The 56,552-nt window shown below is 71.6% G+C and carries 55 protein-coding genes and 1 riboswitch (1 of these 56 running past the window's edge); of the genes, 28 read left to right on the top strand and 27 right to left on the bottom strand.

Annotation, left to right across the window (positions count from 1 at the left end):
* Positions 1-259, bottom strand: the 5' end (the start) of a protein-coding gene (locus ABZ374_RS36615; protein WP_360319693.1) for a MerR family DNA-binding transcriptional regulator. Its footprint begins 800 nt before the window's first position; only the first 259 of its 1,059 coding nucleotides appear in the window; the start codon lies at positions 257-259; the stop codon falls past the left edge of the window.
* 141 nt (positions 260-400) lie between these two features.
* On the opposite strand from ABZ374_RS36615, the gene ABZ374_RS36610 reads away from it, so the two are divergent.
* Entirely contained in the window at positions 401-727 is a 327-nt protein-coding gene (locus ABZ374_RS36610) for a plasmid stabilization protein (protein ID WP_360319691.1), read from the top strand.
* Positions 728-787: 60 nt separating this feature from the next.
* Here ABZ374_RS36610 and ABZ374_RS36605 read toward each other — a convergent pair whose 3' ends face one another.
* Both ABZ374_RS36605 and ABZ374_RS36600 read right to left on the bottom strand, forming a co-directional pair.
* Positions 788-2,155 (bottom strand): cytosine permease, encoded by a 1,368-nt coding sequence (locus ABZ374_RS36605; protein ID WP_360319689.1) that lies wholly within the window; start codon positions 2,153-2,155, stop codon positions 788-790.
* A riboswitch (TPP riboswitch) is annotated at positions 2,151-2,294 on the bottom strand. (Overlaps the previous gene by 5 nt.)
* Positions 2,295-2,489: 195 nt before the next feature.
* Positions 2,490-3,698, bottom strand: coding sequence for a CHAT domain-containing protein (locus tag ABZ374_RS36600; RefSeq protein WP_360319687.1), 1,209 nt, complete (start codon positions 3,696-3,698; stop codon positions 2,490-2,492).
* 359 nt (positions 3,699-4,057) lie between these two features.
* On the opposite strand from ABZ374_RS36600, the gene ABZ374_RS36595 reads away from it, so the two are divergent.
* Entirely contained in the window at positions 4,058-5,665 is a 1,608-nt protein-coding gene (locus ABZ374_RS36595; protein WP_360319685.1) for an alpha/beta fold hydrolase, read from the top strand.
* 55 nt (positions 5,666-5,720) lie between these two features.
* Here the strand turns inward: ABZ374_RS36595 and ABZ374_RS36590 are convergent, their stop codons facing one another.
* Positions 5,721-6,077: a peptidase inhibitor family I36 protein gene (locus ABZ374_RS36590; RefSeq protein WP_360319683.1), complete on the bottom strand. Its 357-nt coding sequence runs from the start codon at positions 6,075-6,077 to the stop codon at positions 5,721-5,723.
* 261 nt (positions 6,078-6,338) lie between these two features.
* On the opposite strand from ABZ374_RS36590, the gene ABZ374_RS36585 reads away from it, so the two are divergent.
* Positions 6,339-6,692, top strand: a complete 354-nt coding sequence (locus ABZ374_RS36585; protein WP_360319681.1) for a hypothetical protein — start codon at positions 6,339-6,341, stop codon at positions 6,690-6,692.
* Between the two features lie 77 nt (positions 6,693-6,769).
* On the opposite strand, the gene ABZ374_RS36580 is transcribed toward ABZ374_RS36585, so the two are convergent.
* Together ABZ374_RS36580 and ABZ374_RS36575 are read right to left on the bottom strand one after the other, a co-directional pair.
* Positions 6,770-6,865, bottom strand: a complete 96-nt coding sequence (locus ABZ374_RS36580) for a DUF397 domain-containing protein (RefSeq protein WP_360319717.1) — start codon at positions 6,863-6,865, stop codon at positions 6,770-6,772.
* Entirely contained in the window at positions 6,826-7,824 is a 999-nt protein-coding gene (locus ABZ374_RS36575; protein ID WP_360319679.1) for a DUF5753 domain-containing protein, read from the bottom strand. Before ABZ374_RS36575 ends, ABZ374_RS36580 begins: the two co-directional genes overlap by 40 nt.
* A gap of 242 nt (positions 7,825-8,066) precedes the next feature.
* Here ABZ374_RS36575 and ABZ374_RS36570 point away from each other — a divergent pair, with 242 nt between their 5' ends.
* A complete protein-coding gene (locus ABZ374_RS36570; RefSeq protein ID WP_360319677.1) occupies positions 8,067-9,623 on the top strand; it encodes a carboxylesterase family protein in 1,557 nt (518 codons plus the stop codon).
* 172 nt (positions 9,624-9,795) lie between these two features.
* Here ABZ374_RS36570 and ABZ374_RS36565 read toward each other — a convergent pair whose 3' ends face one another.
* On the bottom strand, positions 9,796-11,184 hold the full coding sequence (locus ABZ374_RS36565) for a DHA2 family efflux MFS transporter permease subunit (RefSeq protein ID WP_360319675.1): 1,389 nt from the start codon (positions 11,182-11,184) through the stop codon (positions 9,796-9,798).
* A gap of 124 nt (positions 11,185-11,308) precedes the next feature.
* Here ABZ374_RS36565 and ABZ374_RS36560 point away from each other — a divergent pair, with 124 nt between their 5' ends.
* Positions 11,309-11,830, top strand: coding sequence for a MarR family winged helix-turn-helix transcriptional regulator (locus ABZ374_RS36560; RefSeq protein ID WP_360319673.1), 522 nt, complete (start codon positions 11,309-11,311; stop codon positions 11,828-11,830).
* A 7-nt stretch (positions 11,831-11,837) separates the two neighbouring features.
* Here the strand turns inward: ABZ374_RS36560 and ABZ374_RS36555 are convergent, their stop codons facing one another.
* Positions 11,838-15,725: a hypothetical protein gene (locus tag ABZ374_RS36555; protein ID WP_360319671.1), complete on the bottom strand. Its 3,888-nt coding sequence runs from the start codon at positions 15,723-15,725 to the stop codon at positions 11,838-11,840.
* 35 nt (positions 15,726-15,760) lie between these two features.
* Positions 15,761-16,174, bottom strand: coding sequence for a hypothetical protein (locus ABZ374_RS36550; protein ID WP_360319669.1), 414 nt, complete (start codon positions 16,172-16,174; stop codon positions 15,761-15,763).
* A gap of 192 nt (positions 16,175-16,366) precedes the next feature.
* On the opposite strand from ABZ374_RS36550, the gene ABZ374_RS36545 reads away from it, so the two are divergent.
* Together ABZ374_RS36545 and ABZ374_RS36540 are read left to right on the top strand one after the other, a co-directional pair.
* Positions 16,367-16,762 carry a PPOX class F420-dependent oxidoreductase gene (locus tag ABZ374_RS36545; protein WP_360319667.1) on the top strand — a complete coding sequence of 132 codons (396 nt, stop codon included), beginning with the start codon at positions 16,367-16,369 and terminating at the stop codon, positions 16,760-16,762.
* 139 nt (positions 16,763-16,901) lie between these two features.
* Positions 16,902-17,273, top strand: coding sequence for a VOC family protein (locus ABZ374_RS36540; RefSeq protein ID WP_360319665.1), 372 nt, complete (start codon positions 16,902-16,904; stop codon positions 17,271-17,273).
* 20 nt (positions 17,274-17,293) lie between these two features.
* Here ABZ374_RS36540 and ABZ374_RS36535 read toward each other — a convergent pair whose 3' ends face one another.
* The 4 genes from ABZ374_RS36535 to ABZ374_RS36520 form a co-directional block, all read right to left on the bottom strand.
* Positions 17,294-18,436: an FAD-dependent monooxygenase gene (locus tag ABZ374_RS36535; RefSeq protein WP_360319663.1), complete on the bottom strand. Its 1,143-nt coding sequence runs from the start codon at positions 18,434-18,436 to the stop codon at positions 17,294-17,296.
* Between the two features lie 66 nt (positions 18,437-18,502).
* Positions 18,503-19,927, bottom strand: a complete 1,425-nt coding sequence (locus ABZ374_RS36530; protein WP_360319661.1) for a hypothetical protein — start codon at positions 19,925-19,927, stop codon at positions 18,503-18,505.
* Positions 19,928-19,978: 51 nt separating this feature from the next.
* Positions 19,979-20,485, bottom strand: a complete 507-nt coding sequence (locus ABZ374_RS36525; RefSeq protein ID WP_360319659.1) for an ATP-binding protein — start codon at positions 20,483-20,485, stop codon at positions 19,979-19,981.
* The gene (locus tag ABZ374_RS36520) at positions 20,482-21,393 is read right to left on the bottom strand and encodes an MEDS domain-containing protein (protein ID WP_360319657.1); all 912 of its coding nucleotides are present in this window, start codon (positions 21,391-21,393) and stop codon (positions 20,482-20,484) included. Before ABZ374_RS36520 ends, ABZ374_RS36525 begins: the two co-directional genes overlap by 4 nt.
* A 428-nt stretch (positions 21,394-21,821) precedes the next feature.
* On the opposite strand from ABZ374_RS36520, the gene ABZ374_RS36515 reads away from it, so the two are divergent.
* A complete protein-coding gene (locus ABZ374_RS36515) occupies positions 21,822-24,038 on the top strand; it encodes an SDR family oxidoreductase (RefSeq protein ID WP_360319655.1) in 2,217 nt (738 codons plus the stop codon).
* A 110-nt stretch (positions 24,039-24,148) separates the two neighbouring features.
* Here ABZ374_RS36515 and ABZ374_RS36510 read toward each other — a convergent pair whose 3' ends face one another.
* Entirely contained in the window at positions 24,149-24,580 is a 432-nt protein-coding gene (locus ABZ374_RS36510; RefSeq protein ID WP_360319653.1) for an EboA domain-containing protein, read from the bottom strand.
* Between the two features lie 328 nt (positions 24,581-24,908).
* On the opposite strand from ABZ374_RS36510, the gene ABZ374_RS36505 reads away from it, so the two are divergent.
* Entirely contained in the window at positions 24,909-25,343 is a 435-nt protein-coding gene (locus ABZ374_RS36505; RefSeq protein ID WP_360319651.1) for an SRPBCC domain-containing protein, read from the top strand.
* Between the two features lie 57 nt (positions 25,344-25,400).
* Here ABZ374_RS36505 and ABZ374_RS36500 read toward each other — a convergent pair whose 3' ends face one another.
* The gene (locus ABZ374_RS36500) at positions 25,401-25,691 is read right to left on the bottom strand and encodes a VOC family protein (protein ID WP_360319649.1); all 291 of its coding nucleotides are present in this window, start codon (positions 25,689-25,691) and stop codon (positions 25,401-25,403) included.
* A gap of 177 nt (positions 25,692-25,868) precedes the next feature.
* Here ABZ374_RS36500 and ABZ374_RS36495 point away from each other — a divergent pair, with 177 nt between their 5' ends.
* The 4 genes from ABZ374_RS36495 (at position 25,869) to ABZ374_RS36480 (ending at position 28,954) form a co-directional block, all read left to right on the top strand.
* On the top strand, positions 25,869-26,024 hold the full coding sequence (locus ABZ374_RS36495; RefSeq protein ID WP_360319647.1) for a hypothetical protein: 156 nt from the start codon (positions 25,869-25,871) through the stop codon (positions 26,022-26,024).
* A 266-nt stretch (positions 26,025-26,290) separates the two neighbouring features.
* Complete coding sequence (locus ABZ374_RS36490; protein WP_360319645.1) at positions 26,291-26,839, top strand: hypothetical protein; 549 nt, start codon at positions 26,291-26,293, stop codon at positions 26,837-26,839.
* Positions 26,840-26,912: 73 nt separating this feature from the next.
* A complete protein-coding gene (locus tag ABZ374_RS36485) occupies positions 26,913-28,256 on the top strand; it encodes a histidine kinase (protein WP_360319643.1) in 1,344 nt (447 codons plus the stop codon).
* Positions 28,253-28,954: a response regulator transcription factor gene (locus ABZ374_RS36480; RefSeq protein WP_360319641.1), complete on the top strand. Its 702-nt coding sequence runs from the start codon at positions 28,253-28,255 to the stop codon at positions 28,952-28,954. The genes ABZ374_RS36485 and ABZ374_RS36480 overlap by 4 nt, the downstream gene beginning before the upstream one ends.
* A 44-nt stretch (positions 28,955-28,998) precedes the next feature.
* On the opposite strand, the gene ABZ374_RS36475 is transcribed toward ABZ374_RS36480, so the two are convergent.
* The gene (locus ABZ374_RS36475) at positions 28,999-29,931 is read right to left on the bottom strand and encodes a sigma-70 family RNA polymerase sigma factor (protein WP_360319639.1); all 933 of its coding nucleotides are present in this window, start codon (positions 29,929-29,931) and stop codon (positions 28,999-29,001) included.
* A 238-nt stretch (positions 29,932-30,169) separates the two neighbouring features.
* Here ABZ374_RS36475 and ABZ374_RS36470 point away from each other — a divergent pair, with 238 nt between their 5' ends.
* Positions 30,170-30,787: a hypothetical protein gene (locus ABZ374_RS36470; protein WP_360319637.1), complete on the top strand. Its 618-nt coding sequence runs from the start codon at positions 30,170-30,172 to the stop codon at positions 30,785-30,787.
* 39 nt (positions 30,788-30,826) lie between these two features.
* On the opposite strand, the gene ABZ374_RS36465 is transcribed toward ABZ374_RS36470, so the two are convergent.
* The 3 genes from ABZ374_RS36465 to ABZ374_RS36455 all read right to left on the bottom strand — a co-directional run bounded on the left by ABZ374_RS36465 (position 30,827) and on the right by ABZ374_RS36455 (position 32,118).
* Positions 30,827-31,075: a hypothetical protein gene (locus ABZ374_RS36465; RefSeq protein ID WP_360319635.1), complete on the bottom strand. Its 249-nt coding sequence runs from the start codon at positions 31,073-31,075 to the stop codon at positions 30,827-30,829.
* Complete coding sequence (locus tag ABZ374_RS36460; protein ID WP_360319633.1) at positions 31,072-31,371, bottom strand: DUF6247 family protein; 300 nt, start codon at positions 31,369-31,371, stop codon at positions 31,072-31,074. The genes ABZ374_RS36465 and ABZ374_RS36460 overlap by 4 nt, the downstream gene beginning before the upstream one ends.
* Before the next feature lie 237 nt (positions 31,372-31,608).
* Positions 31,609-32,118, bottom strand: a complete 510-nt coding sequence (locus ABZ374_RS36455) for a hypothetical protein (RefSeq protein ID WP_360319631.1) — start codon at positions 32,116-32,118, stop codon at positions 31,609-31,611.
* Positions 32,119-32,121: 3 nt separating this feature from the next.
* Here ABZ374_RS36455 and ABZ374_RS36450 point away from each other — a divergent pair, with 3 nt between their 5' ends.
* Positions 32,122-33,072 (top strand): hypothetical protein, encoded by a 951-nt coding sequence (locus ABZ374_RS36450; RefSeq protein ID WP_360319629.1) that lies wholly within the window; start codon positions 32,122-32,124, stop codon positions 33,070-33,072.
* A gap of 1,175 nt (positions 33,073-34,247) precedes the next feature.
* Positions 34,248-35,165, top strand: a complete 918-nt coding sequence (locus ABZ374_RS36445) for an NAD(P)-dependent oxidoreductase (protein WP_360319627.1) — start codon at positions 34,248-34,250, stop codon at positions 35,163-35,165.
* Here the strand turns inward: ABZ374_RS36445 and ABZ374_RS36440 are convergent.
* A complete protein-coding gene (locus ABZ374_RS36440; RefSeq protein ID WP_360319715.1) occupies positions 35,158-35,961 on the bottom strand; it encodes a GNAT family N-acetyltransferase in 804 nt (267 codons plus the stop codon). The two genes, ABZ374_RS36445 and ABZ374_RS36440, sit on opposite strands and share 8 nt — an antisense overlap.
* Positions 35,962-36,172: 211 nt before the next feature.
* Between ABZ374_RS36440 and ABZ374_RS36435 the strand changes: the two genes are divergently transcribed.
* Both ABZ374_RS36435 and ABZ374_RS36430 read left to right on the top strand, forming a co-directional pair.
* Positions 36,173-36,547 (top strand): hypothetical protein, encoded by a 375-nt coding sequence (locus ABZ374_RS36435; protein ID WP_360319625.1) that lies wholly within the window; start codon positions 36,173-36,175, stop codon positions 36,545-36,547.
* A 117-nt stretch (positions 36,548-36,664) separates the two neighbouring features.
* On the top strand, positions 36,665-36,886 hold the full coding sequence (locus ABZ374_RS36430) for a hypothetical protein (RefSeq protein ID WP_360319623.1): 222 nt from the start codon (positions 36,665-36,667) through the stop codon (positions 36,884-36,886).
* A gap of 108 nt (positions 36,887-36,994) precedes the next feature.
* Here ABZ374_RS36430 and ABZ374_RS36425 read toward each other — a convergent pair whose 3' ends face one another.
* On the bottom strand, positions 36,995-38,236 hold the full coding sequence (locus ABZ374_RS36425; protein WP_360319621.1) for a PrsW family intramembrane metalloprotease: 1,242 nt from the start codon (positions 38,234-38,236) through the stop codon (positions 36,995-36,997).
* Complete coding sequence (locus tag ABZ374_RS36420) at positions 38,233-38,727, bottom strand: hypothetical protein (RefSeq protein WP_360319619.1); 495 nt, start codon at positions 38,725-38,727, stop codon at positions 38,233-38,235. The genes ABZ374_RS36425 and ABZ374_RS36420 overlap by 4 nt, the downstream gene beginning before the upstream one ends.
* A gap of 347 nt (positions 38,728-39,074) precedes the next feature.
* Between ABZ374_RS36420 and ABZ374_RS36415 the strand changes: the two genes are divergently transcribed.
* Together ABZ374_RS36415 and ABZ374_RS36410 are read left to right on the top strand one after the other, a co-directional pair.
* The gene (locus tag ABZ374_RS36415) at positions 39,075-40,097 is read left to right on the top strand and encodes an alpha/beta hydrolase-fold protein (RefSeq protein ID WP_360319617.1); all 1,023 of its coding nucleotides are present in this window, start codon (positions 39,075-39,077) and stop codon (positions 40,095-40,097) included.
* 40 nt (positions 40,098-40,137) lie between these two features.
* Positions 40,138-41,232 carry an alpha/beta hydrolase-fold protein gene (locus ABZ374_RS36410; RefSeq protein ID WP_360319615.1) on the top strand — a complete coding sequence of 365 codons (1,095 nt, stop codon included), beginning with the start codon at positions 40,138-40,140 and terminating at the stop codon, positions 41,230-41,232.
* 508 nt (positions 41,233-41,740) lie between these two features.
* Here the strand turns inward: ABZ374_RS36410 and ABZ374_RS36405 are convergent.
* The 3 genes from ABZ374_RS36405 to ABZ374_RS36395 form a co-directional block, all read right to left on the bottom strand.
* A complete protein-coding gene (locus ABZ374_RS36405; protein WP_360319613.1) occupies positions 41,741-42,577 on the bottom strand; it encodes a PaaX family transcriptional regulator C-terminal domain-containing protein in 837 nt (278 codons plus the stop codon).
* Positions 42,578-42,614: 37 nt separating this feature from the next.
* Positions 42,615-44,267 carry an AMP-binding protein gene (locus tag ABZ374_RS36400; protein WP_360319611.1) on the bottom strand — a complete coding sequence of 551 codons (1,653 nt, stop codon included), beginning with the start codon at positions 44,265-44,267 and terminating at the stop codon, positions 42,615-42,617.
* Between the two features lie 107 nt (positions 44,268-44,374).
* Entirely contained in the window at positions 44,375-44,827 is a 453-nt protein-coding gene (locus tag ABZ374_RS36395; protein ID WP_360319609.1) for a PaaI family thioesterase, read from the bottom strand.
* Between the two features lie 237 nt (positions 44,828-45,064).
* Here ABZ374_RS36395 and ABZ374_RS36390 point away from each other — a divergent pair, with 237 nt between their 5' ends.
* Both ABZ374_RS36390 and ABZ374_RS36385 read left to right on the top strand, forming a co-directional pair.
* Complete coding sequence (locus ABZ374_RS36390; protein ID WP_360319607.1) at positions 45,065-46,156, top strand: Gfo/Idh/MocA family oxidoreductase; 1,092 nt, start codon at positions 45,065-45,067, stop codon at positions 46,154-46,156.
* A gap of 385 nt (positions 46,157-46,541) precedes the next feature.
* Complete coding sequence (locus tag ABZ374_RS36385; RefSeq protein ID WP_360319605.1) at positions 46,542-47,078, top strand: ricin-type beta-trefoil lectin domain protein; 537 nt, start codon at positions 46,542-46,544, stop codon at positions 47,076-47,078.
* Between the two features lie 79 nt (positions 47,079-47,157).
* Here ABZ374_RS36385 and ABZ374_RS36380 read toward each other — a convergent pair whose 3' ends face one another.
* The gene (locus ABZ374_RS36380) at positions 47,158-49,347 is read right to left on the bottom strand and encodes a copper-translocating P-type ATPase (protein ID WP_360319603.1); all 2,190 of its coding nucleotides are present in this window, start codon (positions 49,345-49,347) and stop codon (positions 47,158-47,160) included.
* A gap of 170 nt (positions 49,348-49,517) precedes the next feature.
* Between ABZ374_RS36380 and ABZ374_RS36375 the strand changes: the two genes are divergently transcribed.
* Positions 49,518-52,031, top strand: a complete 2,514-nt coding sequence (locus tag ABZ374_RS36375; RefSeq protein ID WP_360319601.1) for a hypothetical protein — start codon at positions 49,518-49,520, stop codon at positions 52,029-52,031.
* A 796-nt stretch (positions 52,032-52,827) separates the two neighbouring features.
* Here the strand turns inward: ABZ374_RS36375 and ABZ374_RS36370 are convergent.
* On the bottom strand, positions 52,828-53,256 hold the full coding sequence (locus tag ABZ374_RS36370) for a DUF5709 domain-containing protein (RefSeq protein WP_360319599.1): 429 nt from the start codon (positions 53,254-53,256) through the stop codon (positions 52,828-52,830).
* Between the two features lie 144 nt (positions 53,257-53,400).
* Between ABZ374_RS36370 and ABZ374_RS36365 the strand changes: the two genes are divergently transcribed.
* The 5 genes from ABZ374_RS36365 to ABZ374_RS36345 all read left to right on the top strand — a co-directional run bounded on the left by ABZ374_RS36365 (position 53,401) and on the right by ABZ374_RS36345 (position 56,370).
* Complete coding sequence (locus ABZ374_RS36365; protein WP_360319597.1) at positions 53,401-54,054, top strand: hypothetical protein; 654 nt, start codon at positions 53,401-53,403, stop codon at positions 54,052-54,054.
* Positions 54,055-54,192: 138 nt separating this feature from the next.
* The gene (locus ABZ374_RS36360; RefSeq protein WP_360319595.1) at positions 54,193-54,456 is read left to right on the top strand and encodes a hypothetical protein; all 264 of its coding nucleotides are present in this window, start codon (positions 54,193-54,195) and stop codon (positions 54,454-54,456) included.
* A 238-nt stretch (positions 54,457-54,694) separates the two neighbouring features.
* Entirely contained in the window at positions 54,695-55,357 is a 663-nt protein-coding gene (locus ABZ374_RS36355) for a nitroreductase family protein (RefSeq protein ID WP_360319593.1), read from the top strand.
* 179 nt (positions 55,358-55,536) lie between these two features.
* Positions 55,537-56,064, top strand: a complete 528-nt coding sequence (locus tag ABZ374_RS36350; RefSeq protein WP_360319591.1) for a hypothetical protein — start codon at positions 55,537-55,539, stop codon at positions 56,062-56,064.
* 75 nt (positions 56,065-56,139) lie between these two features.
* Positions 56,140-56,370: a hypothetical protein gene (locus tag ABZ374_RS36345; protein WP_360319589.1), complete on the top strand. Its 231-nt coding sequence runs from the start codon at positions 56,140-56,142 to the stop codon at positions 56,368-56,370.
* Positions 56,371-56,552 lie beyond the last annotated feature (182 nt).

Below are 56,552 nucleotides of genomic sequence, written 5' to 3'. Positions count from 1 at the left end.
CGCGTGCCGGCGGGCCGTCCAGTACGGCGACCGCGTCCGGCAACGACACCTCCGCCTCGCGCAGCTCGCGCAGGCGCATCGCCCGTGCCTCCTGGTCCGGCGCGTACAGGCGGTATCCCGTGTCCGGATCCACCGACGCGGGCCGCAGCACACCGCAGTCGCTGTAGTAGCGCAACGCGCTGGGGCTGAGTCCCACCCGCCGCGCGAACATCCCGATCGGCACCAGTACCTCGTTGTTCGTGTCGCTCGTGTCGTCCATGCCGCGAGTCTGTGGCTTCGACCGACTCGAAGGTCAACTCCGCTCGGCCGGCACCGATGATCCGCCCGAACGCGGGTAGCGGACAGCACGCGACGGCAACGCATGAAACGACACGAACAGGAACGAACAAGGAGGTTTGCCATGCCACGCGGATCCAGCCCGAAGCGCGAGCGGCAGTACGAACACATCAAGGAGGGTGCCCGAAAGCGCGGCACCGGCGAGAAGCGCGCGGAGGAGATCGCCGCCCGAACGGTCAACAAGGAGCGTGCCCGTGCCGGCGAGTCGAAGACGGCGAGCCGTTCCTCGACGCACGACATGTCCTCGGCCGAGCGCGGTGGCCGGAACTCGCACAAGGGCGCGCAGGGCCCGACCTACGACCAGCTCTACGCGGATGCCAAGCGGCGCAACCTCAAGGGCCGCTCGACGATGAACAAGGCCGAGTTGGCCAAGGCGCTCGGCACCCGCTGACCCACCGGTGGATCACGGCCGCGTCGGGAGGAGGCACCCGACCGACGCGGCCGGCCCACCTCAACGCGCCGCGACCGCCCGCCGCCGGTCCCACGCGACCGCGACGTACGCGGTCACGCCCGCGAGCGCGAACGAGAACAGCGAGGCCGAGGTCCAGGTCTGCGCGTGGATGTGCAGCGCGTCCTGGATGTGCCCCCAGAACGTCGCCCACCACTCGACCGAGCCCGGGTTGATCAGCTGGTACATGCAAAATCCCAGCGCCCACGGCGCGACCATCACCCAGCGCGCCGGCGCGTGGTCGCCCAGGTCCCAGCCGGCCCGGCCGCGCCCGGCAAACAGGTCCACCGCGAGCACGCCCAGTAGTGGGATGAAGATCGAACCGATCAGCGACAGGAAGCTCGCGTAGGTGTCGAAGTCGTTCACCATCAGCGCGAACCCGGTGACCAGCGCACCCACACCCAGGCAGAGCACCCGGCGATCCACCCGCGGCGCGAGGTTCTGGATGGACATCGCGGTGCTGTAGACGTTGGCGAAGCTCTGGTCCACCTCGCGCACCACCAGCACCGCGAAGAACACCCACCCGGCGGTGACGCCCAGGAACGAGTCGAAGATCTTGTCCGGGTCGCCGCCCACCTGGGCGAGGGCGACCAGGCCGAGCAGGTAGCACCAGATGCTGGTGATCGAGAACCCGCTCAACGCGGCCCAGAACGCGGGCTTGGTGCCGCGCGAGTGGCGGGTGTAGTCGGACGCCAACGGGACCCAGGAGACCGCGACCGCGAGCGCCGCGTCCATCGCCGGGAAGAACCCGGACCACGAACCCTCGGTCATCGGCGGCAGGCCCTCGCGCCACAGCTGCACCGAGAAGTAGAGCATCGCGATGCCCACCGCGACCGTCACGTAGCGGCGCAGGATCCGCAGCATGCCCAGCGGGCGCAGCGTCATCGCCGTGGTGACCGCGCCGGCGGCGACGATGTAGAGCCAGTGCGGGCCGTCGCCGTCGGTCATCGCCTCGATGCCGATCGAGATCACCAGCAGCTCGAAGGTGCCCCAGCCGATGCACTGGACGATGTTGAACACCGTCGGCACGTACGAGATCTTGGTGCCGAACAGGCCGCGCAGCACCGTCATCGCGGGTGCGCCGCTGCGTGCACCGGGGATGCCGGCGACCGCGACCATGAGCGTGCCGATCAGCGTGCCGCCGACGGCCGCGACGATCGCGGCGACCATCGACAGTTGCGGGTAGCCGACCGGGGCCAGCACGTACAGGGCGCCGGAGAAGCCGAGCAGGCTCACCCCGAGGTTGGCCCAGAACGCCGCCTGGTCGCGGAAGCCGAGGGTGCGTGGTGGGGCGGTGTCCAGGATCAGGGGTGCCTCGGCGCCGGCGTGCGGCGTCTCGGGGCGTGCGTCGTCGACGACAGGAGCCGACATGGCTCTACCTGCTCTCCCTACGCCGGCATTACCCGGACAGGTTCAAGCGGTCGGTGGCCCCGGGGTGTGCACCGGCTCGACGCCGACACCCCATGCCGCCCTCTCAGCCCGGTTGGTCCGAGCTCCCGCGATGGCGTGGCGAACAGTACGCGCCTCGCGGGCGGCTTGGGAAGGCGGGGTGGGGGAAGGCGACCTCGGGCCGGGTCGCCCGGCGGGCGCGGGAGATGCCCCCGGGTGGTGATTCGCGCCGTCCCGGGCGGGTGCGGCAACGTCCTGGGCGGGCAGGCGGCACCGACCCGGATCGGCGGCACGTGCCGTTTTCCACGGGTAGGGCTCACCATCCCGAGTGGGTGAAGCCCGCCCAGCCGGTCAGGTCGTCCGGGACGATCGCGCGGGCGCGGGCGGCCAGTTCGGCCGGCATCGCGGCCGGGATGCCGCGTTTGGGGTCGCGCAGCCACAACTGCGCGGTACGCACCGCCTGGGCCGGGGGCAGGTCGCGGCGGTCGAGGTAGTGGTGGGCCATGTACAGGACCAGCGCGGTGGTCGTCTCGTCCACCGGCCACAGCGTGGACACCACCGTGTGGGTGCCGGCCGTCAGGTATTCGGCGCCCACCCGCCAGGTCTCGTCGTGACCGCCGGCCGGTACGAACGCGATCGGGTCGCCGGCGGTCCGGCCGATCTCGATCGGGCTTCGCCGGACCGGCTCGCTGCTCCGCCGCGCGGCGACCTCGCACAGCAGGCGCGGTGCGCCGATGTAGGAGATCTGCGCGTGTTGCAGCGCGTGCCGGCGGCGGCCGTCGACGAGTGACCAGGCCGCGTGCCACGGGACCATGCCGAACGGTCCGGCGGGCAGCAGGACCAGGGACGGCGCGCGGCCGAACGAGCCGGGCAGCGCGGTCAGTACCGGTTCCATCACCGCGCCCCAGGCCCAGCCGCACAACGCATCGAGCAGGTCCGCCCAGTTCTCCCGATCGCCCTCGGCCAGGGCCAGGCCGTAGTCCAGTTCGGGCAGGTCGAGCACCCGCGTCGTGCCGTCCGTGCCGGTCAACACCGCTGCGCCGGGGACGAGTTGCACCAGCGCGTCGCTGCCGAGCCGGCCCAGCGCGGCGGCGATCTCGGCGGCGGACGGCGGGTCGAGCAAGCTGCGCCAGGCGATGCCGCGCGGGTCGAGTCCGATCCGGGCCGAGGCCACCTGCGCGGCGGCCCGGAGCAGGTGGGCGTGCTCCGGCGCGGCCCGGTGGGCGCGTCGGAAGCAGATCCGCGCCTGGTCCCAGGCCCGTCGATCACCGCCGGGCGCCGCGCTCGCGCTCGCGGCGTGGGCGATGCCGGCCGTGTAGGCGAATTCCGGCCAGTGCGCATCGGCGCCGTCCAGCGCGCCGAGTGCGTCGGTCAGCAACTCGATCGCCTCCGCGAGCAACTCGCGCACGGCGTCCGGACCCTCGTCCGTCGACTCCTCGGCCAGCGCCTCGGCACACCGTGCCCGACCGCGCTCGCCCCGTTCCCACGCCCGCCGCGTCTCCGCGTCGACGTCCTCCACGCTCACCCCCGCTTGCCCCCGCTCGCGGGACCACGGTACCCGGGCGACGCCCGGGCGGGACGCAGCGCGCACCGATACCGCGATCAAGAAATCGGCGGGGCCGACCGCCACCGGGCACCGGCCCCGACCCGACCCCACCGTCGCCGTCCCACCACCGTCCCGCCGGCGGTTCGTCGACGCGCCGCCGACGCCGTTCCCCCGCCGCCGAAACCGCGCGAAGCGGACTGCCTCGTGGCTCTTCCGTCCTGGTTTACCGGCGCGTAACTTACTCGTGAGTCACCTCTCCGACGCCGTCCCTGGGCGTCGTTTCACCCTGCAATCTCGCGGGTCGGGCCACGCCCCGACCATGACGTCAGGAGACCCTCATGGGTCGATTCCGCATGCGCCCGGGCGCTCGTGCGGTCGCCGTCGTCTCGGCCGCGATTCTCGCCGGGACCACGCTCGGTCCCGCCGCGTCGGCCGGCACCGTCCCCACCCACACCCCCGCGGCAGCCGTGCAGGCCGCCGCGGGAACGTCCCTGCGCTTCGTCGACATCCCCGGCGACGGCGGCACCAGGCTCGCCGCCAACGTGATCGCCCCCACCGGCGGCGCACCCGACACCCGCTACCCGGTCGTGGTGCTCCCGACCAGTTGGGCGATGCCGCAGATCGAGTACGTCGTGCCCGCGCAAAAGCTCGCCGAGCGGGGCTATGTCGTGATCGGCTACAACTCGCGCGGCTTCTGGCAATCCGGCGGCGAGATCGAGACGGCCGGCCCCGAGGACATCGCCGACGCGTCCCGGGTGATCGACTGGGCGCTCGCCAACACGCCCGCCGACCAGGGCCGGATCGGCATGGCCGGCGTGTCCTACGGCGCCGGCATCAGCCTGCTGGCGTCCGCGTTCGACCCTCGGATCAAGGCCGTGGTCGCGATGAGCGGCTGGGCCGACCTGATCGACTCGATCTACAGCGGCCGAACCGAACACGCGCAGGCCGCCGCGCTGTTGGGCGGCGCCGGCTTCCTCACCGGCCGGCCCAGCGCCGAACTCACCGAGATCCTGAAGAACTTCCTCTCCGGCAACCTGGCCAAGGAGGCGGACATGCTCGCGTGGGGCGCCAAGCGCTCGCCCGCGACCTACCTCGATCGGATCAACGCCAACGGCGCCGCGATCATGCTCGGCAACGCGTGGGGCGACTCGCTCTTCCCGCCGGACCAATACGCGGACTTCTACACGAAGTTGACCGGCGCCAAGCGACTGGAATTCCGTCCCGGCGACCACGCCACCGCCGAATTGGGCGGCCTGTTCGGACTGCCGAACGACATGTGGGCCGATTCCACCCGCTGGCTGGACCACCATCTCCGGGGCGTCGACAACGGCATCGACCGGGAGCCGCCCGTACAGCTCAAGCCCCGTACCGGTGACGGTGGTTACGAGGGCTACCCGAGCTGGTCGGCAGTGCCGTCCGCCACTCGCACCATCGCGCTGACCGGGACCCAACGCGTCCTGGCCAACCTCGACTCCGGGGCGAACGGCGGCACGGTCTTCCTGTCCAGCATCCTCGACCAGTTCCTGCGGATACCGCCGGTCGCCTCGATCCCGCTGCTGCCCAGAGCGTTCGCGGGCGTGTGGCAGAGCGACCGCTACGACACGCAGACCAGGGTGCGCGGTACGACGAAGCTGCACACCACGGTCACCGCATCGCACGAGAGCGGGACGATCTTCGCCTACCTGTACGACGTCGGCCCGCTGGGCGTCGGCAAGTTGGTCACCCACTCGCCGCTGAGCTTCCACGGGAAGACACCCGGAGTGGCCTTCCCGGTCGACATCGACATGTACGCGACGGCCTACGACGTACCGGCCGGCCACCGCCTCGCCGTGGTGCTCGACACGGTCGATCCGCTCTACCTGGAGCACAACCCGTTCGGCGCCGGACTCGCCTTCTCCTCGCCGGCGAACGACCCGTCCACGGTGACGGTGCCGGTCCGCGACTGAGGTCGCGACGGCCGGTGCTCCCGTCGGGGCACCGGCCGTCGCCGGCGCGAAGTGCTCAGCAGGCGCCCGGCCCGACGCCGTCGATCCGCCCGCCGAAGTCACCGAGGTACTTCGAGCGCCAGTCGCCGTTGAACACGTCGCGCTTCTCCACCGGGCTCCAGTCGACGAAACACGCCCTGGTGCTCGCGACGGCCGAGCCGACATGGTCGTGGAAGGCCGGCGGCATATCGCGATAGCCGCTACGCGCGGTCCACTCCCACGTGTTGCCGTGGAAGCCCTCCCCGGTCCAGAAACACACCGAACCGTCGTTGCACGACGGCGGCGCGGCCGGCGCCGCACTCGCACTCGTCACCGGCAGCAACAGGGCGGTCAACGACAGGGCGGCGCCGAGCGCCAAGGTACGCGTACGCATGGGCTTCTCCACGATCGAAACGGCGACGGCCAATCCGCCGCGACGCCGCCATGCTGCTGATCCCGAACCCGAACCGCCATCCTTCCCGGTTGTTACCACTCGATCGGGGACATGCCGTCCCTATCCGGCCCAGCGGCCCACAGACCTGGTCGCCGCGTGAATCATGCCGCTACGCTGCGCCGGTGACTTTCCCCCTCGCCCACCCACGACCGACCCTCAGGGCACCTTCGAGCCACCCCGGCCGCTGACCTGGCGCCCGTCGTGTACCGCATCACCCCGCACGACCCGGCCGAAGCAGCTCCCCACCGCCGCATTCGCCACAACTGCCACGAAAGCCTCGCAGCCGCGTACTCCGCAGTGCACCACGAACCCACGCCACCGAAGTCCCCCGGTTCTCCCAAGCGCGCCTGGACCCCCTACATGTTCTACTCCCGGGACAACCGCGAACGCGTCAAGCGTGCGAACCCGGACGCCTCGTTCACCACCATCGGAAGAATCCTCGGCACCGAGTGGTCGAACCTGTCCGCAAAGGCCCAGGAGCCCTACGTGCGGCAGGCCGAAGACGACCGATTGCGCTACGAGGCAGACAAGGCACGCTACGACGCGAAGCAGTAGGGCGTACCGAGGCCGGCTTCCGGAGTCGGCCCCGGCACGCCTTCGACGGCAACCGACGTGGAGATTCCCAACTGGGCTCAGGGTTGACGAAGTTGGGCGATGGGAGATGCCCAGGCCGAGTGAGCCACGGGTATCACTGGGGATCGGGGTACTTTGCTGTCCCGGATGCCCAGGGCAGCGCCGATGACCGCAACTTCGACGCAATCGTCATTTCCGGTGTAGCCGGACTTGATCCTACGAGGTTCGCGCTGAACTCGATCGATCCGCAAAGCTCCTGTTGCCAGCCCGCGATGGCGCTGTGGGAAGCCATCTGGGACAGCGCGGACGTATGCAGGCGATCGAACGTTGCTCCGAAGTGCTCGACGTCATCGGGCCTGTCGATCAGAAGTGAACCGGCGAATTGTTCCAACCAGGCGGCGTATCGACCTCGCTGCGGCTCCAGGATCAAGCACGGTGTGGATGCCGTGAATTGCGCCCCGGACGGAAGGACTTGCACCCTGACGTGCGGATGTTCCGAAACAACCTGCATAAGGTGGTCGAGTTGACCGGCCAGGACCTCCGGACTTCCCACCGGCTGGTACAGAGCACTCTCGGCAATGATGAACCAGGCGGGTCGACCGCCACGAAAGAGTCGTTGCGCCCTCTCCATCCGCAGTTGTTGTCTCTCGCGGGCCTCCGCCATGGACAGGGCGGGATCGTGCATGAGGATGATCGCGAGGGCGTAGTCCGCAGTTTGGAGTTGCCCCGGAATGAACATCGTCTGATAGCAGCGGACGGTCGCCGTCCCGGCCTCCAACCGCATCAACCGATGGAGGCGTTCAGGCCCGTCCGTAATGAAGGTGCGCCAGGCTCGACCCATCGGCTCTTCGCACGCCGCATCGGTGGCGGAAAATCCGAGCGCACTCAGCGGCCTCCCGAAGAAGTCCTCCAGCACCCGTTGATAGTCCGGCGTCGGAAACGGCGGATCCGTGCTCTCCCACCGCCGGACCTGACGCACGCTCACCGCCAGTCGCATGCCCATCGCGAGGGCGTGTTCCTCGAACGCGTCGGCGAAGCCGGCCTGGGAGTGCAGGCCGAGGGTGCGTCGTGCGGTCACCAGCTTGGAGTTGGCTCCGAGCGGTCGTGTGGGCATGGCATCTCCGGTTGGTCCATCCCCACGCGCCGGCCCCGGTGTTCGCGCATGCAGGGATCGCAATGTGGCGAATTCGCCTGTACACACGGTAGCGATTCGGACACATCACACGTAGTCATTCGGCCAAGGTCCGCAGACGGCGCCCTGACCGCCGTGCAGTTCGGGCATTCCGGTGACGGCTCGCGTGGGTTCGGTGGGACGCTGCCACTGCGTGCAGGAACCGACACCCAGGGAGACGACGCGTGCCGAACGACGACACCCTCGAAGTGCCGACCACCTACGGCCCGGTCTCCGGCCTGGTCGCCGAAGACGGCACGGCCCGCTTCCTGGGCATCCCGTACGCCGCGCCGCCCACCGGGGTCAACCGCTTCGCCGCGCCGGTCGCCCCCGAGGTCTGGCGCGACCCGCTGCCGGCCCACGACTTCGGTCCGACCGCCCCCGGGCCGAACGACAGTCCGCTCGACGAAATGCTCGGCGGCAAGGACCCGATCCCCGGAGACGGCTGGCTCAACCTCAACGTATGGACCCAGGCGCACGCCCCGGCCGTCCGCCGACCGGTCCTGGTCTGGATCCACGGCGGCGCCTTCGTGCGCGGTGCCTCGGCCGGAACCGCCTACGACGGCGCGACGTTCGCCGCGCAGGGCGTCGTGTGCGTATCCATCAACTATCGCCTCGGCGTCGAGGGGTTCGGCTACATCGCCGACGCGCCCGTGCCGGCCAATCGCGGGTTGCTCGACCAGATCTTCGCGCTGGAGTGGGTGCGGGACAACATCGCCGGGTTCGGCGGTGACCCGGACGACGTCACGGTGGCGGGCGAGTCGGCCGGCGCGATGAGCATCCTGGCCCTGCTCTCGACCGGCCGCCGAGATCTGTTCCACCGGGCCGTCGTGCAGAGCGGCAACGCGCACGTGGCCCAGACCCGCGAGGACGCCGCCCTCGTCGTCGACGCGATCGCGGCGGACCTGCGGGTGGAAGCCTCCTTCGCCGGACTGTCCCGCGTGTCGCCCACCCGCATCGTCGGCGCGCAGACCCGGGTGCACAACGACATCGTGGCGAACGCGGATGCGGCGAAGTACGGCCACAGCACCATCCAGACCTGCGGCATGTCGCTGGTACCGGTGATCGACGGCACGCTGTTGCACCGCCGCCCCATCGACGCCATCGCCGCCGGGGCGGGCGCGGACATCCCGCTGCTGATCGGCAGCAATGTCGAGGAGAACCGCCACTTCGTCCCGCTCACCGCAACGAGCGTGCCGCCCGAGGACTGGCAAAAGCGGCTCACCGACTACGGCGTGCCGGACAGCGCCGCCATGTACGACCGGTACGCGGCCGGCGCTCCGATCCCCTACCCCCGCGACACCGCCCCCGCCGTCTTCGCCGCGGTGATGACCGATCGACTCTTCCGGATTCCCACCTACCGGATCGCCGAGGCCCGGGCCCAGGCCCCCGCCACCACCCACGTATACGAGTTCGGCTGGCGCACGCCGAAGATCCGCGACGAGAACGGCCCGCTCCTCGGCGCCTGCCACATCTCCGAGATCCCCTTCGCCTGGCACTCCCTCGACGCCTCCGGCGTGGACGCCCTCGTGGTCGACGCACCCTCGAGCCTGGCCGACGAAATGCACCGCCGCTGGGTGGAGTTCATCCGCACCGGCTCCCTCACCGACTGGCCCGCGTACGACACCACCCAGCGCCCGGTACTCACCTTCCACCGAGACAACGAGCCGTCGAACGAGATCGTCCTCGACCCCCGCGGCCCCGAACGCCACCTGTGGGAAGGCTCCCTCGACCCCGAGTGAGATCGGCCGACGCACCCGATCACCGGATGTCCCATCCGGCGGAACTCCTGCTCACCAACGCGGCGGCGGCGGCCGATTGGCCGGTGTGGTCCGCCGCCGACCGGGTCGGCCCCCGCCTCCGCGCGGTCGGTCCGCGCCGGGTGGCGTGGTCGTGCCCGGTTCCGTGTCGAGGTCAGCCACCGTCGGTTTCCTTCCGAGGCAGGAACAAGGCAGGGATCAAGGCGATCAGGGTCGCGCCGACGAGCCACCGGAACGGTTCGGCGAAGGCCGCGTCCGGTGCCGACCGGGAGCCCTGGGCGGCCAGGACGGCGGTGGCCACCGCGACGCCCAGGGCGCCGCCGACTTGGAGCAGGATTCGGCTGAGGCTGCTCGCGTTCGGGATCTGGGCGCGATCCAGTTTGTGATAGACGGCGCCGAGGAGCGCCACGGTGACCACCCCGATGCCGGCGCCCCGGACCAGGAGGGCGGCCACCAGCAGCTTGTGGTCGTGCGCTCCGGCCGGGGTGAACGGGAGCGTGCCGACGATCGCGCCGCCGAGGCCGACCAGTACCACCGACCCGGCCGCCGCCTCCGGGGCCAGGCGATCGAGCGCCGATCTGCCCACCAGAGCCCCCGCCCCTTGCACCGCGAGCATCAACCCCGCGCCGAGCACGGACAGGTGCAACACGCGCAGGCAGTACAGCGGCAACAGCACCAGGCCGCCGTAGAAGTACGCGCCGGCCAACAGCAGCGACGCTCCCGTCGCGGCGAACGTCGGCTCGGCGAACAGCCGCACGTCCACGACCTCGTCGTGGGATCCGTACCGCGCACGGACGGTGAACACCATCGCGAGCACCACGCCGGCGGGGATCGCCACCCACGCGGCCACGCCCGGTCGTCCGACCTGCGACAGACCGTAGACGAGCACGGCCAACGCGCCGGACAACAACAGCAGACCGAACGGGTCGAACGGCAACCCGCGTTCGGCGGCCCGACGCGGGATCCCACGCCAGGCGAGCACGAGGGCGACCAGACACAAGGGCACGTTGACGAAGAAGATCCAACGCCAGTTCGCGTGATCGAGCACCAGGCCGCCCAGCAGCGGTCCCAGCACCGGCGCGACGACGGCGGGCACCCCGATGGCCGCCATCGCCCGACGCGCCTGTCCCTGCCCCGCCGAGCGCACCAGCAGGGTTTGCAGCACGGGCATGGACATCCCGCCACCGATGCCCTGGACGACGCGGAAGGCGACCAGGCTCGGCGCGCTCCAGGCCAGCCCGCACAATACGGAGCCGACCAGGAACACCACGAGCGCGGCGATCCACACCTGCGCGTCGCCGAACCGGGCAACCGCCCAGCGGGTGGCGGGAATGGCGATCGCCGCCGCGATCGCGTACCCGGTGACCACCCACTGGATCGTGGTCACCGGGACGGCGAACTCGCGGGCGATGTCGTCCAGCGCCACGTTGACGATGGTCGTGTCCACCAGCGGAAGCACCGCGCCGAACAGCAGGACGACGACGAGTCTGCGTGTATCGCTCGCCAAGGACATCGTCCGCTCGGCCCGCACCTGCTGCGTCATGCCGACCAACCTCCTCAGGGATATGTGCATCAAGCACACGCTTCGCCTATGGCCATAAGCGTGCGCTTCGCACGCACATAACGCTACCCCAATTGCGTGCGGCTCGCACGCTATGATGTGGACCATGGACGAGGACTACGGGCAACGCCTGGAAATCGCACTCGGTGAGCTGCTGCAACGACGCACCCGGCACGGCCTGTACGCGGAACTGGTCGCCGGGATCGGCCGAGGACTCGACATCAGGTCCTATCCCGTCCTGAGCGGCCTGGCCCGCTGCGGCAACCTCACCGCGGTGCAACTGGGCACCGAGATCGGGCTCGACCGCTCCGGCACCAGCCGACACGCCACCCGCCTGGAGGAGGGCGGCCTGCTGGTCCGCCGCCCCGACCCGTACGACGGCCGAGCCACCCTGCTGTGCCTGACCGAGGACGGCGAACGGGTGATCGCCCTCCTGCGCGACCGCCTGGCCGCCATCCTCACCGAACGCCTCGGCACCTGGCCGGCCGCCGAAGCCGAGAGCTTCGTCGCCGGCATGGAACGCTTCGTCCGCGAACAGCGCACCGACCCCGCACCGGACGAGTCGGGCGAGGCCCCCGACACGTCACCCGGGAGCGCCGGTCGCGCTCCGCACCGACCGGGTTCGTGAGCCTCGACTAATCCGGGGAAGGTGGGCCCGCGACCTCCCGCCAGTGGGCCAGTGACCTGCGGGTGTCCTCGGTCTGCTCGTCGCCCGCACCGAGGTGGGCCTCGCACTCCCCCAGCAGGCGGGTGAGGTCGGCGACGGCGGCGTCGACGTCTCCGGCGGCTCCCCGCCAGTGCGCGAGGGCCCAGCGCGTGTGCAGGGTGTGCGGATGAGTGGGTCCGAGCACCCGCAGTCGGTCGGCGAGCAGTTCGGCCAGACCGGTGACCGCCGCCTCGGGGTCACCGCCCAGTCCGCGTTGGTGCGCCGTGTCGTGGCGTACGCCCATGGTCAGTTCGTGCTCCGGGCCCAGCACCCGCAGGCAATCCGCCAGGAGTTCGGCGAACGCCGACTCGCCCGCCTCCCGGTCCCCGGACGTGAACAACGCGTCCGCGGCGGGCAGGCGCAGCCAGAGCACCTCCGAGGCGTCGGCGCCGAGAACGGATGCGTAGTCGACGACCAACGCGGCCAGCCGCTCGGCCCGTTCGCCGGGAGTGGTGGGGCGTTCGCTGACGATCCGAAGCCTGGGCAGCACCCCCCGCGTGGCCTCGGCGTCCGCACCGGAGGTCTCCAGGAGACCCCGCAACTGCTCCCGGTATGCGGCGAGAGCACCCGCCACGTCGCCGAGGTAGTCGCGGCAGTAGGCGAGTTCGCCCAGCACCTCCAACGTCTGCGGATGGTGCGGGTCACGGACGGCACGGCTGTCCGCCAGCAACGCCTCCGCGTCGGCGGCGGCCGGGACGATGTCACCGGCTTCGACGAGCCACCACACCCGCTGCCGGCGGGCGGCGAGCGTTCGATCGTGGGTCACTCCCAACACAACCGCGTATTCGACGGCGAGTTCGGTCCAGAGTTCGAGGGTGGTCGCCGGCTCCCGTTGCTCGCGCGCGAACCCCTCCAGCCCGTCCAGCACGCCGACGGTGTCGGCGTGTTCGACGCCGCGCGCCCGCACCAGATCGGCCAACAATTCCAGGCGCACGGTGTGGGCGCCCGCCGGATCGCCGGTCAGGCCGCGCAGCGCGGCGATGATCAGCGCGGTGTCCAGGGTGTCGGAATGCACCGGGCCCAGTACGCGTACCTGGTCGGCGAGCAACGCCTCCTCCGCCGCCAACGCTTCCACCCGCTCGCCGATCAGCGCCCGGCAGACGGCCGCTTGATGACGGATGCGGAGTGTCTCCTGCGCGTCCGGCCCGGAGTAGCGGATGAACAGGGCGGGAAGCCGCTCGAAGTAGCCGTAGGCAAGTGTGAACTCACCGGACACCTGTAACCGCAGTGCGGCCAACATCAGCGACCGCATGGCGCCCAGGAGTTCCGCCTCGGGAATCGGACTCGACGACAACAGGTCCGAAAGCAACCCGTCCAACACTTCGGCCGCACTCGCCGAATCACCCGCTTGCGTCTGCCAGTGCGCCAACGCGATTCGCGTGGACACGATTTCGGGGTCGGTCGGATCGAATACCCGCGATCTGATCGCCACGAGTTCGGTGAACGCGGCCACCGCGTGGGCATGGTCGCCCGCCACACCTCGCCACCAGGCGAGGTTGTGCCGGGCGACCAGGACGCTGGATGCCTCCGGGCCACCGATCGGGGCGGCCGTCTCGACCAGCCGGGTCAGGATCTCGGCGGCCTTTTCCACGTCTGCGGCCTCGCCGTATCGCGTCGCGACATTGCCGATCGTATTGACCACGTTGAACAGATCGGCGGTGGCATGACGCCAGTGCCGAAGCCCGTCCTCGAGCAGTTCCCAACCGGCGGCGAGGGCCCCCGCCAGGTCGCCTGCGGTGTAGCGGGCAAGCAGCATCTTCGAGAAGACGTTCACGTACTCGTGCGTCGAGAACCGGTCCCAGTGCGCGACGGGCGCCATCGCGCCGACGATCTTCGCGTACTGCTCCGCCGCATCGGCCGGCGCGCCCGAATCAAGCAACGCGTCCGCCAGCTTCAGCCGCATCTCACTTGTCTTCGAGTGGTGTTCACCCCGCACTCGCGACATGTCGGCGACCAGTGGGCGCAGGTACTCCACGGCAGCCGGAAAGTCGTCGAGTTCCATGTACCAGGCGGCAAGGCCCCATCGCATCTCCAGCACGGTGGAGTTGTCGGGGCCGAGCGCCTTCGTCGCATCCTCCACCAAGGCGGGAAGGGTACGCACGGCCTGAGCCGCTCCCTCACCCGCTTCGGCCTGCCAACGCAGGACCTCCAGCCGGCAGTTCAGGGTATTGGGATCATCCGGACCGAGAATGCGCGCACAATCGACGGCGAGCTCGCCGTACATGCGTTCGGCCTGCTCCGCCTCGCCGACCCACCCGGTCAACCCGGCCATGTCCCGCCGAACGGAAAGAGTTTCCCGGTGATCGGGCCCGAACAACCGAATTCGAGTCGCGAGCACCTCGGCCATCGCCTCGGCCACCCCGTGCACGTCACCGCCCAGGCAACGGAATCTGATGTGGTGTTGCCGAAGGTCCAGGCTGGTCTCGTGCTCCGCGCCCGACAACCGCACCGCGTCCGCGTGCAGCCGATCGTAGACTTCGGCCACCCACAAGGGATTCGGCGACCAGTTCCGTCCCCGTGCATACAACACCTGGTCGACCAGCGCGTGGACCTTGCCGATCAGCAGGGTGTGACCGTGCTGCGCCACCAGTGTCTCGGCATTGGCCATCACCAGCCGAACGAGTCGGTGGTCGTCCTCCGTCTCGGGCCAGGTCGCGCGCAGGGCATCGGCTGCGGCCCTGCCGACGCGCCCGAGTGCCGGCGGGTCCAGGGCTTCGCGGGCGGCGCGCTGCACCAGCGCGTGCACTCGCACGAGGCCGTCGGCCACCGTGACCAGGCTCAGCCGACGCAGGTTGTGCAAAGCGTCGTCGGCGTCCTCCGCCGAGGCGGTCGACGTTTCGGGGCCGTTCGTGAACAGCGCGCGGGCCGCGTCGCAGCGCAGTACCTCCACCGGTATCGCGTTCGGATCCAGCACACCGATCAGCTCGAGCAGCGGCCGGGCCAGACCCACCGGGGCCAGTCGGTCGGCGGCCTCGATCGACAGTGACCAGGTCGTGGCGACGGTCAGGCTGTAGTCGTCCGGCATCATCTCCACGTCGGGGTCCGGGACCAGATCCACCAGACGCCGCCGCCGGTCGGCGAACCGCTTGCGATAGTCGGCGCACGATACGTCCCGGTCCAGGATGTACGCCGCCGCCTGGGACAGCGCGAGCGGCAGGTGACCCAGGTCCTCGGCCAACAACTCGGCGTCGCCGAGCAGCCGTTCGTCCTCGTCGAACTTGCGTCGCAGATAGCCGAGCGACTCCTCGGGCGTGAACTGGTCGACGTCGTACACCCGTCGGCCGCGCAGCAGCGCCGAGTCCCGGCGCCGCGTGGTGACCACGGTGCGACCCAGGGGGTGGCCGGGCGGCCAGAGTCGAGCCAGGTCGCGCGGGACCTGGAGGTCGTCCAGCACGATCAACCAGCGGACCCCGCGCGGCTCGGCGAGCCAGTCGAGGAACCGGGCGGCGCCCTGTTCGGGGTCGTCGTCCTCGACGCCCGTGACATCCGCTCCCGCTCGGGCGTATCCGGTGACGATCGCGTCGCGTGAGTTCGCGGTGATCCACACCAGCAGGTCGACGTCGGCCGATTCCCAAGCACTGTGGGCGAGTCCGGCCGCGATCTGGGTCTTGCCCGCTCCGCCGAGGCCGGTCACCACCAGGCACGGCGGCGCGGCTCCGGGCGTGGTCGGCTCGGCCGGCCGCGTGCGTTCCAGCCAACAGTCGGCCAGGGGCGGGAGTGTGCCCACCCGATGCGGAAACGGCACCGGATGCCGCCCGTTGATCACGACCGGGGCGTGGAAGGTCCCGGCCGGGCCGAACACCGTGGTTCCCGGCACTTCCGTGCCGGGAACCTCTCCGAACGCGCCCGGTGTTACCCCGCGTCCGGCGTCGGCGGGGGGACGGGCAGCTGCCCGTAGCTGATTGTCACGGGGGCGGTGAAGGTGCCGGCGGCGCCGTAGTTGGTCTGCACCGTCACCGTGTACACACCCGCTCGCGCTCCTTCCGGGTCGAGCAGACCCAGCAGCCCACGCGCGGCGGTCAGCACCTCCTCGTCGGTGTCCGCGCCGGCGGCCACCAGTTCGGGGCCGAGCTGCGCGGCCAATTCGTCGGGATCGTCACCGGCGGCCTCCAGCGCCTGCCGGACCCGGTCAGCGGACCCGAACCTGGCCAGGAGCATGCCCCTCAACCCGGTATAGGCGTCCCTGATCGCGTTGCCGGCGGTGTCGCTGACGCCCGCCCCGGCCCCCGCAGCCAATGCGGCCAGGATCAATTCCAAGCCCGTCACGGTGCCCCTCCCCAGGATCGTGATGCGGCCTCGATCCTTGCACCGGACGGCGGCGCCGGCACCTCGTTCGAGGATGTTCGTCCCGTCATGCGTCTTGACATCAAGTCCACTTGAACTTCTAGGTTCGACACAGGACCTCGGGACCCCGGGATCTCCGGGGGGGGCGGCGAACAAGGACGGAGCGCGGCGGACATGGCGACGTACAGCGAGATCGAACGGGCGTACCTGCTCGGGCAGGACCTGGGGCGGCTGGCGACGGTGGGCCCGGACGGCGAGCCGCAGGTGCGGCCGGTCGGCTTTCGGCTCAACGAGGACGGGACCGTCGACATCGGCGGGCCCAAGCTGAGCGCGAGCCGAAAGTGGCGCAACGCCGAGCAGAATCCGGCCGTGGCGTTCGTCGTGGACGACATGACGCCGGACGAGCCGGGGGCGTACAAGCCGGGTTGGGGGCGCGGGGTGGAGATCCGCGGCCGGGCCGAGTTGTTGCGCGACCACGAACCGCCGTTCGCGGTCGGGTTCTTCAGCAACGAGGTGCTGCGCATCCACCCGGATCGGGTGATCGGCTGGAACCTGGAGGACGGCTCCTGACCCGGCCGGACAGGCACTGCCTCGGGCCCGCCCGGCCGAACGCGCCCGCGACCGGCCGGGCGCGGGGGCTCGACACGCCGGCGGACCGACACCCCCCGGCTGTCCGGGTGCTGTCGGTCCGCCCGCCTACGCTGCCCCGATGAGGATCAACCGCGTCGTTCCCAGCGTCTCCGCCACCGAACTCGGCCCCAATCGCGACTTCTACCAGGACTTCCTCGGCTTCGAGCCGGCCATGGACGAGCCCGGGTTCGTGTTGTTCCGCTCGCCGAACAACCCGACCGCGCAACTCATCGTGGTCACCGAGGACTGCGACTGGGACGCCCAGTCCGGCCGCACGGCGATGTCGATCGAGGTCGAGGACGTCGACGCGGCCCACGCCCGGGCACTCGATCGGGGCTACGAGGTCGTCTACCCGATCACCGACGAACCGTGGGGCGTACGCCGCTTCTTCGTCCGCGATCCCAACGGCAACGTGCTCAACATCAACATGCACATCGCCCACCGGGACTGACCCACCCCCGGCCCATCCGCTCAGCGAGCGCCGATCGACGCCCCCAGCGCGTGCCCGCCGAAGCCGTCGTCGGCGTGCTGGGCCGCCCACCAGTCGACCATGTGATCCGGCGTCATGGCAGCCCAGTCCGGGGTGTTCTCGACCATCGCGTAACCCATCGCCCGGGCCACCCGGACCAGGTCCGCGCCCGCCGGGTGGCGCTCCGCCTGGTAGCGCGCCAGCACCTCGTCCCACGAACCGTCCCGACCCACCTCCCGGCACGCCGTCTCGAAGGCCACCGCGTCCTGGATGCCCTTGACCGCACCGCTGGCCACATGCGGGCGGGCGATCGCCGCCGCGTCGCCGGCGACCAGCGCCCGACCACTGGTGTAGGCGTCCACCACCAGGTCGTTGATCGGCTGGATCAACGTCTCGCTCTCGGGCGTGGCCGTCACCAGGTCGGCCCAGAACGGCGGGAAGTACTTGCGAGCCAGCTCCAGCAGCGCCGGCCGCGGGTTGTCCGTACCGCCCACGGAGCTGTACAGACCCCACGACATGCGATCGCCCGCGCTGCCCGGTATGCGGTACATCACGCCCTGGCCGTTGGGTATGCAGATCGAGATCAGGTGATCGATCGGCTCGTGCTCCCACGCACAACTCCCGCGCCACATCGTGTAACCCGCGTATTGCGGCACGGCGGCCGGGAACAACGCGCCACGCACCGCGGAGCCGTATCCGTCCGCGCCGACCACCACGTCGTAGTACTCGCGGGTGCCGTCCGGCAACACCACCTCGCCGTCCGCGCCCAGGGTGACCGGCGTGCCGCCGCGATAGTCGACCTCGGCCGGCACCCGGCGCCGCAACCCCTGCCACAACTGGCCCCAGTTGTACATCCGGAACGCGGCCGACTGGTCCCAGACCAGTCGTCCTCGCGGCGAACCTCCGTCATCGAGGAGCCATTTGCGCCCCACCACGTTGCGCCACGGGGTGCTGTCGTCGATATAGCCGGCGGCCTCCAGTTCCACGTAGCGATCCACGTGCAACGCGATACCCACGCCCCGGTCGGCGAGTTCGCCGGTGGTGCGCTCGTACACGGTGACCTCGGCCCCGCCACGCGCCGCCGCCAACGCGAAGGCGCAGCCCGTGATGCTTCCGCCGACCACGGCGACCCTGCCTACCGGCATGCCATCTCCCCTTGTCCGCATCCGACTTCGTACGGATGTCCGAACGCGCGTGCGTCCGGAAGGACCCTACGGGATGTCGGCGACGATACGATCACGGACAACGACCAGTTGGGCTCGCCGGGTTTCGTCGAATCGGATCTCCGCCTCGGCCGTGCTGTCGTTCACCGGAAGTCGACGCCGATCCTCGATCAGCGCGGTCAGCCGCGGCAACGCGCCGACCGCCCGCCGGCCCATGTCCGCAAGCACCGGCAGCGCGTGTTCCCCCACGTACCGATCTCCGGCGACAGCGGACAACTCGGCGACGAGCCGGTCGCCGATCCCGGCGTCCAGGGCACCCCGATGACGCCAAACGACCCCCGCCAACTCGTACTTGAGCACCGTTTCGTGCTCGAACAGCGCCATCGCCTGCCGACCCTGCCGCTCCGTCAACCCACCACACGCCATCAGCCCGACCAGCGCCCGCCCCACGCGACGCCGATGCGTCACCGCCTCGATCGGCTGCTCCGCCAACCACGCGTCCACCTCGGTGCGCCCGCCGGGCGGCCGGCGCGCGGCGAAGACCGCGTCCAGGTCCGGCACGGCCTCGATCGGTGCCGGCGCAGCCGGTTCGCCCGTCGGCACCGGCCCGCCCCCTTCCGCCGCCCACAGGTCGACCGCCGCCCGCCACAGTTCGTCCGACAACCGCAACACGCGCAGGGTCTCCGCGCGCAGCTCCGGGTCGGTACCGGCCGCGACCTCGGCCAGCGCGGGCAGCAGTTCGACCGGTGCGGTCCGCCACAACCGGATCGCCGCCGACGCCATGTCCAGGCCGACCCGGCGCACGTGCGGGTCCTCGTCGGCGAGCAACCGCCGCACGATCTCCTGGCACTCGTCCTCGTGATCGTGGCGGGCCAGCCGCCACGCCCAGGCCGAACCCCAGTTGCGGGCGCCGGGCCCACCCCGGCGCACGGCCGCCGGCAGATCGGCCGAGATCGCCTCGTTCAGCGCCTGGAGCCACGCCCACGGCAGGCCCTCCACGGGCAACATCCCCAGCGCCGCCACCACGCGCACCGCCGGATCGCCGTCCTCCAGCAGCCTCGTGAACGTTTCGTCGAAGGTGCCGGCCCGCGCGTGCAGGGCCGTCACGGCGGCCAGTCGCACATCCGGATCGGCCAGGTCGGGCAACCGCGCGGACACCGTCTCGGCATCCCGCGTCGCCACGAACAACGTCGCCGCCGCGACCCGCACACTCGGCTCCCGATCCACCAGGTACGCCTCGGCGTGCTCGCCGACGACCGGCCAGGTCTGCCCGAACTCGGCCAGTTCACAGAGCAGTTCGATCGCAGCCACGCGCGTCCGGAGCGCTTCGGCGTCGGTGAGTTCGAGCAGCAGCCGGGTCACCGGTCCGTCCCGATCGGCGCGCACCGCCTCGAAGATCGCCGTACGCTCCGGACCGGGCGTGGCCGCCGCGCCCGAGACCACGGCCCGGGCGATCTCCCCTTGATTCGTCATCCGCCCGACGGTGTCACACCCGGGCGTCCGGCGCTGCGATGCCGGCCGCCGTCAGGGGCGTTCCGCCCCCGCCTCGGCGTTGCCGCAGGTCTGTTCGTCCTGCGGCAGCCGGGGCGCGGGGTCCGGGGCGGCCAGGTGCATCGTCATCCGGACCACCACGCCCTCCGCGCACTCGGCCACCTCGACCTCGTCGCACAACGCCCGGGCGATCCACAGGCCGCGGCCGGGTGTCTCGTGTTTGTCGGTCAGCCGCGGGAAGGTTCGCCGTCGGCAGCCGTTGTGCTCGTCACTACTCGCGTGGATCTCACACACCACCCGCCCGGTGCGCGGCACGCAGCGCAGCAGGGCCGGCTTCGAGCCGGCGGTGACCGCGCACGCGGCGATCTCGTGCACCGCCAGGACCAGACAGTCGGGCCGGTCGTCGGCCAGGCCGACCGCGTCGGCGTGCCGGCGCACCACCGCGCGCACCAGGCACAGGTCCGAAGCACCGAACGGCAACACCTCCACCGGGCCGCCACCGGTACGGGCTCGGGCGCGATCGTGCTTCGGGCCGGTCACTGCGTTCCCCCACTCCGCTCCCCGGACGGACGGTCCCCGTCCACGATCAAGCCACCCGCGCCGCTCCAGCCGAGCAGGTCGAGCACCTTGCGTACGGCCGGCCCGGCGGCACGCAGCACCAGCCGCCGGTGCGGGGCCAGCGCGCCCGCGGTCCGGTACAGGGATTCCATCGCGCCCAGGTCGGCGAACTCCAGCGCGGACAGGTCGACCACCAGGTCGTGTCCCGACTGCGCGAGGGCCGCCCGACGCAGCGCCTCCTCCAACAGGGCGTGGGTGGCCACGTCGGCCTCGCCGATCAGCCGCAGGCCCAGGGTGGTGTCGGTGACCTGGAGGCTGGGCGGCCGAGCGTGCCCGGTGCCCGCGACGATCGGGTGCAGTCGTTCCTGGGCGTCGACCTGGACGGAGCTGAACTCGCGCGGGTCGTAGAGGCAAAAGCCCATCGCCCGGCGGCCGGGCAGACCCAGTCCCGCGAGCCGTTCGAACTCGTGCAGGTCGTCGTACGCGACACCGCCCGCCCGGCCCCATGTCATGTCACCGCAGACCCGCAGGCCCCGAAAGCCGTCCGCGAGTGCCTGGTCCACCGCCGCGAAGAACGTCTCGGCCATCCCCTCGGGCGAGAACTCGCCTTCCCACAGCGGCGTTCGGCCGACATCGACGACCACGAGCGAGCCGTCCGCCTCGCGTTCGGCCGGCCACGCGGGCCCTTCGGACAGCGTACTCATCAGCCAGGTCCGGTCGCGCCGACCGAGCAGACACAGCACCCGATCGTCGGCGGACAAACCGTCCCGAACATAGCTGTGCACCGCGAGCCGAACGATCTCGTCGTCCGCCGACACGAAGCAGCAGTGGCTTCCGTACGCCATCGATCCCACCGCGGCCACGGTGGCCCCGGCCTGGGAAGTGTCCATCTACGCATGCCCCCTGGTCCTGGCGCGCTCGGGCAGACCCGGGCGCTCGTCCCGCTCCAGACCGTAGACCCCCCGGGTGCCGCCACCGAGCGAAAACAGTCAAGAAAGCTTCTTTCGGGGGTATCGGCCGGCCGGCCGAGGCACAATCGTTGGTTCCCGGTCACCACCTTGGCCGGCCGCGAGCCGGCCTGCGCTCGCCCTCGATCGCGAACCCGATCGGGTGACGCCGACATCGGTTGGCCCAATACCGTCCGGGTGCCGACCGTTCGGCGACTAGCGTCCTGACGAAACCCACTCGTCCCAGGGAAGACCTCGACCACGCATGCCCCGGCGCAGCGCGCCATCGGCCCGACTCGCCGCGTATCGACCCGGTCGACATGACGCCCCGTCCGGCCATCTGGAAGAAACTGCAAGGAGCTTGCTGATCCATGCGCGTCGCCATCACCGGAGCCACCGGATTTCTCGGCCTCCATCTGCTCCGCGAATTGCTCGACCGACACCGCACGATCACCGTGTTGTCCCATGCCGGCTCCCGCGGCGCGCTCGACCGGATTCGGGCCTTTCTGGAAGTCATCGCCGCTCCCGACGAGTTGGTGCGGCGGCTCCCCGAGCGGCTGCGGATCGTCGAGACCGATCTGACGCTGCCTCGGCTGGGCCTGCCCCGGGCGGACTTCGCCACGCTGGCCGACTCGCTCGACGCGATCTGGCACTGCGCCGGTGATCGCCGGGTCGACGCCGGCGCGGCCGAGTTGCGTGCGGTCAACGTCGAAGGCACCCGGCATCTGCTGGAGTTGGCCGAGATCGGCCGACGCCGGCCGCGTGTGTTGCACATCAGCACCGCGTATGTGGCCGGTGCCCGGCGCGAGGGCACGGTGAAGGAGGAACTGCGCGACGACGCGGGTGGTTTCGAGAACGACTACGAACGGTCCAGGTACGAGGCCGAGGTGCTGGTCCGGGACTGGGCGGCCCGATCGGGTCGGGCGGCGATGATCCTGCGGCCGACCACGCTGGTCTCCGATCGGCCGGGCGTGCCGGGAAATGCCCTGCGCTACCTGGTCGAACGCGCCGAGGCGACCGGCGGTTGTGCGGCGCTGGGCTGGGCGGCGCGGTTGCCGCGGCGGCTGCGGCCGGTGTTGCGACTGACCTCGGCGCCGGAGGGCCGGCTCAACTTCGTGCCGGTGCACGAGGCCGCGCGGGTGATGACCAGGCTGGCCGACGTCGCCGGGTCCGGCGGTGTGGACGTCTACCATGTGCGGCATCCGCAGGACGTGCCGATCGAGGTCGTTCGCGAGGTGTTGGCCGAATTCCTGCCGGTCCGGCTGCGGTTCGTCGCCGAACCGCCCACCCGGCCGACCGGCGTGGAGCGGCTCGCGGAGGCGCACGCGGCGTTCACGCCGTATCTGACGCACCGTCGCAGCTATGACGACTCGGGCGTACGGGCGCTGCTGGGCGAGCCGCGTTCGGCCGTCGGGGTCGATCGCGACTACCTGGTGGACTGCGTTCGGCCCGGTCACAGCGGCCGGCGGGGCGGCGCGCTCCCGCACCCGGAGCAAGGTCGGCAGGATCGGGTCGGTTCGGTCGAACTCGGTTGCGTGCTGCGCTTTCGCGGGCTCGCGCCGACCGTCGAGGATCTGCGCGAGGCGGTGGCGGCACGGTTGTGGCGGGTGCCCACGCTGGCGTACCGCACGGACGGCGGCTATCGCCGACGCGGCCCGCTGGATCCGGCCCGGCACGTACACGCGCAGGCGGCCGGGCCGGGGCGGCTCGACGCGGCCGTGGACGACGCGTTGGCGGCTCGGCTGCCGCGGGACCGGCCGTTGTGGGAGGCCCGCCTGGTGCACGGCCACGCGCGCGACGAATGGGCGGTGATCGTCAAGGCGCACCCCGCGCTGCTGGACGGCGCGTCGGTGGTCGAGGTGGGTCGGCGGCTGTTCGGCGTGGAGCCGATCGACGCCGCGCCGACGCACCGGCCGGCGGTCGGTGATCCCGGGGTGCGGGCCCGGGTGCGACCTCCGGTGCCGCCGGCCGGCCGGCCGTTCGCGACGCGGGGCCTGACCGGCACGCGGCGGCTGGCCTGGTTGGCGCTGGACGCCAGGCGGCTGCGTGCGGCGTGGGCCGACCCGGACGAGTTGTTCCTGACCGCGCTCGCGGGCGCGCTGCGGGACGACGCGGGCGTCCCGTGGCGGCGCGGGCCGCGACCGGTCTGGGCCCTGGTGCCGACTTCCTGCGGCGATTCGCACCACCCGGAGCCGGGAGCCCATGCCCGCCCCGCGCGGGTGCGGCTGCCGTGCGACCAGGCGGATCCGGCCCGACGGCTGACCCTGGTCACGGAGGCGATCCGGGCGGCGCGCCCGGCTGCCGGCGCACGTTGGCGGTTGCGGGCGGCGACCTCGCCGTGGCAGGTGGATCTGGCGGCGGGGCCGATCCACCGCTGGTTGCGCCGGCCGTACGCGTTCCGCGGGTCGCCGTTGATCGGCGCGGTCCCCTTCGGCGGCCTGCCCCGAGGTATGCCGTTCGGGATGTTCCTGGCCACCTTCGAGGACAGCCTGTACGTGAGTGCCGTGGCCGACACCGGCCTGCCCTCGGAGTTCGCCGAGTCGCTGTGCGCGTCGTGGACGACGGCGCTGGACGAACTCACCGCCTGAGCCCGGACGAGAGGGCCACCGGGCGGCCTGGGATCGGGCCGGGTCGGCCACCCATGGGTGGGTGGGGGGTGGCCGACGTCGGTGGTCGGAACGGTGTCGAGCGTGTTCGGTCAGGCCCTGGTCGGGTCGGTCGGGGGGACGGCTGCGGCGAAGTGGGCGGCGGCGATCAGGTGGGGGTCGCCGGTGCGCAGGGCGTCCTCGACCAGGGCGGTGGCCAGTGCCGGATCCTGTCGGGTCACCGCGAGGTAGGGCAACGCGCGCAGCACGGCCCGGCGTTCGTGCGCGTCGCCGCGCCAGTACAGGGTGCGCAGGTGGGCGGACAGGTCGCCCTCGGGCGTGCGGTCGGCCAGTTCGGCCAGCGCCAACACGCGTGCGGCGTCGTCGCAGGTCCAGCCGGGCAGCCCGATCAGCGGGGCTCGGCCACAGGCGCGGCCGGCGGCGGCGAAGGCGGTGAAGTCGGCGAGTGTGGGCCAGTCCTGGCTGCCCGGTTTGGCGGACGCGGTGAACGCGCTTCGCAGAGCTGCGATCGGCGGGTGGGGCATGGGCGGATTCCTCCCGATGGCCGGCGATGCGGAGTACGCACCTGTGGCTGTGCGTTCCCCATCCCCGGTGATCGCCAATCGACGAATCGCCGGTGGGCGGGGCGGGCGACCACCGGCAGACGCACCGAGCCGATCTCTTATTTCCGGCAAAGGAGTTCAATTGCCGACAAAAGATCCCCTCGGGGTTCGGCACTGTCCACACTCCGACGGCACTTTCCGGCCGCGGCGGCGCGCACGGCGCACCGACGGCGCAAACTTGACCTTCAGCGGACCTTTCGCGAACCGTTGGCGGGCTGACGTGGGCGTTCGCGAGATCTACCGTTGATGCATGGTCCGTGAACCGCTCGTCGAGGTCAGTGTCGTGATCGCCGCGCCTGCCGAGGCGGTCTGGCGCGCCCTCGTGGACGCGGACACGCGCGCGTCGTGGTGGAGCTACCTGGATCTGGACGCGCGGGTGCACGGTCGGCTGTCCGAGCGCTGGAGCGGGGCGAACGGCGAGGCCCGCCTGACCACCGGCCGCGTCGAGGCGCTCGACCCGTGTCGGATGTTGCGGTTCACCTGGGCCGACGACGACTGGGCGGCGTCCACGACGGTGACCATCGAGCTGACCCGGGCCCGCCCCGGCACCCAGCTCCGGGTCCGCGAGACCGGCTGGAACCGCCTCCCGGACGGCCCGAACCTGGCCGCCGCCCACCGCGACGGCTGGGGCGCCCACGTCGAGGACCTCCGCCGCTTCGCCGAAGCCGCCGGCGGCCCGCGCTGACCGCGCCGACCGCCCGCGCAGCACCGACCGCGGTCGGTGCTGCGCTTCGCCGACCGATCACCCGGCCCGCACCACGACCTCCACGTGCCGCCCGTCCGGGTCGGTCGACCGGTGCCGGCCCGGCCCGAGCGGCGAGGTCTCCAGGGTCAGGCCGAGCCGCAGATAGCCGGTGAGCCGATCGGGCCGCGCCGGATACAGCTCCACCACGACGCCGTCGGCGAGCGTCGCCGCGTAGTGCTCGGGACCGGTCCCGTGGCGTTCCCGGACCAGGTCGAGACCGAGCGACCCGTAGAAGTCACAGCACGCGCCGAGTCGGGACGTATAGACGACGATCAGATCCAGGGACATGGGCGCCAGTCAAGCACCGGCGCCGCCGACCCGTGGTCGCCGGCGGTCGCCATCGGCGTGGGCGGTACTGTGGTGGCGCCGCTCGGAGGACGAACGGCGGAGCGGGCCGTCTGCGGTTCGTGCGACCGGTTCGGCCGGTGGCACGGTCGTACGGCTGCACCACCTTTGGGAGTCATCGTGTTGAACGCCCTCGGCGCCTTCGCCGAACTCACCCCTTTCCTCGTGGTCGCGGTCGGCTTCACCTTCGTGATCCGCGGCATCCTGCGCGCGGACCGACGCGAACGCGAGCACTACGCCAAGAAGGACGCCGAGGCGCACACGCCCTCGTCCTGACCGGCGGACCTCGGCCACCGTCCCGAGGCCCCGAATTCCCGCATCGGCCGAGGCCGCCGGGTCGTCCGCGACCCGGCGGCCTCGTCGTTCCGGCACGCCGACCCCCTACCCCGGTATCACTTCGGGGTTGGCGCCGCGGTGTGATGTCCACCGCCGTCCCGCCTCCTACCTTGGGAAACACGACGCCGTCCCCGGCGCCGAGCACCACACCCGAGTACCGAACAACCCGCGCCGCGTACTCGGGGGCACACCCCAAGGACCTCGCCATGACGCTCACCGCCGCCCGCCCCACCCCCACTCGCTCTCATGCCGGTCGCGTCCCTCGCGCACTGCGCCGATGCGTGCCGAGTTCGCCGCGCGAGGCCGCCCGCCGCTCGGTGTACGCACTGATCGCGCTGCCGCTGGGCCTGCTGAGCATCGGCCTGGTGCTCACCGGTCGGTCCTCCCGCGCGGCCCGACTGCGACTCACGGCGGCCCGGCGCTTTCTGGATTCGGGGCCGGCCGACGCGACCGCCGGGGCCGGCCCGGGTGCGCTGCGGGTGCTCGGCCACAGCCTGCCGGACGCCGCACTGGGCATCCCGACGCTGATCCTGGCCGGCTACGCGTACGGCAACACGCTGCGCAACCTGACCTACCCGATCTGGTACGGCGACACCGACTATCACCACGCGTGGGGCGGGCCGACCCTGGCCGGGGTCTGGGCCGTGCACGCGATCGGCGGGCTCGCCTTCCTCGCGGTGTGCCTGTGTCTGATCAAGGCGCTCACCGACGTGCAGGCCGGGCTCGCCCGCCGCACGTTCGCCTCGCCGGCCTGAACCGGAGGTCGCCGTGCACACCGCCGTCGCCGAGTCCGACCGACCGGCCCACTCGGGCATACCATCACCAACCGTGAAGATCGTTCGACCGTCGACCCTGGTGGCCACGCTGCGCGAGACGGTGTCGCCGGGCTCGGTGGCCGCGCTGCCGCCCGGCCGCCGCAGCACCCGGGTATTGTTCGTGCTCGCGTTGGCGGGCGCGGTGGCCGGGTGGCTCGACCTGTACCAGCACTACGACGTATCCGGCGCCGGCGCGACGATCGCCGCCATCGCCCGCGCTGCCCCGATCCTGCTGTGCCGGTATCGCCCGTTGGCCGCCTGGTGGTTGGCGCTGGCCGCGGCGATCGCGACGGCGCTGCCGACCCATCCGGTGTCCGACTCCGAGCCCTGGCCGTGGGCGGTCACCTCGGTGTGGTCCCTGGTCGTGGTGCTGTCGGTGATCGCGCTGCGGGCGCCGCGGCGCGTGTCGGTCGCGTTGTGGCTGATCCTGATCGCGGCCGGTACGGCCCTGGTGTTGTCGCGCGGCCCGGTGCAATTGGACGCGCTGCTGCCGGTGACGATCCTGTCCGCGCTGGCCCCGCTCACCGCCGAGGCGATCGGCGGCCGAAGCGCCGCCCAGCGCCGACTGGTCGTGGTCGAGGAGATCAGCCAGGCCGAGCACGCCCGGCGTACCCTCCTGGAGGAACGCACCAGGATCGCCCGCGAGTTGCACGACGTGGTGGCCCACCACATGTCGGTGATCACCGTGCAGGCGGACAGCGCGCCCTATCGGATCGCCGACCTGCCGCCCGCCGCCGTCGACGAGTTCGCCTCGATCGCGGCCGAGGCGCGCCGTTCGCTCACCGAGATGCGCCGGCTGCTGCACGTGCTGCGCCGGGACACGGACGCCGACACCGAGCACAGCCCGCAACCGGGCCTGGCCGAGCTGCCGGTCCTGATCGAGACCGCGCACCGGGCCGGCCTCGACGCGCACCTGTCCGTCGCAGACACCGTGCCCGCACCCGACCGGGTCCCGGTGGGCGTACAACTGTCCGCGTACCGGCTGGTCCAGGAGTCGCTGAGCAACGTGGTCCGGCACGCCCGGGGCGCCACGGTACGCGTCCACGTGACCGGGGACGCCTCGGCGCTGCGAATCACCGTCGTGAACTCCGCGCCCGAAGCGGCCGAACCCGCGGGGGCTTCGGGAACTCCGGGGGCCGCAAAGGCTCTCGGCCGCCCCGTCGAGCCGCACCTGCAAACGTCCGCCGCGGCGGCCGGCACCGGCCACGGTCTGATCGGCATGCGCGAGCGGGTCGCGATGCTGGCCGGCGAGTTGCACACCGAGGCGCTGCCCGACGGTGGCTTCCTGGTCGCTGCCATGCTTCCCCTACCGCCGGCCGACACCACGCCGGCCCCGACCACCCCCGGAGCGGCATGACCACCGTAGTGATCGCCGACGACCAGGCGATGATCCGCGCCGGCTTCGCCGCGCTGCTCGCCGCCCAACCGGACCTGGAAGTGGTCGGCGAGGCGGCCGACGGCCGCGAGGCCGTGCGGCTGACCCGGGTGGCCCGGCCCGACGTGGTCCTGATGGACGTCCGGATGCCGATCCTGGACGGGCTGGCCGCGACCCGCGAACTGCTCGGCGGACCGGGCGGGTCGGCCCCGGCGCCGAAGGTGTTGATGCTGACCACGTTCGACATCGACGACTACGTCTACGAGGCGCTGCGCGCGGGGGCGAGCGGCTTCCTGCTCAAGGACGCCTCGCCGGCCGACCTGATCGCCGCGGTCCGGATCGTCGCGGCCGGCGACGCGTTGCTCGCGCCCTCGATCACCCGTCGGCTGATCGCCGACTTCGCCCGCAACCGGCCGATCACCCGGGCGAATTCGACCCGCCTGGGCGCCCTCACCCCGCGCGAGACCGAGGTGCTCGGGTTGATCGCCCAGGGCCGCTCCAACAGTGAGATCGCCGCCCATCTCGTGCTCGCCGAGCAGACGGTGAAGACCCATGTGAGCCACATCCTGGGCAGGCTCGACCTGCGCGACCGCGCCCAGGCGGTGGTGTTCGCCTACGAGAGCGGTCTGATCACCCCGGGCACCGCGAACGACGGGAACACCGCAGGGCCGTCGAACTGACCCGACCCACAACGGAGTCGGGCCGTCGACGGCGCCCGGACGGTTCAGTCCGTGGGCAGCCCCAGCAGCCCGCCCAGCTCCGGGTCGACCGGACCGCGCGGCCCCGCCAGCTCCTGGATCTCGGGCCGGGCCAGGCGGGTGGGGTCGGCCAGGATGTTGATCTCGACGATCCGGTCGCCCACGATGGTGAAGTCCATCACCCCGAACGGGTGGCCCCCCGGCGCGTTCAACAGGCCCGGCGCCCCGTTGATCAACACCGGCCGGGCGTACTGCGCGAAGCGGGCGAAGCTCAGCGCCTGCTCGACCACCGCACGGGCGCCGCGGACCAGTTGCGACACACCGATCGGGCCGCCACCGGTGTCGGCGCGGAGCAGGACGTCGGGGTCCAGCAGGTCCAGCAGGGCCTGGAAGTCGCCGCCCCGGGAGGCGGCGAGGAAGGCGTCCACCATCCGGCGCTGCCGAGGCAGGTCCGGCTCGGGTGCGGCCCCCTGGACCTTGCGCCGGGCCCGACTGGCGAGTTGCCGGGTCGCCGCGGTCGACTTGTCCACGATCGGTGCGATGTCGTCGAACGGCATCGCGAACATGTCGTGCAGGACGAAGGCCAATCGTTCGGCGGGCGGGAGCGTGTCCAGCACGACCAGCATCGCCAGCCCGACCGAGTCGGCCAGTACCGCGAGTTCCTCGGGGTCGGCTCCCTCCGCCCGGGAGACGATCGGGTCCGGTACGTGGGTGTCCCACATGTCCTCGCGCCGGGACTTGCGCGAGCGCAGCATGTCCAGACACACCCGGCCGACCACGGTGGTCAACCAGCCGCCGAGGTTGTGCACATCGCCGATGTCGGAGCGGTCCAGCCGCAACCAGGTCTCCTGTACCGCGTCCTCGGCCTCGCTGAACGAGCCGAGCATGCGGTACGCCACCGCCCGCAGGTGGCTCCGGTTCTCCTCGAACCGTTGGGCCAACACGTCGTGCTCCGTCATCGTTCGTTCTCCCGTTCCCGTTCCGGCGGCGCTGTGGCCGACGATTTCCAGACGATATGACACCCGGAATCCACCGTCCCGACGCCCCGCCCACAGCCGGACCGGGCAGGATTGGTCGGTACGCCCGGCCGGCCTCGTCGGTGGTGAGGGACTTCCCGCCGATCCGCGCGCAAAGGTGTCCCCCCGACCGAACCCCTGATTGCATGGACGCGGCAACCGGGAGCAAGGAGGCGAGTACGTGCCCAGGCCACGGCGAAGCGTGTCCGTGCGGCGCGGCGCGGTACCGCCGATCGTCCTCGCCCTGCTCGCCGCCGCCTGCTGCGCGGCCTGCGGCGACACCGCGGCCGCGGCCCCGGATCGCCGGATCACCGGCTATTCCGACGGTGTCGTCTCGGCCACCACCTCGTGGCAGGGCCGGCCGCTCGCCCTGGAGTTGGCCGTGGGGGTCGGCACCAAGCCCGAACCGCCCAGGGTCACCGATCAGCTGCCGCAGGTCGGCACCGCCCCGCAGGGTGCGCGGTTCGTACTGATCGGCCTGTACGCCCGACTACGCCCCCCGGCCGCCGACTCCACCGGCTCGGGCCCGGCGGACTGCACCTTCGGTTACGGCCAAAAGCTCGCCGACGAGGTGGTGCTCCGCCTCCCGGACGGCCGCCGCGTCCCGGTCCTGAACGCCTCCCCGCAGCCGAATCCCTATCTCGCCTCGGTCGAACTCGCGTTCCAGGTGCCCCGATCCTTCCGTGCCGGCACGCTCGACCTGACCCCGACCGGCACCCTGCACGCGGTCTGCCCCAGCGGCCCGGCCGACATCCCGCTGACCTTCCCCACCCACCACTTCACTCTCACCACCGACTGAGCCGAACCCACCCGGGTCGCCGCGAACCCCGCACCGCGCTCAGCCGATCCACACCAGGTTGATCACGCTCACCATCACCCGGTTCTCCTGCACGATGTACGTCGCGAAGCCGTGCGCCGCGAACGCCGCCTCCAGGGTGTCCTTGAGACCGCCGCTCATCCGCGCGCCGGCATTCCACGGGTCGTTGCGCAGTCGTCGCTCCAGTTCGGCCCAGGCGCGGCGGGCGGCGGCCGGCAGGGTGCGCCGGATCGCCTCGGCCTCGACGTGATACTCGACCCCATAGTTCACCGGTGCGCCCGGAACAACCGGTCCGTGCGCGGCGTCGGGACGACCCCCGACAGGTCGCCGTCCCGAATCCGTCGGGCCCGTTCCAACACGGCCTCGTAGTCCCCGTTGCGGTGGTGCACGAGCCGCCGCTGCCACGGGATCAGCACGTTCGCGAGCTGGGCCAGATCCCCCGCGTCGCGCGCGTAGTCCAGCGCCCGGCCGTACTCGTCCTCGAACTCCTCCCTTGCCCCGTCCGGCAGTTCGGCCCGCAACTGCCCCGGCGTGGGCCACAGGGCGCCGCCGGTATGGATGGTCACGTCCGGAGTGGATGGATCACGAGGTGCCGTCATGCCTCCAAGCGTCGCACCACGGACCCGCCCGACACCCCGGCACGCCGAAAATCGATCTCCCGGACACCCCGATGGCCCCAGGGTGCGTCGTCCATCCCCGAAGGTCGCCCGGGCAGTTCGCGGCACGGTCGGCCGATCCCGAAGTGGCGCTCCGAGCACGGCAGTTGCCGTTCCGGTCCGGAGCCGACGCACACCCGCGCCCGCTCACATCCCCAGCTTGCGCCACGCCATCCGCAGCGCTTCCAACTCGCGGCGCGGGAACGGCCGCCGCCAGTCGGCGTACCAACCGTCCTCGCCCAGGTCGCCGTCCACCCGGTCGAACCCGCGCAGCACGCTGCGCGCGAGCATCTCGATCGGGTGGCGCGCCTCCCACAACACGTCGCCGGGCCGAGTGCGCACGGACGCGTCGGCGTATTCGACGATCCGGATGTCCACCGCGTCGCCGTCCGGACTCAGGTGCCACAGATAGCCGTTCGGCTCGGCCTCGAACATCACCTTGTGGTCACCCGCCTCGCCGAGCGCGAGCCGGGTGACCGCGCCGATCAGTTCCTCGGGCGCGTAGGTGATGTAGGAGACGAGCAACTGCGCCTCGCCCGAATGGTCGGCGATGGTGCAGTCGGCCCAACCGGAACCCGACAGGGTCCAGGTGAACCACAGCGATGCCTTCATTCCGGACATGTTGCCGGCCTGATCGCCCTGCGGCTCTAGGATCACCGGATGGATCGCACGAATCTCACCCGGCCGGGCGGTGACTGGGACGCGTTGCGCCTGGACGTCCCGGAGTCGGCGCGACCGTCGCTGCGCCTGCTGGCGGCGCACAACCGCAGATTCGTACTGATCGACACCTCCGCCGAAAGCGGCCCCGAAGCGTACGCACCCTCGCCGCTACCGACACCGGCCCCACTGCTCCTCGCCGAGGTCGACCCCGAGTGGTACGGCGTGGACTACCGCTGCCCCACCCCGTACCGCTCCCCGCTCGCCCCGCTGCGGGCCGCCGAGGCACGCGCCGTGGGTACGGTGAACGACCCGGCCTGGTACCCCCGTTGGGCTCACCGCATGGCGGACGAGCTGAGCCGGAACGGGCCGCTGTACGGCGGCACGTGGGTGTTGTCGCGGGACATCGATCGCACCCGGCTGCGCTTCCCGGAGTTCGCCGCGCCGACCCTGCCTTCGTGGCCCGAGGGGCACATCGACTTCAACGCGCACACCTACCACTACTGGGAGATCCTGCCACTGCACCCGCTCGCGTCGGCCGAGGACGGGCGGGTCAAGGCGTATCGCAAGCAGGTCCGGGACGGCTCGCTGCCACCGGTCCTGGTGTGGTGGGTCAGCATGCTCCAGACGCACCTGGTCCTGGACGGCCACGACCGCCTGGCCGCGTCGCTCGCCGAGGGCCGGGTACCACCGCTGTTGGTGCTCTCCCGCCCGACGGAACACGACGTGTACGTGGCCGGTCCGGTGGACGGCTACGAGCGCCGCATGGCCGCGATCGCCGATGTCCCCGAGGTCTCCGCGAGCAACGCGGTACGCGACGCCGGCCGGCAACTCGCCCGAGACCTCTTCCGCCTCCGCGCCGGCTACGGCCTGACCCGAGCCTGGCCCCTCAAGGGCGGCGTACCCGCATGGCAACACCTGGTGGCCCGACACGCCCCCGACTGGACCCTCTGACGTCGACCCGGTCAACTCCCCGACCAGCCCCATCGGTCCGTTCGACCCGACCAGCCCCGTCGGTCCGACCGCCCCGGTCAATCCCATCGGTCCGATCGACCCGGTCCGTACCACCCCGAATCCGCACGTCGAGCACCGCCGCCGCCCCCACCCGCCGATCCCGCACCGCCTCGGCCCGCACCGCCGCGTGATACAGCAACCCCGCCCCCACCTCGCACGGCACCCGGTAGCGCACCGTCCACACCACCTGCGCCCCCGGCCCGATCGGCACACCAGGCTCCGGCTCCACCACCACGACCCGCTCCGGGTCGAACACCCGCCCCCGAAACCACTCCGCCGCGCCCCCACGATTACGCACCACCAGCCGCCCCTCGACCACCTCCCCGAGCACCGCAGCCACCCGCGCCCGCTCGAACCCGACCTGCACCGCAAGCCCCGAATCCCCCACCCGCTGCCCGGCCAGATCCGCCCCGCACAACACCCCCTCGCAATACCCATGCCACGCATCGGCCACCGACGCCCCGCACAACCGACAACTCCCCATCAACCCCACAAGCGCCCCCAACCGCAGCTCCCCCCACCCCCCGAGACGCCCAACCACCACCTCCCGTTCCATCCCCGCCCCCACCCGACAAACCCCCTCCGCGCTCCCCTTCCCCCCAACCCCAACCTCCACTAACGTGCGCCCACACCCCAACCCACCAGCCGACCCAACACCCGAAAACACCCGCCCAAGGAACACCCCCACACACCCGCAATCCAACCCAACCCTCAACCCCCTCCAGCCCATCCGCCGCTTGAGAGCAAGCCACCCCCGAAACCAGCCCGCCCGGCACTCGAGGACAGGCCGTCCACAGGACACCCCAAACGCCCACCGAACCACCCGCCCCCCAACCTCCCAACCCCTCCAGCCCGCCCAGCGCTTGAGGACAAGCCCCCGCAGGACACCCCAAACGCCCACCGAACCACCCGCCCCCCAACCCCTCCAGCCCGTCCGGCGCTTGAGGACAGGCCGTCCGCAGGACACCCCGACCCACCCACCCCCCCACAGCCCGTCCGGCGTTTGAGGACAACCGACCCAGGCCAATCCAGCCCGTCCGGCGCCTGAGGACAAAAACCCGAACGCCACCGAACCCATCCCACAAGCAAAGCGCAGCGAACTGCACGGAGGACCCATGACACCGCCCCTGACCGGCGCCAAAATCGTCGTCACCGGAGCCACCGGCCAAGTCGCCGAACCGGTCGCCAAGATCCTCGCCCGCGACAACGACGTATACGGCGCGGCCCGCTTCCAGGACGACGAGGCCCGAGCCCGCCTGGAGGCCGCAGGCGTCACCTGCGTCAAGATCGACCTCGCCGCCGGCGACGTCGCGGCACTTCCCGCCGACGCCGACTACGTGATCAACTTCGCCGTCGCCAAGAACGGCGACTGGAACATCGACCTGGACGCCAACGCCGGCGGCGTCCTGTCCCTGATGGAACACCACCAGGCCGCCCGCGCGTTCCTGCACTGCTCCTCCACGGCCGTGTACCAGCCCGCCGGCCACAAGGAGCTCGCCGAGAGCGCGTCACTGGGCGACAACCATGGCGTGTGGTCGTTCCTGGAGACGTACAGCATCTGCAAGATCGCGGCCGAGGGCGCCGCCCGCTGGGGTGCGCGCCGCTTCGCGCTGCCGACCACGATCGCGCGCCTGTCGGTCCCGTACGGCGACAACGGCGGCTGGCCCGGGATCCACCTGGAGATGATGCTCGGCGACGCCCCGATCGACGTGCACACCAACGCGCCGAGCATCTACCACCCGATCCACGTGGACGACATCGCCGGCACGCTCCCCGCGCTGCTCGCGGCGGCCACGCCCGAGGTGTGCACTGTCAACTGGGGTGGCAGCGACCCGGTGAGCATCGAGGAGTGGTGCGGCTACCTGGCCGAACTCACCGGCGTCACACCCGAGTTCAACCCCACCGACGCAACCATCGACTCGGTCACGCTGGACCTGACCCGGATGCACGCGATCACCGGCCGCACCACCGTGAACTGGCGGGACGGCATGCGCCGGATGGTCGAGGCGCTGCACCCGGAGCTGCTCAAGTAGCCTGCCCGACCCCCGCGTTCGACCCGCCGTCGGAACGCGCGATCGCATGCTCGGTGACCGGCCCGAGTACCTCGAAGCCCAGCTTCCGGTACACGGGCTCACCCACCGCCGAGGCCTGCAACACCGCGACGGGATGGCCCTCGTCGACCGCCGCGTCCAACGCGGCCCGGGTCAGGGCCGCGCCGTACCCGCGCCGGCGATGCGCGGCGAGCGTCGCGATGTTGTACACACCCGCGACGCCGGCGTGCAGGAACACCTCGGCGGTGGCCACCGGCCGCCCGTGCGCATATCCCACCAGGTAGCGCGCGGCGGATTCGAGCGCGGCCTGTGCGGTCAGTTCGGCGAACCGTACGACGTCCCGCGCGGACGGTGTCCAGAGCGCGGCGAGCACCTCGGCGAAGTCGAGCAGCCCGGCGCGCGTGCGCACCCGCTCGATCCGGAACCCGTCCGGCGGCACGATCTCGGCACCGGTGCTCCGACTCCACCGCGTCCACATCGCCACCTCCTGCTCGGCGACCGGCAGGCCGTACGCCACCAGGCGCTCGGCCAGATCCGTCGGCCGCGACCCCTGGGTGACCCACCACGAGAACGGCCGCCCGGTCGCCGCGACCCGGTGCACCGTGCGCTCGACGGCCGGCCCCACCGTGCGTTCGGTCAGCCGCGCGCCCGCGACGATGTTGTACGTGTCGTGCGTCAGGCCGCTGTCCGCGACGAGCACGTGATCGTCCTCGTATACCCGCATCCCGGGGGTCACCCGATGCAGGTGACAGGCGTGCTCGGCGAGATTGCGGTCCATCGCCTCGATCGGTGCGCTCACCCGGCCATTGTCACCGGGCCGTCGGCGCCCGCCCAATTCATTTCGCCCCGAGGACGTGGACGGCGGGCGGGGTGTCCGAGGGCGTGCGGCGCGAACGCGTGATGGGCCCACACCGGCGCGAGCGCCGGCGTACCGCTCCCGAAGGGCAACCGTGCCGAACCCGTGACCGGGCGCCGGCACACTCGGCCGCGTGACCGAATCGTCTGACACCCCGACACACACCGAGGATCCCGCCTGGCACTCCGTCCGCTGCCTGTTCCATCATCAGCCGGACATCTACGAGGAACGCATCACGTTGTGGCACGCCGGCAGCCTCGCCGAGGCCATCGCACTGGCCGAGGCCGACGCGCTCGAATACGCCCGCGATGTGAACGACGCCGAATACCTGGGTCTCGCACAGGCGTTCCGGCTGTTCGACGCGCAGGTCGGACACGGCATGGAGGTCTTCTCGCTGGCCCGGGACAGTCCCCTGGAACCAACCGAGTACCTGGACGCGTTCTTCGATACGGGAACCGAGCGACAACGCCGGATCATGGCCGACACCGAGTCCCCGGATGCCCGGTGACGACGCGACCCGACATGTCGCCCGGTGTTCATCCGGCTCGGGTTCACAATGTCGGCTTCGCACGCGACGATGGAGGGGCAACTGCCCTATAGATAGGCATAGGTAGGGAGGAGCACCGTGGATGGACTCGTCGTGCTCGCCGTGTCCGTGTGTCTGCTCGGCCTGACCGTGCTCCTGGTGGCGCGTTCGCTCGGTCGTCGTGACCTCAGCACCGCACCCAGGGACCTGCTGCGCCAGGACCGGCTCACCGATCTCGAAGAGAGCGCGTGGGCGCAGGACACCGAATGGCCCCGACAGGCGAACCGGCGTACCGCGCCGGACTCGCGCACCTGTCGCTGACCGACCGCATCCGGATCGACTCCGGGCCGCCGCGCCGGCGCCGCCCCGGAGCCGACCGGACCGGCCGCCTCCCCGCCCAGGCCCGTCGAGGCCGCCCACGACCGGCGACTACGGCACTTCCGGCAACTCGGAACGCACCCTCGCGTGCTGCGTCGGCGCGCCCGGCGACTCGGGCGGTTCCGTGTCGGCGGCCCGCACCTGGGCCCGCGCCCGGTCGATCCGGCGGTGCCAGCGGGCCACCCCGGGGTCGGTGGCCGGATCGGCGGAGCGGGCCAGCGCGACGCCATAGCCCAACTGGGCGCGCTGCAATCGGCTCTGCGCCCAGGCCGCCTTGCGGCCGTGTTCGCGCCGGGCCGCCTCCACCGCCATCTTGCGGGTCTTGTTCGAGGCGAGCGCGGCGAGTTCGCGCAGCGGCAACAGCTCCGGCTCGTCGCCGACCGCCTGCGCGAACCAGCGATACTCCTGCCGGGCCGCGCACCGGTAGACGAAGCTCGCGACGGCGAGCACGACCAGCCCGTTGAGCACGATCTGCACGATGGTCAGGTACCAGTCGGTGCGCCCCAGCACGATCTCCGGCAGCGGCGAGTTGTTCACGAAGTGCAGGCCCCACGCCACCGTGTACAGCGCGCCGGCCGCCGCGAGCCGAACCGCGAGCGGCCGCCGCACGCCGACCAGCACGTACGCCGCGCCCGCGCCGGTCATCGCGGTGAACGCCGCGTGGCTCCACAACCCGTTGACGACGGCACGCACGAAGAAGCTGGCCATGATCCCGCCGGTCCAGGTCTCGCCCGCCTGGATCGCGGCGTTCAGCGCGTACATGATGTTCTCGACCACCTGGAATCCGAGACCGACCAGCGCACCGAAGACGAATCCGTCGAGCACACTCTCGAAGACCCGGCGGTTGATCAGGATCAGCACCACCACGCCGAGCAGCTTGAGCGTCTCCTCGACCACCGGCGCCGAGATCGAGGCGCCCCAGTCGGTGGCGAACTTCGGGTCCAGCTTGGCCAGATAGCTGAGCACGTTGTCGTTGGCCACAAGCGCGAAACCGGTCGCCACCACGCCGCCCCAGAGCACCGCGGCCACGCAGAACGCCGGCGGCTCGCGCTCGAACAGGTCCAGGTGGGTGGTCACCGCGAGCGCCGGGATCAGCCACAACGTGTGGACCACCACGCTCAGGACGATCGCGCCGGAGGGCGCGGCCGAGGACAGCCGGATGAAGTTGGGCACCACGCTCGCGGCGCCGAGCCCGAGCACGATCGGGTACAGCCAAAAGGCCGCGCGCGTGGGCTGCACGATGCTGCCCGCGTCTCGACGGCCCCGGCGATCGGTCAGCGGAGCGACGCTCACGAGTCGACCACCTCCACCGAGTCCAGCATGGTCACCACGTCGTCGGCGATCTCCGCGGTGAGCGGCGCGGTGTGCCGGGCGGTGAGCGAGATCCCCAGGCCCTGGCCGCCGGCGACCAGCACGGTGAGCGTGCCGGCCACGGTGTTTCCGCTGATCGGCGCGACCAGCCCGGTCAGCCCGCGCGCGGTGCTCACCGAGGCCGGATCGCCACCGATCCGCCCGTGCCCGGTCGCCTCGTAACGACGCACCGCCGCCTTGAACGCGCCCACCGCCGACGACTGCCGACCCAGCGGCGTCAGCCGATAGGTGGTCGCGCCCTTGACCAACACACTGACCAGATCGCGCTGCGAGGCGCCCCGATCGATCTGCCAGTCGGGCGCCGGCCGGTAGCGGAAGGTGCCCAGCGTGACCACCTGGCCGGCGCGCACCGGCGCGGCACCGACGAGGGAGCGGTTGAGCAGATAGGGAATCGCGATCACGAACATCATCACGACGGCCACCACGACCGTCGCACGAAGTCCGTGCGTACGCGGAATCGGCCCCGACCTCGAACCCGGACTCGACTCGGGAGAGGGGGGCCGCGGAACGGGTGCGGTGAGGGACAAGGGGCGACTCCTGTCTTCGGCCGACGGCGTTCTCGCCGGTACCCTCGCCGCCGCCGAATGTCACTCGTGGCTCGACCGAAGGGGTGACCCGGTCACGGTAAAATCACGAAAACGCTGTTTTCGTCCCGCCGATCGATGGACGGCTGTTACAGAGCCGTCGAGTGACCGTTTCGATGTCCGGTTAAGGTCGTTTTTGTCAACAGCACCCCCTGACGCCTGCCGGAGCTCTTCCCTTGAACCCCCTTTCCGCACGCCGCCGTCGAGCGACGGCGCTGCTCGGTGCCGTACTCGTCGCGGTGACCGCAGCCGCGTGTGGCTCGCCGGGCGATACGACGGCCGAAAACGCCAAGTCCACGGCGGCGCCGACACACTCCGGCACCGCGGCGAGCCCACCCGCCAAGCCCACCGCGCCGAGCAAGGTGGTCGCGCCGACCGGCCCCGCCACGAACTTCACGACCGCCACGACCACCTCGGTCGGGCCGATCCTGATGACCTCGTACACCGGTCCCAAGTCGGGTGTCACCGGCAAGGTGTGGGTGTGGCTGCCCCCGGAGTACAACGACCCGGCGTTCGCGAAGCACGGCTTCCCGGTGCTCACGCTCTACGCCGGCGGCCAGAGCAACGGCTACAACACCTGGACCGACAACCAGTTGCCGATCCAGCAGGAGGCCGTCCGCCAGTCCCGGGCCGGCACCAGCCATCCGTTCATCATGGTGATGCCGGTGCAGAACCTGGAGAAGGACGAGAAGCGCAGCCTCGAATGCAGTGACATCCCGGGGCAGCCCAAGATGGGCACCTGGATGTCGCAGGACATCCCCGACCTGGTCAAGGCCAACTTCCGCACGCTGCGTGATCCCGCCGGTTGGGGCGTGATGGGCGCGTCCACCGGCGCGTTCTGCAGCGTCAAGCTCGCCCTGCAGCACCCGGATCGGTTCAAGGTCGCGGTGCCGATCGACGGCTACTTCAACCCGGACTCCCCACTGTGGAAGGGCTACGAGGCCGAACGGCTGGCCAACAGCCCGGAGAAGCTGATCGCGGCGGGCAAGGCCGACATCGACGTGCTCGCGACCGCGGGCGGCGGGGATGCGGCCGAGGTGCGGCTGGTCAAGGCGTTCGTCGCGAAGGCCGCGCCGCCGGTACGCATCGAGTACTACGAGCAACCCGCCGGCAGGCACCTCACGTCGCATTTCAAGAAGATGCTCCCGGACCTGCTCGGCTGGCTCGGCCGGCACATGTCCCCGCCCACCGCCGACTGACCGTGTCCGGACCGTCGCTGAATCCCCCTGGAAGACCACAGTGAGCCTGACCGGTACTCCCTTCTATATAACGACCATCGTGCTCGCCATCGCGGCGCTCGCACTGGCCATGGTCGCCTGGAACCGCATTCCCGGACCGAAGCCGGTCAGAGCCGTCGCCCGGCTGTTCATGCTGGTCACCTGCCAGGCCACGGCCATCCTGATGGTCTTCGTGATGGTCAACAACGCGAACAGCCTCTACGACACCTGGGACGACTTCCTGGGCACCGGTGGCAGCCACGTGACCGAGGCCCGCGAGCCGGCGCCGCCGCCGGCGCCCGAACACAAGCTGACCAGCAAGTTCGAGCCCGCGTCGGACGGCAAGATGGGCGACGGCGTCCAGCAGACCACGCTCAAGGGCCCGCAGTCGGCCGTCGAGGCCGAGGTCTACGTGTGGCTGCCGCCGCAGTACAAGGACCCGGCGTTCGCGGACAAGAAGTTCCCCGTGGTCGAACTGCTGCCCGGCTACCCGGGTTCGGCCAAGGCCTGGTTCGGCACGCTGGACGTCAACAGCCAGCTCAAGAGCCTGATGACCAAGGGCGAGGTGGCGCCGTTCATCCTGGTCTCGCCGCGGACCAAGCTGCTCGCGGGCAACGAGGACACCGGCTGCGCGGACGTGCCGGGCAAGGCCAACGCGGACACCTGGATCTCCGGCGACGTACGGCGCATGGTGATCGACAACTTCCGCGCCGAGTCCGACCCCAAGCACTGGGCCATCGCGGGCTACTCCGCCGGCGGCCACTGCGCGGTCCGGATGGCCCTGCTGCACCCCGACCGCTACGGCGCGGGCGTGAGCCTGTCCGGCTACAACGACCCCAAGGGCGAAGCCGACTCGGTCACCTCGAAGGACCCGGCCCTGCGCGTCTCCGCCAACCCCCTCACCATCCTCAAGAACGCCCCCCAGCCGCCCAAGACCTCCCTCTACCTCGCCGGCGAAAAGGGCGACGGCTACGGCGACGCCCAAGCCCTCAAGGCAGCGGCCAAGCCCCCCACCGCGATAACCCTCGCCGAAATCTCCGGCGGCGGCCACGGCACCGACGTCTGGCGCCGAATGGTCCCCGACGTCTTCCGCTGGCTCACCAAAACCCTCCCCTGACCCACCCCACCCCCAACCGACGCCGCCCCCCTCAGCCCGGCCGACACCCAAGACCACCCCAACACCCAACGCCGGCCGGGCCCAATCCAGCCCGGCCGGCACTTGAGGCCACTCAGCCCCGCCGGCGCATGAGGCGAAACAGCCTCGCCGGCGCATGAGGCGAATCAGCCCCGCCGGCGTTTGAGGCGAACCCAGCCCGGCCGGCGCTTGAGGCCACTCAGCCCCGCCGGCGTTTGAGGCGAACCCAGCCCGGCCGGCGCATGAGGCGAATCAGCCCCGCCGGCGTTTGAGGCGAACCCAGCCCGGCCGGCGCATGAGGCCACCCAGCCCCGCCGGCGCTTGAGGCGAATCAGCCTCGCCGGCGCTTGAGGCGAACCCAGCCCGGCCGGCGCATGAGGCCACCCAGCCCCGCCGGCGCTTGAGGCGAAACAGCCCCGCCGGCGCTTGAGGCGAACCCAGCCCGGCCGGCGCTTGAGGCGAAACAGCCCCGCCGGCGCATGAGGCGAGTTCAGCCCCGGCCCGCGCTCGAGGCCAACCCCGCAACCTCCCGAACGAACCCCTTCGCCCCCTCCGCAAGGAGCGAGTGCAGGGCCAAAAACACCCGCCGAGCCCCCACCGCGTTCCAATCCGCCGGCAACAACTCCGCAGGCAGCCCCGGATCCAAGTACGGCAACCGCCGCCACTGCGTCAACATCGGCACGTACGTGCGAAACGCGTCGACCGCCTCCACCACCGGCCGCGCCCCAAGCTCCGCCGCCACCGGCCCATACGCATCGGTGAACAGCGCGTACTGCTCCTCGATCGCCTCGAAGTCCCACCAGTCCCCGACCGTCGCGCCCAGCTCCGCGAACGCCGCATCCCCGGTGAACAGGTGTACATAGTCCGCCAGTTCGACCCGAACGAGCGTGCGCCGAGCGTCCTCCAACAGCCGCGCCGGCGCGATCCACACCCCCGGCGACACATTGCCGAACCCCAGCCAGGTCAACCGCGAACGCAGTTGGTGCCGATGCGCGCGCTCGGACTCGGGCACCGAGAAGATCGCCAGCACCCACCCGTCCGCAAGCCGCGCCGGCTCCAGATTGCCGAAGATCCGCCGATCGCCCTCGTCGAAGATCGACTCCATCGCCGGACTGAGCCGATACCCGGTGCCGTCCCGCCGCTCCTGGGTGAGCGTGCCGCGCTTCTTCAGTCGCGAGATCGCCGACCGCACCGCCGGCGCGTCCACGCCCAGTTCGCCCATCAGCACGATCAGGTCGGCGATCGAGATCCACCCGCCCAGATCGCGCACGAACGCGCCGTACACGGTGTTGATCAACGAGCTGGGTCGGGCCGGGGTCTCCGCCATGGTCGCCTTCCTCGCGGAGTCTGGGTCGCCGGCGATCCTATCCGGGAGCCGGTCCCACCCCGGCGACCGGCGTGCCCTCGGCCGCACGCCGACGCAGTTCGCCGCGCCGCAGCTTGCCCGTGTCGGTGCGCGGCAACTCGGACACGAACTCGACCAGTCGCGGGTACTTGTACGGCGCCATGGTCTGCTTCACGAACGCCTGGAGCACCCGAGCCGTCGCCTCGTTCGCGACCACCCCGGGATGCAGCACCACGTACGCCTTGACCACCATGCCGCGCCGTTCGTCGGCCGCACCGACCACCCCGCACTCGGCCACGTCCGGGTGCGTGCCCAGCACCGCCTCCACCTCGGGACCGGCGATGTTGTAGCCGGAGGAGACGATCATGTCGTCGCTGCGCGCCTGGTACCAGAGGTAGCCGTCGGCGTCGCGGATGTAGGTGTCGCCGGTGATGTTCCAGCCGTCCCGCACATAGTCGAACTGCCGTGCGTCGTCGAGGTATCGGCAGCCGGTCGGGCCCTTGACCGCGAGTTGTCCGGGCGTACCGTCCGGGACCGGCCTGCCGTCCGGCCCGAGCACCACGGCCCGATGGCCCGGCACCGGCAGCCCGGTCGCCCCGGGGCGGATCGCGTCGTCGGCGGCGGAGACGAACACGTGCAACATCTCGGTCGCCCCGATGCCGTCGATGATCCGCGTCCCGATCGTGTCGCGGTACGCCTGCCACACGCCGACCGGCAACGCCTCGCCCGCGGACACGCAGCGCCGCACGCCGGCGAGCAGGTCGACGAGCCCGGCGCCGAGGATCGCCCGGTAGGCGGTCGGCGCGGTGAACAGTATGGTGACCCGCCGTTCGGCGACCACGGCGGCGAGTTCCTCGGGGGTGGCCCGCTCCAGGAGCAGCGTGGCCGCGCCCGCGCGCAGCGGGAACACCACCAGCCCGCCGAGGCCGAAGGTGAAGCCCAGTGGTGGGGTGCCGGTGAACAGGTCGCTGGGCTCGGGGCGGACGACGTGCGCGGAGAACGTGTCGGCGATGGCGAGCACGTCCCGATGGAAGTGCATGGTGGCCTTGGGCCGACCGGTGGTCCCGGAGGTGAACGCGATCAGCGCGACGTCGTCGCACGCGGTGTCCACCGCCTCGAACACGGTGCTCTTGGTGGCGCAGCGGGCGGCCAGCGTGTCCGCGCCGGGCCCGCCGTAGGTGAGCACGCGCAGGCCGGGGGTCACGGCCGCGGCGAGCTCGGCGGTGAAGCGGTGGTCGCACAGTGCCGCGGTGGGGCGGCCGATCTCGTGGACGGCGTCGAGCTCGTGCGCGCGCAGCAGCGGCATGGTGGTCACCACGACCGCGCCGGCTTTCAGCGCACCGAACCAACTCGCGACCAACCAGGGGTTGTTGGGGCCGCGCAGCAGGACCCGGTTGCCGGGCACCACGCCGAGGTCCTCGGTCAGCACGTGGGCCACCTGGTTGGCGCGGGTGAGCAGGTCGCCGTACGTCCAGGTCTCGTCGGCGGTGAGCAGGCAGCGCCGGTGCGCCCCGTGTCGCGCGATGGTGTCGTCGAGCAGTGCCACGGCGCAGTTGAGCCGGTCCGGATAGTGCAGTTCCGGCAGCTCGAAGATCAGCTCGGGCCACTGGTCGACCGGCGGCAGCCGATCCCGGGAGAACGTGTCGACGTGCGCGGAGGGACGGAGCTGCATGGCCGGCACCTCATCCTGTTGTCATCGTGACGGCAGTCAACGGTACGTGACATCCGTCCGCGAGGACATCCCTTCGAGCCGGCGGACGGGCGGCCGTGGGCGCGCGCTCAGCCGGCGGCGCCGTTGACCACCAGCACCGTGCCCCGGCCGATCGCGCAGACCGTCTCGGTACCGTCGTCGGCCAGCATGATCAGGTCGCAGTCGCAGACCGCCTGCCGACGACCGGCGTGCACGATCCGGGCCTCGGCGCGCAGCCTGGTGCCGAGTGCGGGCCGCAGGTACTGGACGGACACGCTGCCGGTCAGCACGGCGGAGCCGAGCGTGCTGCCGGCTGCGAAGGTGATCGCGTTGTCGGCCGCGTAGGCGAGTACGCCGCCGTGCAGATACCCGTTCTGTTGCCGGAGTTCGTCGCGGACGTCGACCTCCAGGGTGGCCCGGCCGGCGCCGAATTCGGTGACCCTGGCCCCGACGAGCCGACTGAACGGCTGGGCGGCGAGCACGGATCGGGCGAAGTCGAGCGCCTCGTGGCCGGTCGGCGAGTCGATGGGGGTCTCGGTCATCGCGTTATCACCCTTCGCGTGGAAAGCGCACCCGGCGGGGAGCGGGGCACGTGGTCATCGAAGCAGAGTCCGGATCACCGCCGCCGCGCCACGGGCCGACGGCCGCCGGGCACGCACCGAGCCCACCCCCGCGGATGCCCTTCGTCACACGGTGGCGTCATGGCGAAATTGGACAGCTTCCCTTACCGTAGGCGCGTTTCGGCCCCACAGAAGGCCCCGAAGAAGGAGAACGACGTCATGGCGCAGAACAAGCTGGGTGTGGCGATCGTGGGGACCGGCTTCGGGTGCATCACGCACCTGCCCGCCTTCCGGGACGCGGGCTTCGAGGTACGGGCGCTGGTCGGCCGCGACCCGGTGCGCACCGCCGAGCGGGCCGAGCGGTTCGAGGTGCCGTACGCGTTCACCGATCTCGACGCGGCGCTCGCGCTGGACGGCGTGGACGCGGTGACCGTGGCCACGCCGCCGCACACGCACGCGGAGATCGTGCTCGCGGCGGTCGCGGCGGGCAAGCACGTGGTGTGCGAGAAGCCGTTCGCGAGCGATGCGACCGAGGCCGCCCGCATGCTGGCCGCCGCCGAGCGGGCGGGCGTCGTACACATGCTGGGCACCGAGTTCCGCTGGCAGTCCTCGCAGGCCCTGCTCGCGCGGCTGATCGCGGCCGGCGCGATCGGCGAACCGCGGCTCGCCACCTGGCTGTTGCACATCCCGGTCCTGACCGGACCGGCCGCCGAGGTACCCGCGTGGTGGGGCCGGGCCGAGGACGGCGGCGGCTGGCTGGGCGCGCACGCCTCGCACTGGATCGACCAGATCCGGCACACGCTCGGCGAGTTCGCGGGCGTCAGCGCGGGCCTGCCGCTGGTCGCCGACCGGCCGGGGCAGAGCGCCGAGGACACCTTCAACATCCGCTTTCGCACGGTGACCGGCGTCGAGGGCACCCTGCAAAGCTCCGCCGGGATCTACGGGCCGCCGCTGATCACCACACGCGTGGCGGGCACCCACGGCACGGCCTGGGTCGAGTTCGACGACGTCTGGCTCGCCGACGCGGCCGGCGACCGTCGGGTGGAGACCCCCGCCGACCTGGCCAACCCGGACCCGATCGCGCCCCCGTCCGACCTCATGCACACCGCCTACGACCTGCTCCACTCGATGGGCATCGATCGCGCGCCGTACACCCGCCTGGCCACCACCTTCGCCGCCCTGATCAACGGCGAACCCGTCCCCGACTCCCCCCGCCACGCCACCTTCGCCGACGGCGTGGCCGGCCAACGGGTGCTCGACGCCATCCGCAGTTCCGCCGCCGACGGCGGCACCTGGACCGCGTGCGCATAGTCCCGGAAAATCGGATGAACCGCGCCGAGCCGCCGGAAGGAAAACGGCTCAAGTGAATGTCGGGTATTCCGGTGTACACTCGCGACACTGACACGTGTCAATGGATAATCACCCTGCTCTATTTCCGGTCGATTCCTGCTTCCCGGAAACAGCCACTGCCCGTCTCCGCCCGTCGGACCCGAAAGCGGTGGTAATCCGGACAAAGAAATCAAAAATCGGAGCGGCGTCGGCAGGAATTACCCCGTCCCGACCACGCCGACCGCCGGCCGAATACCGGCACACCGACCACCGGCTTCCTTGAGGGATCACCCGTCCACAGCCATCCTCTGAGGCACCCGAACGCCGAACGCCCGGTACGGCGACGGGCCCCCGATGGAGGCCGAAGATGCTCAAAAGGATCGTAGGCGTGCTCGCCGCCTGCATGGTTCTGTTCGCCATTCCCCAGTCCGCGTCCGCCATGGTCATTCCGAATCACTTCTCGCGGATGCTCATCGGAGCCAACTGGAAATGTCTGGACGCCGATACCAACACCATGAACACGAACGGTGGGATCGTGCAGCAGTGGCAGTGCATCGGTAATCCCGCAGACAACACGACGCCCTATAACCAGCTCTGGCTGGCCGTTCCGCAGAACAACGGCAGCGCCGCGTACAACCTCGTGCCCGGCGGCACCACCGGGTTCAAGTGTCTGACCACGATGGGGGGCCTGTCGTATTCCCGGGTCAGCCTGTGGGACTGCAACTCCGGCACCTCCCAGGCTTGGTTCCCGATCAACACCAATGCGTGGGTCAACCCCATCACCGGACTGTGCCTGGAAGCCGATCCGAACCAGAACTACAACGGCGGCGGAATGTACATCGCGCCCTGTGCAACCGCCGACGGCAAGCCGGTCCTGCGCCAGACCTTCGGCTTCATCGACTGACCGGACCCACGCCCCCGAACCACCCGACCCGGTGCACGTCGGCCCTCGCCGACGTGCACCGGGTCCACCGCGCCCTTCCCTACCGGGTCGCCGACTCCTCGCGAGCCCGCGCGTCGACCCGGCCCGGCGTCGTCCGCGTGTCGAGCGCCTCCGGGCGCAGGTCCAGGCGGCGCAGGAGTTGGGCGTTGAGGGCGACCACGACCGTGGACAGGCTCATCAGGATGGCGCCGACCTCCATCGGCAGGACCACACCCGCCCAGGCCAGCACGCCGGCGGCCAGCGGCACGGTGACGATGTTGTAGCCCGCGGCCCAGGCCAGGTTCTGCCGCATCTTGCGGTAGACGGCCGTGGACAGGCGACGCACGCCCAGCACGGCGCGCGGGTCGTCCGAGGCCAGGACCACACCCGCCGACTGGACCGCGACGTCGGTGCCGGCGCCGATCGCGATGCCGACGTCGGCACGGGCCAACGCCGGCGCGTCGTTGACGCCGTCGCCGACCATGGCCACCCGCAGGCCGCGGGACTGGAGCTCGGCGACCTTGGCGTCCTTGTCGCCCGGCAGCACCTCGGCGAAGATCTCGTCCACCCCGAGGTCGCGCCCGACCCACTCGGCCACCTGTCGGGCGTCCCCGGTGAGCATCCCGACACGCACCCCCGCCGCGTGCAACTCCTGTACCGCAGAGCGGGATTCGGGCCGGATCTCGTCCTCCAGCGCGAGTACCCCGGCGACCTCGTCGGCGGCCAGCACGTACAGCACCGCCGCGCCGCGCCCGACCCAGTCCCCGACGGTCGCCGACAGTTCGTCCGGTACCGGTACGCCCGCCTCGCGCAACAGCGCCGGCCCGCCGACCCGCACCCGGGTGCCGGCCACGTCCGCCTCGACGCCCCGGCCCGTCATCGACCGGAACGCGCTCGCCGCGGCCGGCCTGCCGCGTTCCCCGGCCGCCCGCACGATCGCCCGGGCCAGCGGGTGTTCGCTCTCCCGCTCGGCCGCGCCCGCGAGCAGCAGCACCATCGTCTCGTCCCGGCCGGGCGCGGCCGCGACCCCGGTCACCGCAGGCGCCCCGCGCGTGAGGGTGCCGGTCTTGTCGAACAGCACGACGTCGACACCGCGCATGCGCTCCAGCGCGATCCGGTCCTTGATCAGGATGCCCTGCCGCGCGGACAATTCGGTGGAGATCGCGATCACCAACGGGATGGCCAGCCCGAGCGCGTGCGGGCAGGCGATCACCAACACGGTGACGGTGCGCTCGATCGCCGACCCGCCCTCGCCGAGCAACGACCACGCCACCAGCGTCAGGACCGCGGCGCCGGCCGCGTAGTAGAACAGCAGCGCCGCCGCCCGATCCGCCAACGCCTGGGCCCGGGACCGGGATTTTTGCGCGTCGGCGACCAGCCGCCGAATGCCCGCGAGTTGGGTGCGCTCACCGGTCGCGGTCACCCGCACCCGTACCGCACTGTCCACCGCGACCGTACCGGCCACCACGGTCTCGCCCGTGCCGCGCGGCACCGACCGGGACTCACCGGTGATCATCGACTCGTCGAACTCGGCCGCGCCTTCGGTGATCCTGCCGTCCGCCGGGACGCGCGCCCCGGAACGCACCAGGACGGTATCGCCGGTCTCCAATTCGGCCACCGGAACACGCTCGAACTCCCCGTCCGGACGCACCCGTTCCGCCTCGTCGGGAAGCAGCGCCGCGAGTGCGTCCAAAGCTCCCGAGGCGGCGCCGAGGGCGCGCATCTCCAGCCAGTGGCCGAGCAGCATGATGTCGACCAGCAGGACCAGTTCCCACCAGAAGTCCAGCTCGTGCGAAGCGAGTTCGAGCGTCGAGGCCCAGGAGGCGACGAACGCGACGGTGATCGCCATCGCGATCAGCGTCATCATTCCGGGCCGCCGCGCGGCGAGTTCGTCGCGGGCGCCGGTCAGGAACGGCCATCCGCCGTAACCGAACACGAGGGTGCCCAGAAGCGGCGGGATCCAGGACGAGCCCGGGAACGACGGCTCGTGGTAGCCGAGCAGGTCCGCGAGCATCGGGCTCAGCACCAGCACGGGGACGGAGAACAGCAGGCTCCACAGGAGCTTGCGGCGGAACATCTCGCCGTGACCGGCGTGACCGGCGTGTCCCTGATGACCCGCGTGCCCCTCGCGCCCACCCGGCCCGGCCGGCTGCGCGTGGCCCCGGTGCCCGGCACGATCCGGGTGGCCCGTGCCGCCCGCCGGCTCCGCGTGGCCCGGATGTTCGTCCCGTCCGGTCCGGCCGTACTCCATCCCGCTCGCCTCCTCGTCCTTCGTCGATCTTTCATACATACCACCCCGGGGTATGAGAAACCCGGAACGACCCGCACTCATTCCTTGCGAATCCGGCGGAACCGTCCGCATCTCGAGCCGACGGCGGTATAACCAGAGACCAGCCCCTCTCCCTCGGGAGGCCAAAAGTGGTGCGACAGCCACGTTCCCGCAGCGTCGACTGGTTGTGGTGGGCGACCTCGTCGGGCGAACTGCAACCCTTCCTGGATCACCCGGATCACGACCAGCAGGAGATAGCCCGGGAGAAGTCGGCGGTAGCGGTCCAGCTCGCTCGCCTCGGCGACCCCCTCGTGGACTGTCTCGGGGCAATCGCCCCGGACGTCCTCGCCGACGCCCTGTGGCGGTTGCCCAACCCCACACGGACCGACACCCTGCGCGCACTGCGCGTACCGCCCGCCCGCCGACCCACTCCCGCGATCGCCGAACACGCGCTCAAGCGGTTGCGCAAACAGACCCCGAGCGTGCGCGGCTACACCGCACAGGTGGTGACCCTTCCGGTACTGCGCGTGTTGTTGCCCGCGACCCTGGACACCGACTCGGGCGCGCTGGACGGCGAGATCCTGGAAAGCCTGAAGACCACGGCGTTCACCCCCGACCTGATCCGGCTCACCGCGATCGCGGACTGGGGGTTCAGTTGCCAGGCCGCCGCACTGCTGCGGATCACGCTGACCGAGGCCGACCTCGCGCTGCCCGGGTGGCCCGCCGAGGTCATCGCCGACGTGGTGACCGCGTGTCGCCGATTCGAGGCGTTCTGTCGGGATCGGATGTGCGGCGCCAGCGAGCCCCCGTCGCCGCTGCGCTCCCTCGACGACGCACTCGGTCGGGCACGGGCCGCCGCCGACGCGGTGACCGCCGCCGTCGCGGCCGGGCGCGCGCCGGAGGAGGCCGACCTGACCATGCTCGGGCTCGTCGGCCCGGCCGTGGCCGAGGCCCGGACGGCGGTCGGCGCCCTGGTCGAGGCCGAAGCCGACACGCTGCCCGAGGACCGGCCGGGCCTGGCCGCCACGATCACCGCGCACGAAGCCGCGGTACACGCCCGTGAACTCGCCGGAGTGGACCGCTTCCGGCAACTCGGTGGCCCGCCGGCGCACACCGCGGCGATCGACGAACTCCGCGAGCTGACCGCCGAGCTGAGCGCCCGTCACGAGAATTGGGAACCGGCCGACCGGCGGCGCGTACTGGCCCTGGCCGATCTCGGCGAGCTGATCGACGCGATCGCGGCCGACCGGGACGAGGGCGTGGACGCGTTGGCGGAGACGATCCGCCCGCATCTGCCCGACCCGACGATCGTCAACGCGGCGTTACGGGGCCGGCTGTCCTGGCACGGGACACCCGCCTCGGGCGATCCGGCGGACGCGTCGAACACGGCCGAGAATACGCAGCCGGAGCCGGTGGCACAGACGTCGGCCGACCCCGATTCGGCCCCGGAACCGGGCCGCGAATCGGGCTCCGACGCCGACCCGAACCCGGTGTCCGACGCGCAACCGGCCGAGGCCGACGAGACCTCGGCGACAGCGGACCGGGAGGACCCCGCGGAGGGCGCGACGGACCCGGCACACTCGGCGCCGGCCCCCGAGGAGGACGCGGAGGAGGACCCGCCCGCGCCGCCGGCCGCTCCCGAGCCCGCCGCGCTGATCGGCGAGCTGATCGGCCGGGGCGAGTACGCCTCCGCGGCACAGGCCATGTCGACCGATGCCCCGGAGCGAATATCCGCGCTGCGTGCCCTGGCCTACGCCGACGGGGCGCGCTCGGACACCGGCGCCGTCGCGGTGTCGCTGCGCGCCGAGCTCGACGAGATGGCGATGCGCGAGCCCAGCCACGACCGCGCGACCCAACTGTTGACGGTGGCCGCCACGGCGCGCGCCGCCGTACTGTGCGGGCACAGCACGTACGGACTGCTCCAGGAGGCCGCGGCCGGTCTGGGCGACCTGCCCGCGGTGGCCACGCTGGCCCGACACATCGCCACCGGCTCCGCGCAGGGACTGCTCGGCGGCACCCGCAACCTCGGCGCGCTCGAAGCCCTCGCCGAGGCCGAAGCCGGCGCCGCCGCGTGTGCGGCGGACGCCGCAGAGGCCCTGTTGCACCCGCGTCACCTGCGCTTCCCCCGGGCCACCTCGATCGCCCAACTGTGGTGGCGTCCCGAGGACGGCCTGCTCGGCCGACTGCTGCAACTGGCGGCCGGCAACGAGCGCCGCGATCTGGACGAGGTCGCCGAAGCGCTGCGCCGACTCACCAAGCACCACGAGTTGGAGAGCCGGCTCTCCGCGATCGACGAGGAGTTCCGCAACGGCAAGGGCCACCGTCTGGAGGGGCCGGCCAGACGTCGACTGCTGGAATACGCCCGCGAGTCGCTGGGCACGGTGAGCCGCTGGGTGGACGCCATGCGTCGGGTCACCGAAACCGAGGCGGAGGCGGAGTCCTGGATCGCCGGTCCGCTGACCGATCTGCGGCACACCCTGCTCGCCGACCGCCCGGAAGCCGAACGCGAACTCGCCGACCTCGCCGCGCACACCGGCGACCCGCTCACCGCCGGCGCCGCGCGAGCCGCCGCCGCGAGCCTGTCCGCGACCCTGGACCTCCTCGACGGCCGCCCCCTGACCGGCCCCGAACCCACCCCCGAAGCCCTCCTCGCCAAACCCACCTAGCCCACCTACACCAGACGACATACACAACAACTCGACCCACAAACACCGCAGCAGCGCGGGCGGGCCGGCGGACGGACTACGCAGCACAAACGGCCGGCCCGGCAACACAGGCGGCGCGAGAAATGCGGCCCGGACGGGCGGGCGACGCCACGCGAGACAGCGCGGACGGCACGGCAGCGGGCAACACGGCGAAAGGCGAGCAGCCCGGCACCACAGGCAACGCGGCGACAGACGGGCAGCCCGCCAACACGGACGACGCGGCGTGGGCACTGGCAGCGCGCCAACGCAGGCGACACGGCAACAGACGAGCGACTCGGCAAGGCGGCGCGGACGGGCCGCCCTGCAACACGGGCAACAAAGCGCGGACAGGCAGGCGACGCGAAGGGCGGCGCGACAGCACCGGCGACGCGGCGGCGGCCAGGCGATTCGGCCGAGCGGCGCGGACGGGCCGCCCGGCAACGCAGACGGCGCGGCGCAGGCGGGCAGCCCGTCCGCGCGGACGGGCGGACCGCGCGAAGAACGGCCCGGCGCGGATCGGTGGGCAACACGGCAGCACGGGCGGGCGGCGCGAGACACCGTCAACGGCGCGGCGCGGCCCGGCAGCACGAGCGGGGCGCAGGTGAGCCGCGCGATGAACCAGAAGGGCGGTGGAGCAAAAGGCATGGCAGCGCGTGCGGCGGGGGGCCAAGTGGTGGGGATTGGCAGCGGCGCGAGGCGAAGCGGAGCAAGGTGTGTCGCGAGCCCACCTCAACCCCGGCGGGTGCGACGCGCGAAGTGGGGGGCGCGACGACACGCCCTACGGGACCTCTTCCTCCGGAATGATGTGCATCGCCGCCTCCTCCGCGCCCGCCGCACCGCCGTCGATGCCGACGTCGTGCGCCACCGCCTCGGATTCGGTGTCCTCGTGGGCGCCCTCGTCGTCGGCGACCAGTCGGCCCGCCCTCGGGTCGGGGCCGCCCTCCCATTCGTCGGAGACCATGTCGTCGTCGGAGACGTCCGGCTCCTCCTCGGACAACAACTGGTCGAGCGACTCGCCGCGTCGCTCCTCCTCCGGCGTGTTGCCGTACCGCTCCGCCGCCGACCAGCGGTCCGGCGGCACGATCCCGGTGTCCAGCGGGTCGTACGACAGGTCGTCGGTCGACAGCGTGTCCTCGGGCCCGAGCACCCCGTCGTCGCCCGGCGTGTCCGGGGAGTCTTCGGTCCGGTCCGGGGTGTCGTCGCTCATCGCCTGCCACCTTCCACTGAAGTGCCCGTACTCGTGGTGCGTCCAGGGCTCGACCCTGTCCCCCGCGACCCGAGTGACACTGCCCAGCGCCGGCCGGTTCATTCGGGCCTGCCCGGCGACGTCCCCACCTGGCAGCATGTCCGGGTGCCGGAAAATCGCTTACCCGTCGCCGCCCTGACCTGCTGCCTGCTGCTCGCCACGACCGCGTGCGGCGCGGACGACGGCGGCGACAGGCCCGACAGGGCCGAGCGCACCGTCGAGCCGACCGAGGTCGCCGATCTTCACGCCGAGCCCGCCCTGACCCTCGACTGCCTGCACGTGATCGACGAGCGACCCGCGCCCACCGGCGCGCTCACCGTGTTTCTCGGCGACGTCGCGCTGGAGACCGGCCGCCGGCTCCAACCGGCCGAGGTCGACGGCTCCGAACCCCCGCACCCGCTCTTCGCCAAGTCCGGCCTGATGGTGCGCGCCGGCGCGCGGGTCGACATCGAGGTACTCCCCGCCCCCGGCAACGGCGCGTCCATCGTGTGGGGCAACGGTCGGCCCGCCGCCGGCTCCGTCCGCGTGCCGGGCTGCCCCGCCCGCTCCGCCGAGCAGCCCTGGCTCGCCTTCGCCGGCGGCTACCACGTGGACCGGCCCGGCTGCGTCACGCTGATCGTTCGCTCGCACGGACTGCGGACGAAAGTGCACGTCCCGGTGGGTGCCGACTGCCGAACCGAGGGCTCATCCGACCGGTTGGAGACGCGGCCCCCGCCGCTGGGCGCACGGCCTGCGAAACCGGTCGTTCCATCGGTGTAGACATCACCACCCGTCTCATGCCTGAGGCTGATTTTTCCTGACGGATTTGGTCGATCTTTGATCGCCGGCGCAGGGTGGTCCAGGGGGCCAGGGACGGAAGACCCGGTCCTACGACAGGCCGGGGAGGGAGCGGACGGAATGCACGAGGCGCAGACACGCGAGACCAGCCGCGACGATTGGCAGACGCTGCACACCGGCACCCGGGAATCGGCGGCCCGCGCGCTGCGCGTCGATCTGGCCCACGCCGGTGTGGCCGAGGCCGATCTGGCCCGACGAGCGACCGAGGCCTGGGCCGGGTCCGTGGTGACCGTACCGCGCACCGGCCGGCAGTTCCGGGTCACCCGGGTCGACGTGCCCGCCCCGACGCTCTCGCTCGGCGAGCAGCGCGCGGACGTCGCCTAGTCCCGGCCGGACCGCCGACCGAAACACCCGCCACTCCGGACGCCTGCGGTCACCACGGTCCCGTCCCCGTCCGCCCGGACCGAGGTGACCCGGCGGCCCCGCCCCGGGCGCCCGACCGCACCAGTCGACACGAACCGGGGCGACTCGCCCCGGCGAACGACGTGCCCACCCGCGCGCCCCGAATCCGATCCGGGCGGGACCTTCCACCGACCCCCCACGTCGTGCTGTGCTGTCCGCCATGGTCGACGAAACCACTTACCCCACGGTTCCGCACCGGCACCGAGGCGTCCCCGCCCACGAGGCGGAAGCCCGCAGCCGAGCCTTCCACGACGTGATGTCCCAACGCCGCACCGTCCGCGACTTCTCCTCCCGGCCGATCCCCGACAACGTGATCGACTGGGCGATCCGTACCGCCGGCACCGCGCCCAGCGGCGCCAACGTGCAGCCCTGGCGCTTCGTCGTGCTCACCGACCCCGAGCGCAAACGACACCTGCGCGAGGCGGCCGAGCAGGAGGAGCGCGAGTTCTACGAGCACCGCGCGTCCGCCGAGTGGCTCCGGGCCCTCGCGCCGATCGGCACCGACTGGCGCAAGCCCTTCCTGGAGGAGGCGCCGGTGGTGATCGTCGTGTTCGAGGTGCACAAGGGCCCGGACTCGCCGCGCCCCTACTACACGAAGGAGTCGGTCGGCATCGCCGTCGGCCTCCTGCTCGCGTCGTTGCACCAGGCCGGTCTGGCCACGCTGACCCACACCCCGAGCCCGATGCGCTTCCTCAACGAGGTGTGCGACCGCCCGCAGGAAGAGCGCGCCGCGTACGTCGTCCCGGTCGGCTACCCGGCCGAGGACGCACGCGTGCCCGACATCCGGCGCAAGCCACTGGAGCAGGTCGTCGTCCGGCTCTGACCCCCCGACCCCGGCACGCACGCCGGACGGGCCCGAGCCGCGGCGCCCGTCCGGCACCACGAAACCGGCGGTGAAGTCCCGGCAGAAGCAACGGGGTTCGCCTGCGCCGCACCCCGCCCCTCTGCGATCCTGAACCGGCACGTCCGGATCCGCAGCAACCGTACGTTCGGGGGGCGTTGATGAGTGTCGTCGCCGGAAAGATCATCGACGAGTCGATCGTGATCGCCGCCGATTCCCAGGTGACCTGGGGTCAGGCCAAGACCGAGGGCACCAAGCTGTACAAGATCGGCGAGAACCTGATCTTCGGCGGTGCCGGGCTGCTGCGCGACATCAACCTGATGCGCCTGTTCCTGGACACGCACACCCCCGCGTCCGCCGAGGAACGCGACATCCTGGAGTTCTACGCCGAGTTCGTCGAATGGGGCAAGCGCAAGCTGTCCGGCTTCGAGCCCAAGTCGGAGTTCATGTTCGCCTTCGACGGCAGGCTGTTCGAGACGAGCAGCGACTTCGACGTCTTCTACTACGACTACGGTGCGATCGGTTCCGGCTGGGAGTACGCGCGGGCCGCACTGCACCTGGGCCACACCCCCACCCAGGCGGTCGGCGTCGCGTGCGACCTGACCATCTTCTGCATGCCGCCGGTGACCGAGTACCGCATACCGCGCCATCCGCAACCGTCGCCGGGCCGTGAGCACGAGGCCATCTGAACGGGATCCTTCGTCGACTCCGCCGCAATCCGGAGCTAACCCTGTGTTTACGTGGACTCTCGTAAACTCTCGGGTATGTCCGAACAGCCCATCCCGGCGGACCTGATCGAATTGCAGCGCGCCCGAGACGCCGCGTACGAGGCCATCGCCCGGCACGCGGGGCAACTCTCCGAAGAGGAGCACGCCCGGCTGTGGGCCCAGGCCCGCGACGCCGTCGAGGCGCTGCACGCGCACCCGGCGATGACCGCCGGCGGCGACCGCGCCGACCTGGTGACCCGCCTGCGCATGGCCGCCCAGGCCGCCTGAGCCCGCCGAGGCCCCACCGGCGCGAGCCGAACCGGCGCCCGCCGCCCCACCACCGAACCGAAAACGCCGCCGGCCGCGACGCGAACCCCGAAGGGCAGAACCGACCTCGACGCGGCGCAGTCCCTGTACCCGGGACACGCCGCGCTCGGCCGCCTGGCCGAGACATTCGACGCCATCGCACG

The organism is Embleya sp. NPDC005971, assembly GCF_040629175.1.
Taxonomy (GTDB): Bacteria; Actinomycetota; Actinomycetes; order Streptomycetales; family Streptomycetaceae; genus Embleya.
The sequence above is the reverse complement of the archived record's forward strand: the minus strand, read 5'-3'. Positions and strand labels throughout refer to the sequence as shown.

What these genes read in the sequence shown, in the direction of transcription:
- ABZ374_RS36610 (WP_360319691.1), top strand. Translation starts at nt 401, where the DNA reads ATGCCACGCGGATCCAGCCCGAAGCGCGAGCGGCAGTACGAACACATC.
- ABZ374_RS36605 (WP_360319689.1), bottom strand. Translation starts at nt 2,155, where the DNA reads ATGTCGGCTCCTGTCGTCGACGACGCACGCCCCGAGACGCCGCACGCC.
- ABZ374_RS36595 (WP_360319685.1), top strand. Translation starts at nt 4,058, where the DNA reads ATGGGTCGATTCCGCATGCGCCCGGGCGCTCGTGCGGTCGCCGTCGTC.
- ABZ374_RS36590 (WP_360319683.1), bottom strand. Translation starts at nt 6,077, where the DNA reads ATGCGTACGCGTACCTTGGCGCTCGGCGCCGCCCTGTCGTTGACCGCC.
- ABZ374_RS36575 (WP_360319679.1), bottom strand. Translation starts at nt 7,824, where the DNA reads ATGCCCACACGACCGCTCGGAGCCAACTCCAAGCTGGTGACCGCACGA.
- ABZ374_RS36565 (WP_360319675.1), bottom strand. Translation starts at nt 11,184, where the DNA reads ATGACGCAGCAGGTGCGGGCCGAGCGGACGATGTCCTTGGCGAGCGAT.
- ABZ374_RS36560 (WP_360319673.1), top strand. Translation starts at nt 11,309, where the DNA reads ATGGACGAGGACTACGGGCAACGCCTGGAAATCGCACTCGGTGAGCTG.
- ABZ374_RS36545 (WP_360319667.1), top strand. Translation starts at nt 16,367, where the DNA reads ATGGCGACGTACAGCGAGATCGAACGGGCGTACCTGCTCGGGCAGGAC.
- ABZ374_RS36540 (WP_360319665.1), top strand. Translation starts at nt 16,902, where the DNA reads ATGAGGATCAACCGCGTCGTTCCCAGCGTCTCCGCCACCGAACTCGGC.
- ABZ374_RS36535 (WP_360319663.1), bottom strand. Translation starts at nt 18,436, where the DNA reads ATGCCGGTAGGCAGGGTCGCCGTGGTCGGCGGAAGCATCACGGGCTGC.
- ABZ374_RS36530 (WP_360319661.1), bottom strand. Translation starts at nt 19,927, where the DNA reads ATGACGAATCAAGGGGAGATCGCCCGGGCCGTGGTCTCGGGCGCGGCG.
- ABZ374_RS36520 (WP_360319657.1), bottom strand. Translation starts at nt 21,393, where the DNA reads ATGGACACTTCCCAGGCCGGGGCCACCGTGGCCGCGGTGGGATCGATG.
- ABZ374_RS36515 (WP_360319655.1), top strand. Translation starts at nt 21,822, where the DNA reads ATGCGCGTCGCCATCACCGGAGCCACCGGATTTCTCGGCCTCCATCTG.
- ABZ374_RS36510 (WP_360319653.1), bottom strand. Translation starts at nt 24,580, where the DNA reads ATGCCCCACCCGCCGATCGCAGCTCTGCGAAGCGCGTTCACCGCGTCC.
- ABZ374_RS36505 (WP_360319651.1), top strand. Translation starts at nt 24,909, where the DNA reads ATGGTCCGTGAACCGCTCGTCGAGGTCAGTGTCGTGATCGCCGCGCCT.
- ABZ374_RS36500 (WP_360319649.1), bottom strand. Translation starts at nt 25,691, where the DNA reads ATGTCCCTGGATCTGATCGTCGTCTATACGTCCCGACTCGGCGCGTGC.
- ABZ374_RS36490 (WP_360319645.1), top strand. Translation starts at nt 26,291, where the DNA reads ATGACGCTCACCGCCGCCCGCCCCACCCCCACTCGCTCTCATGCCGGT.
- ABZ374_RS36480 (WP_360319641.1), top strand. Translation starts at nt 28,253, where the DNA reads ATGACCACCGTAGTGATCGCCGACGACCAGGCGATGATCCGCGCCGGC.
- ABZ374_RS36475 (WP_360319639.1), bottom strand. Translation starts at nt 29,931, where the DNA reads ATGACGGAGCACGACGTGTTGGCCCAACGGTTCGAGGAGAACCGGAGC.
- ABZ374_RS36450 (WP_360319629.1), top strand. Translation starts at nt 32,122, where the DNA reads ATGGATCGCACGAATCTCACCCGGCCGGGCGGTGACTGGGACGCGTTG.
- ABZ374_RS36445 (WP_360319627.1), top strand. Translation starts at nt 34,248, where the DNA reads ATGACACCGCCCCTGACCGGCGCCAAAATCGTCGTCACCGGAGCCACC.
- ABZ374_RS36440 (WP_360319715.1), bottom strand. Translation starts at nt 35,961, where the DNA reads ATGGACCGCAATCTCGCCGAGCACGCCTGTCACCTGCATCGGGTGACC.
- ABZ374_RS36405 (WP_360319613.1), bottom strand. Translation starts at nt 42,577, where the DNA reads ATGGCGGAGACCCCGGCCCGACCCAGCTCGTTGATCAACACCGTGTAC.
- ABZ374_RS36400 (WP_360319611.1), bottom strand. Translation starts at nt 44,267, where the DNA reads ATGCAGCTCCGTCCCTCCGCGCACGTCGACACGTTCTCCCGGGATCGG.
- ABZ374_RS36395 (WP_360319609.1), bottom strand. Translation starts at nt 44,827, where the DNA reads ATGACCGAGACCCCCATCGACTCGCCGACCGGCCACGAGGCGCTCGAC.
- ABZ374_RS36390 (WP_360319607.1), top strand. Translation starts at nt 45,065, where the DNA reads ATGGCGCAGAACAAGCTGGGTGTGGCGATCGTGGGGACCGGCTTCGGG.
- ABZ374_RS36385 (WP_360319605.1), top strand. Translation starts at nt 46,542, where the DNA reads ATGCTCAAAAGGATCGTAGGCGTGCTCGCCGCCTGCATGGTTCTGTTC.
- ABZ374_RS36380 (WP_360319603.1), bottom strand. Translation starts at nt 49,347, where the DNA reads ATGGAGTACGGCCGGACCGGACGGGACGAACATCCGGGCCACGCGGAG.
- ABZ374_RS36370 (WP_360319599.1), bottom strand. Translation starts at nt 53,256, where the DNA reads ATGAGCGACGACACCCCGGACCGGACCGAAGACTCCCCGGACACGCCG.
- ABZ374_RS36360 (WP_360319595.1), top strand. Translation starts at nt 54,193, where the DNA reads ATGCACGAGGCGCAGACACGCGAGACCAGCCGCGACGATTGGCAGACG.
- ABZ374_RS36355 (WP_360319593.1), top strand. Translation starts at nt 54,695, where the DNA reads ATGGTCGACGAAACCACTTACCCCACGGTTCCGCACCGGCACCGAGGC.
- ABZ374_RS36350 (WP_360319591.1), top strand. Translation starts at nt 55,537, where the DNA reads ATGAGTGTCGTCGCCGGAAAGATCATCGACGAGTCGATCGTGATCGCC.
- ABZ374_RS36345 (WP_360319589.1), top strand. Translation starts at nt 56,140, where the DNA reads ATGTCCGAACAGCCCATCCCGGCGGACCTGATCGAATTGCAGCGCGCC.